Origin of the sequence: Nonlabens arenilitoris (genome assembly GCF_002954765.1) — a bacterium.
GTDB lineage: Bacteria > Bacteroidota > Bacteroidia > Flavobacteriales > Flavobacteriaceae > Nonlabens > Nonlabens arenilitoris.
Window position 1 is genome coordinate 3,179,700 of record NZ_MTPW01000001.1, and the last position, 57,671, is coordinate 3,237,370.

The window sequence follows — 57,671 nt, forward strand, 5'->3', positions numbered from 1 at the left end:
TGGCATGCAGATAATTACATTAAAATGGATTATACCAATAAGTCGACTTTAGACTATGTAAAATCTGCCAGTATTAACGCAGACTACAGCAGCTTTACAATAGGCGAATCTGAAAAGATTGAGTTAAAAGCAGACTATACACATAGCGAGTTTAAGAAAGTCACAGATCTTAATATCAATACAGACTATGGTAGCATTACCATAGGTGAAGCGGCAGACTTTGTAGGTCGTGGTGATTATGTAAGCTTTAAGATAGGTACCATTACCCATATGCTTGATTTAAACACAGATTATGGATCTATAAGTGTCGCACGTTTACAGGCAGGATTTAAAGAAGTCACCATACGTAGTGATTTTACAGGAGTGAACCTTAGGTATGATGCCAGTGCCCGTTTTGACTTTACCATAGACACAGAGTTTGCAGGTATCTCTATAAGTGATGCGGCGACTGTAACCAGATCAGACAGTGATTATACTGATAAGTTAAAAGCCGGTTATAACGGTTCAGAGAACAGTGGTAATACCATCAACATACGCACCTCTTATGGTGGTGTAAAGTTGAGAGCAATAGATTAAACAATCAACTAGTACATCATTATAAACGTTTAAGGCTTTAAAAACATTAATGATTGTGCACAACTCAATCACAGATAACGACAACTCAGTCACACTATATTTTATAAAAATCAATAATCGGTCATATTTGAACCATCCACTAATAAGCTAAAACAAAAATTATGAAAAAGATACTTCTATTATGCATTGTAATATGCAGCACACAAATGGCCACAGCACAATGGTTTGGCAATAAATCTGTAAAAGGTAACGGTGATTTAACTACAAAGACTTTTAACACCAGCGACTATGATGGTGTTGCAGTTGCAGGCTCTATGGATGTGGTATTAGTACCAGGAACTGAAGGCAAGATAAAAGTAGAGGCAGAATCTAACATCATGGAACATCTTAAGGTTGAAGTAAGTGGTGGCAAACTAATTATAGGTACTAAAAATAATACCAACATCAACCCTAGAAAACCTATAACCGTGACCGTACCTGTAAAGTCTATAGACTATGCTAGTGTGTCTGGTAGTGGTGAGATTAAAAGCGACATGACACTTAAAGCACGCAACATGCGCTTAAAAGTATCTGGATCTGGAGATATGAATTTAACCATCGAGGCCGAAAATCTAAAAGCATCTGTTACTGGTAGCGGCGATATGAACATCGCTGGTCGTGCCGAAAATCTAGATGCAAGCGTTACAGGTAGTGGTGATTTAAACACTTATAAATTAAAGGCTAACCATGTAGAAGCGTCAGTAACCGGTAGTGGCGATCTAGCCGTTTATATTAACGGTGGTGATCTTAAAGCACGTGTAACCGGTAGCGGCGACATACGTTATAAGGGAACTACTAGAAATGTAGATAAAAAAGTAACTGGTAGCGGAGACATTGATAAAATGTAAACACCTACTCTATTTTAAAAGAACAAGCCTTGATATGTATCAGGGCTTTTTTTATACGCTTCCGCGAAAGCGAATACACGACCAACCCTACAGTTATAGAAAGTCTAATGGTGACGCCACGTTTTGCATGGTGCGAGTGGTTACATGTGTATAAATTAATGTGGTTTTAAGATTAGTGTGTCCTAGTAATTCTTTAATGATGCGCACGTCTGTACCAGAATCCATTAAATGCGTTGCATAAGCATGTCTTAAACTATGTAGGGTAACGTACTTTTTAATATTGGCTTTCTTGCATGCGATATGAAAAACTTTACGCAAACTTTGAGGACTGTACTGTGGTTTATTTTGCCCTTCAAATAAATATTCTTTGGGTTTGTATTCTAGATAATAAGCTTTTAAGACTGGCTTAAGTGATGCTGGTAAAGGCAGTACTCTATCTTTGCCATTTTTGGAATTTTTGATATGGACTTGTTGTCTTTGTTTATCTATGTCTGTAATTTTAAGAGCGATTAACTCACCACTGCGCAAACCTAATCCATAAATAAAGGCAAGCATTGCTTTATGCTTTTTATTCACACAACTGTTTAATATAGCCTTTACCTCTACTGTAGATAAAACAGTGGGCAATGGTTGCGGTGTTGAACGTGGATAAACTTTTGAGAAATCATATTCTCGATTGTGCATTTCTTTAAAATATAATTTAATAGCACCTATCAATTGTTTTTGAGTGCCTAAAGCAAGGTTTTTGTGAGGTACTACTTTACTAATTGCATCATTAACCTGGTAGTTATCAAGACCATCAAGTGGTCTGTCCATCCCTAAGAATTTTTGAAAAGCAATAAGATGTCCTGCATAAGATTCTATGGTATTATGAGCATACCTTTTAATGGTCAATAATTTCTTAAAATCATAAAAGGTTTGCATTTACTGCCATTTTTGAGTTATGTACAAAAGTAGTAAAAGGTTTGCATTAGGTTCATATACAGTATTGTAATGTTATACTATTTTACTTAGGTTTGTATTTACTAACGTTCTAGTGAATGCCACACGATTGCGGTTAGAAAAGGTGGCACTCACAAGAACACTGTATATAAACTATTTTATAGGTAGTTTTACAAATGTTTGTACAGGCTCAGCATCTTTTTTTGCCAACGCTTCTTTATCTAACATTGGTGCAAAAGAGCTTTTAGATATAATTTGCTCGTACATAAATACTTTAGCCTCTAAAACACCTTGTTTCTCATCTCTGTTATCAAATAAAAAAGCTCTAATAATGTTCTCTACATTTTGTCTACCTTCTTGTCTTATCACTTCACTTTTATATGTCGTTCCACCAGAATTCCAGTCATATTTTAATTTGTATAAGCTGTCTAGTAGTTCTTGTATTTTTTGCTCGTTCATTAATTCTGTGATTTTTGCCAACGCTCAAAAAAGATGCGAGGACGGTTATTGTTTCTATTTTTATTTTGTGATTAATTGTATAAAACAGTTCATATACTTTACCGTTAGGCAACATTAAAGTAGTTACTAAAGTCATAAGACAGTGCTTTTTTACCCCCAAAAACATCACTTGTTTGATAATATGTTGTACCAATATAGCTTTTACTACAATAACCTAATTCAACACAAGTATTCAATGCTTTTCGAAACTTTCTTCTAATATTGGAATATGTTAAAGATTTGTTAGGCATTCTTTTTTCGTGAAATTCGTCTAAATAAAGCATTGAAACCGTATCTAAGAAAAGATGTTTTCTAGCTATATCTAAACACACTAATACATCTTCAGCCAAAACGTTGCCTAACAACGTATAAAGTTCATTGCTTATTTCTTTTTGCTCACTAATTTCTGTACTCATAATTTCTGTTTTTTCAATTAAGTTAGTTGCTGTTCAAGGTCGCAACGAAACCTTATACAACTACGTTCTAGTCCATTGCCTGCGGCCGTAGGTCTTCGCTTTTGTAATTTATAATTACTCTATTGGGATTAGAAACTATAGCACTGCAATAACGCTGCAAAAGACCAACCAGCTATAGTAATTATAAATCACAAGTCTCCCAACCTACTCAATGGACTAGAATGGCAAAGCTGTAAAACCTCTTGAGCAAATGTATTCTTGTACTTACTCAATTCACGCCAGCCGCTAGGAAACAAACAAGAACGTTGTATAATGGCGATTGAGACGTTTTAAAGGCTTATAGCGAGGCTGTGATTGTTCCAAAATTCTGTAACTTCACATCCATTAACCAACAACCAAAAGGTCTACGCGTACCGGCTAAAACGCCTCACTCGCCTTATACCTTTGCCATTAGTAGCAATACTACCATTGTTCTTTGTCAACCACTTTAGAGTATCTATTTATGTTATCGTATAAAGCCCACCAAGTTCCTACAAATGTTATTGATAATTCAAGTGCCTCTTTGGTAAATTCGTGTTTATACCAAGTGCATTTTCTTTTTTTTCTGTACCACTTGTATTTATTTAAGTAATAGTCAGTCCAAATGGGTTTTTTCTTAACATCCGTACTGCTACTAACAACGTGTATATCACATTGCTTTTCGGTATTTTTATTATCTTCTATCATAATTTCTAAAGTTGTTTATTATTAATTAAATTCTGTGAGAGCAACGTAGCATACACAAAACGTTGCCATTAATTTGAATGAACTACGCGAACGAGAAAATAATTGAACGAATTGAATCAGGTGAAAACCTGAAATACCTTCTATTTTGGGGACATCAAAAGTCTGACCGAATTACGAAATCTTGTTTCAGTCAATGGTATGAATCTGAATTTGAAGTTAACGGAATTAAATTCTTGACAGCCGAACATTATATGATGGCTGAAAAAGCTTTGTTGTTTAATGACAAAGACATTTATGAACAAATAATCAAAAGCTCAAAAGCTGGAAAAGTAAAAGAACTTGGCAGACAAGTAAAGAACTTTAACCAACGAATTTGGGAAGAAAATAGATTTGAAATAGTTGTAAGAGGTAATTTTCACAAGTTTAGTCAAAACCCAAAGCTATCGGAATTTTTAAGAAATACGAATGACAGAATTTTAGTTGAGGCAAGTCCAGTCGACAATATTTGGGGAATTGGACTCGCTCAAAATAATGAAGACGCTAAAAATCCATACTTTTGGAATGGACTGAATTTACTCGGATACGCTTTAATGGAAACAAGAGACATTCTAAATGAAGTTGGAGAATTTAAAACTCTCAAAAATCCGATTTTACCACCTTGGTTAGCTTATCCAGAAATTGACAAATATAGTATTGGTTGGAGAATGGGTTATGGAGAAACTCATATAATGGAATTGAGTAAATATTTGGACAGTTTAAGTCCTTCTGAAAAGAGAATTTACGAATTGACTTATCCTGAAACTGGAGAATGGAAAGGTTGGTATAATGATGATTACGAATAAAAAACTAATGGCAACAATGTGTATAATTCATTGCTAGTTATAGCTTACTTACGAAAGTCCTCTCGGACTTTCTATCTGTGATTTATTTGCTAACTTTAGTGCTTAAACACGCAACGAAATCATACACTAGACCGTTACAGGATAATTTACCTGCGGCACAGACTATTCCGCTTTTAAAAACCATTCACACCATGCTATAGCAAAACTGAGATTAAGCAAGCGACCTTTGACATAGTCTATATCTATATTCTCACTTGGGTTTTGTAAAGACTTCTCTAGTCCTTTTTTCTCAGTTTTACGCCATCTTATTTCATCTAATACTTCTTGTTGACTTCTCATAATTTAGTAATTGTTTTTAAAGACTCCCATAGTCTTAAATTATCCTGTAACGCCACCTGTAAATAAGCCTATTCAGTGGGCGTTGTGTGTTTGTTTTTTCAGTTGATGAGCAGTTAAACTATCCATAACACGATGTATATCGTATAAGGCTCATTTATGTCTACCTGTGAGGTGGCTTAATCCTCAATTAGTTGTTTACTTTGAACTGTTCGGAAATACCGAATAGTTGCTATTTACTTGCAAATGAACCTCACACGACATACACAGGTGGCGTTGTGCATAATGTAGAGCAACTAATCTAAAGTTGAAAAACGAACTATTGAATTGAAAAGAAAAGAAATATTTTGGTTAATTGTAACAGCTCTATTTGTGCTAATTTTGAATTTAATATTATTAGGTTTTGACGGATTTAAACCTGAATCTAATACTGACATCAATATTCACGACACTTATTTTGTGATTACCAATGTTCATTTTTTTCTACTATTATCAGTTCTGATTTTTTTTAGCGTTTACATTATACGAATGTTAAAGATGAATTTTAAAAACTTTACTGCGAATCTGATTTTTATGATTAGCGGATTATTGTTTATTTGGGTTCTTACCGGAATAATTTCAATTGTAAATTCTCATATACAAGTAACAGATACAACTGAATATAACCTTACTGTTACAAATAACATCTTTGACAATCTTTCGACAGTTCTATATCTAACTCAAATAATAATAGTTGGATTAATAGCATATAGCGGATTTAAAACTGGACGGAACTATAAACAGACTAAATAAAAACACTATGCACAACACAGTGTATAAAACATAGCTATTAAGTGATCAATCGAATGGTTTGTATATGCTTGAAAAGTCCGCCAAATTTTAAATTTGGCTTTTAAACTGAATAAATTAAAAACAAAATATAAAATTTAGCTAAGTGTTAATCCGAAAATTTAGTACTTTTAACACGCTACATTTTATACACATCAACGTTGTACAACATTTGACCAAAAATGAAACTATTCCGATTTTTAAGGAAAAAACTGAACGAATTGGATAATATTCCAGAGGATAATCTGACTGAAAAGATTACGGAAAAATCTACTATGGAAACTGAATCTAAAACAGAAATGAATAACAAAAAAATCGACAGAACAAATTGGACTGGAGAAAATTTTGAGTTTCTAATAATTGGAGTTGATGAAATTCCAAACGAGGAATATGACAAGATAATGACACCGAATTCATATAAATGGAAAAAAGTTATTAAAGATGAATGGCCATTTTATGTAGTTGGAGAAGATGAATTTAGTTTTTCTTGGGAAATGCCAGGAATCCAATTCACTTTTAATAAAGAAGTGGAGTATGAAAAAGCAAAAAAGATTGCGGACGAAATAATTGAGAATATTAACTCGATTGGACAAAAAGCGGAATTATTAACTCTTGAATCGAATAAAATTTATAAATTCTAACTGAATAAAAAACGTTGTACAACACCGTATAAAAATAATAGGGCGATTAGTTGCTTAATTCAATGGATTGGGCACTTTTGCGAAGTCGCCAAGTTTTTAAATTTGGCTTATTGAAAAAAAAAGATAATAAGAAAAATTTAAAAATTCGGCTTGTGTTTAACCGAATGATAGTCGCTTAATTTCAGCCCTACTATTCTTATACAAATCCGTTAGAGCCAATATTTGAAACCAATAAAATGACAGATGAAGAGAAAGCTAAAATCTTAATACAAGAAGCAAATAGTCTGAATTTGGAAACTTTGATTCCGAGTCTTGAACAGATTATTCAATCACATGCTTTTGTTGTAGATTCAATATACGAAGCGCAACCCAAATTTGAACATGGTGAAGTTTATCAAGAAACTTTACTAATCAAAATGATTTTCACTTCTAAAAGTATATTGGAATTATCTAAAGGAATTAACTTCTCAATATTAAACAGCGACAAAAAAATCCCAATCATTGATAGGTCATCAATTTATATTTTAACAAGGTCTCTACTTGAGACATTTTTAACTTTAGAATATTTGTTTTTCAATCAAATAAGTAGAAACGAACAAATATTTAGATATAATCTTTGGCGAATATCTGGTTTTATGTCTCGTCAAGATTTTGGTAAAACTCAGAATAAAGAATTCGCAGAAAAGATTGAAAGAGAAAAAGCTGAAATTTCACAATTGAAGAAAGAAGTAAAATTGAGCCCTTTTTATAAAGAATTAAAGGAAAACCAGTTGTGGAAACTAGACAATTATGGACTTCCAAGAATAATCAGTTGGATACCTTTACTCAAACAAAGTGTATTAAAAAATGATTCATTCGAAAAGGTATACAAACTTTATTCTAATTACGCCCACTCAGAATTTATTTCAATAATTCAATTGAATGAGGGAAAAGTATTCGCAAATGATGAATTTAATATAGGGACAACGATAACAACTTTAAACAATGTTAGAATTTTAAACTGTGTAGCTTTGATAATGATGACTAATAAATTTGAATTCGCTAAAAGTAAATTTGGTGAGTTAGATGAAAAGCAAAGATTTATTATTGAATTTTGGAATAAGTTAGCCGTTGAATAAAACATACTGGCTCTAACAACGTGTATAATTCATTGTTCGGTTCGTGTGTACTCGGAAAATTCCTGCGGAATTTTCCTTAGGTCAGTTTTCTTTTACTAATTTAGTCCTAGCCAACACAACGAAATCATACACAACACGTTGTAGGTAATTTAAAATCAATATTATGAAAAAAACATTAATGATTATTTGTTCGCTAATAATTGCTTTTTTGACATCGTGCGCAGAAAATACATCTGAAAATAAGTCAAAGAAGAAGACAGTAAATGAACTTGTAAAATACTCTTATTCATTTGATGAATTAAAAGATTCGCCAATTAATGACTACACAAATAAAATTAGCAAAGAGTTACGTGTATTTGCGAGAACAAAAATTGATGGCGAATTCGGAGCTAGAGGCAGGTTTGAAGACGATGAAAAAGTTGTTATATTTATTGCTCAAACGATTAATTCAAATCGGGATAAGAAGTTTTATGCCTTGATATATAATAAGAAAATCAAAATAAAGATTTAATAGAAGTATCCGAAGATTTATTAAAAAAGTCAAACAAAACAGATAAAAACTACCTACAACAATGGCTATAAACAATTGCTATTAAGAGCTTATCCTGAAAATTCCTGCATAATTTTCAGCTTGTCGTATACTTGCAAAAGTCCGTGCTAACCCACGCAACTACTCATAGCCCAACCGTTGCCATTAATTTGAATGAACTACGCGAACGAGAAAATAATTGAACGAATTGAATCAGGTGAAAACCTGAAATACCTTCTATTTTGGGGACATCAAAAGTCTGACCGAATTACGAAATCTTGTTTCAGTCAATGGTATGAATCTGAATTTGAAGTTAACGGAATTAAATTCTTGACAGCCGAACATTATATGATGGCTGAAAAAGCTTTGCTGTTTAATGACAAAAACATTTATGAACAAATAATCAAAAGCTCAAAAGCTGGAAAAGTAAAAGAACTTGGCAGACAAGTAAAGAACTTTAACCAACGAATTTGGGAAGAAAATAGATTCGAAATAGTTGTAAGAGGTAATTTTCACAAGTTTAGTCAAAACCCAAAGCTATCGGAATTTTTAAGAAATACGAATGACCGAATTTTAGTTGAGGCAAGTCCAGTCGACAATATTTGGGGAATTGGACTCGCTCAAAATAATGAAGACGCTAAAAATCCATACTTTTGGAATGGACTGAATTTACTCGGATACGCTTTAATGGAAACAAGAGACATTCTAAATGAAGTTGGAGAATTTAAAACTCTCAAAAATCCGATTTTACCACCTTGGTTAGCTTATCCAGAAATTGACAAATATAGTATTGGTTGGAGAATGGGTTATGGAGAAACTCATATAATGGAATTGAGTAAATATTTGGACAGTTTAAGTCCTTCTGAAAAGAGAATTTACGAATTGACTTATCCTGAAACTGGAGAATGGAAAGGTTGGTATAATGATGATTACGAATAAAAAACTAATGGCAACAATGTGTATAATTCATTGCTAGTTATAGCTTACTTACGAAAGTCATCTCGGACTTTCTATCTGTGATTTATTTGCTAACTTTAGTGCTTAAACACGCAACGAAATCATACACTAGACCGTTGCCAACAATATGAGAAAAGCAGTTTTCATAACAATATTTAGTCTTTTAATTATAAGTTGTGCAAACAAGAAAAAGAAAGAACCTGAAAACGAAATAAAAACGGAATTGAATAAAAAAACTCAGAATTTAGAATTGAAAAAGGAGGAATTCTTAAAATCGAAAATCTTCTTCGGACTTAAAAACTTGAATGACGGATTCGACTCTGAATCTATATATTACTTTACTGAATCTGACTTTGAAATTGTGCTGAACAGAGTGAAAAAAAACGGAATAGGAATTTACGGAATTGAACCTTGGCTGAATGGAGATTTTTATAATGTTAGAGTTCACGAACAACTGAACGCTGAACCAAATGACCCGAAATGGTATCGAGAAGCATTTTCTGAATTTAAAAAAAGAGGAAAGAATTTACAATATTCTGCAACTTATGAAATCCCAAATGAATTAATAGTGGAATAAAATACTGTTGGCAACACCGTGTATAATTCATAGCTAGTTATAGCTTACTTACGAAAGTCCTAGCGGACTTTCTATCTGTGATTTATTTGCTAACTTTAGTGCTTAAACACGCAACGAAATCATACACAAACACGTTCTAGTCCATTGCCTGCGGCCGTAGGTCTTCGCTTTTGTAATTTATAATTACTCTATTGGGATTAGAAACTATAGCACTGCAATAACGCTGCAAAAGACCAACCAGCTATAGTAATTATAAATCACAAGTCTCCCAACCTACTCAATGGACTAGAATGGCAAAGCTGTAAAACCTCTTGAGCAAATGTATTCTTGTACTTACTCAATTCACGCCAGCCGCTAGGAAACAAACAAGAACGTTGTATAATGGCGATTGAGACGTTTTAAAGGCTTATAGCGAGGCTGTGATTATTCCAAAATTCTGTAACTTCACAACCATTAACCAACAAACAAAAGGTCAACGCGTACCGGCTAAAACGCCTCACTCGCCTTATACCTTTGCCATTGTGCTTCATTATGACAAACCGCTAACCAATGATAAAATTCTTTACAAAAATTAGACAAAAACTGATATCTGAAAATAAGTTCAGTAAATATCTGATTTATGCCATTGGCGAAATTATTCTTGTCGTTATTGGAATTTTGATTGCTTTGCAGATTAATAATTGGAATGAAAACAGAAAGAATAAGGATTTGGAATTGGCCTATCTTAAAGGGATACAAAGCAATCTCGTAAATGATATCGATGAACTTGAAAGGCATTTTAAAGGAGATACGCTAAAATTAGATGCGTTATCTGTTTTATTAAGGACTACGGAAACAGGCGTAGAAAATTCGCAGGTGCAAACCCATATTTCAAATTCACTACTTGTATCAAGAGAACATTGGTTTGAAGGGCAAAACGTTGTTTTTGAGGATATGAAATCGTCTGGAAAACTTAACCTTTTGCAATCAGAAAGAATTAAGCTATCAACTCAAATTTACTATAGGCTTTTTGTAGAGACTATAAAGCATGAAGATATTAATAACCAATTTTACAGAAATTATATCAAAAATAATTCTGAATTGGTCAAAGTGTATCCTTTAGTAGAAGAAATGTTTCCAAAGAGATGGAAATCAGGTATAAAACCCGTAAAGTTTTCATCTACTTACTTCGATTTATCCGAAACTGAAAATGATAAAGTACTTGATAACTACAGTTTGATGAAAGCAAGATTATACAGTTCTCACATGGCACGCTTGCGTCTATACCAAAATGCAAAACAACTTGAAGAATTAATTGAAGTATATCTTGAAGAAAAAAAATAACGAAAGCACAACAATGGCTATAAGTAATTGCTTGTTCTCGCCTACTTCTGAAAATCCTCACGGATTTTTTCAGTTTGGTGTGTACTTGTAAAGTTGAGTGCTAACCCACGCAACTACTCATAGCCGAGACCGTTCTAGTCCATTGCCTGCGGCCGTAGGTTTTCGCTTTTGTAATTTATAATTACTCACTTGGGATTAGAAACTATAGCACTGCAACAACGCTGCAAAAGATCAACCAGCTTTAGTAATTATAAATCACAAGTCTCCCAACCTACTCAATGGACTAGAATGGCAAAGCTGTAAAACCTCTTGAGCAATAGTCAGCTTGTACTTACACAATAAACGCCAGCCGCTAGGAAACAAACAAGAACGTTGTATAATGGCGATTGAGACGTTTTAAAGGCTTATAGCGAGGCTGTGATTATTCCAAAAATCTGTAACTTCACAACCATTAACCAACAACCAAAAGGTCAACGCGTACCGGCTAAAACGCCTCACTCGCCTTATACCTTTGCCATTACCATACATTTAAGAAATGAGCATAATCGGAACTAATTTAATGTTTGTACTTATAAAAGTCGTGAGCGAAAATAACGCTGACGAAGTAAAATTATATTTAAGTTCGAGCAACTTCTTTTCAAAAGAGTTTAATCTAACTGATTTTAAAAAAAACGAACTAACTCTTATCGGAATTGAAAACCGAGAAAAACTGATTTCGGAATTAAACAATTATCTGAATTGCTATATTGACATAGAGAAGTTAGAAAACGGAAAACTTGACTTTTGGAGTGACCAAACTCAAATCGGAGAATTTATAGTAGACAAATTTGAAGAAAAGACAACTAATTTTGATAAATCGGATTGGATTGAAAGTTATGAATACTTGCTAAATGAGTATTTTAAAAAAGAGGAAATAAGTTCCAAAGAGATTAGATTAAATAATGGATTTATAAGTAAACTTGAAAATTTTATTGAACAAGAACGAATTAAGAATGAGCAGAAATCTGAATTTTTCAAAACGGATTCGATTAAACTGAATTCAATAAAAGAAAAATCGGATTTGATTGACAAATTTGAAAACATAAAAAATCAATATCTGTCTGAACTACGAAAAATATAAAAACGTATGGTAACACCGTGTATAATTCATTGCTAGTCCTAGCCTACTTACGAAAATCCTCGCGGATTTTCTATTCGGTTTGTATTTGCTAAATTAGTTGCTTAAACACGCAACGAAATCATACACAATCACGTTCTAGTCCATTGCCTGCGGCCGTAGGTTTTCGCTTTTGTAATTTATAATTACACTCTTGGGATTAGAAACTATAGCACTGCAATAACGCTGCAAAAGATCAACCAGCCATAGTAATTATAAATCACAAGTCTCCCAACCTACTCAACTGTCTTCCTCTCGTTGTGCTCGTCGGAGACAATAATGGCAAAGCTGTAAAACCTCTTGAGCAATAGTCAGCTTGTACTTACACAATTCACGCCAGCCGCTAGGAAACAAACAAGAACGTTATATAATGGCGATTGAGACGTTTTAAAGGCTTATAGCGAGGCTGTGATTATTCCAAAATTCTGTAACTTCACAACCATTAACCAACAAACAAAAGGTCAACGCGTACCGGCTAAAACGCCTCACTCGCCTTATACCTTTGCCATTGGTAGCCATATATGAAAACCGACTAAAAAACATTACTTTTGAACTGTGTTAAGTCGAATAAGAAATAGCGTATTTACGAAAATCCTTTGGGGACTAATGGGTTTATATCTTCTCAACATAAGTGTTGATTCTGCAGACCCAAACCCTGAACATATTCTTGAAGATTTATCATTCAATGACCAAGAAAGTATTATTGAATTAATTCTTGAAAAAGTACTGGGTTATGAAGATGCTATTAAAGAATACGATGACCACGACACCGAAGACCACAACAAGCAGAAAAATATTAAAATAGACTTTTTAGTGCACGTTATTCAGGCAGATAAATTCGAACAAAGCCTAATTGACGAAAGAAAAAAACTTTATCCTGATTTTGCAGCTCGATTATCAAAAGGCTTCAATAAAATAGACAGTCCACCACCCAAGATTTGATTTGTTTTACAATTTGACTAATTCTCACCTATTTAATAGTAGTGGGAATATTTCTTAATGCTTAAAAAACAAATCAAAATGAATTTAAAAAAATTATTAGTGCTAATAATACTTTTGGCATCTTCAACATATTCAATTGCACAAATTACAAAGACTGAAAAAGACAGTATTTATATCCAACAAGTAGAAGACCATAAAGAACCTGACAAAGTTCTACACGCTGAACCACTCTATATTGACTTAATTCGAGATTTAGGGGCAAGAAAAGGAGAAAAAGAGTGGAACGTTGGTTTAGGCTTAACAGATAACTTAAAATTTGATGCTTATGAAGCTCTAATTGAATATGAATGGGCACCTATCAACAGATTAGGATTTGAAGTTGAACTACCATTCACTTTTTATTCCCCACAAAGTGGTGTAAGTCGAGATTCAATACCTTCAAATAGATTAAATAGCATTAAAATAGCTACTCAATGGTCTTTTTTTGTTAGTGAGCCAATGGCAACATCAATGGCAATTGGATATATCAACGAGTTTGAATTGTCGGATTTCAGAAACTTTGGAAGTCCTTTCATTAAAGGAAATATCTATAATCCGTTTTTTGTTGTTGCAAAACGTTGGGGTAACAATTTTCATTCATTGATATATACAGGTCCAATGATTGAACAGAATTTCATTACCAATGAATTTCATACGACTTATGATATCAACACAAGTTTTCATTATATGATTACAGGCACAAGAAATTTCATAGGTATTGAATTTAACAAAACTATTGACAATAGCGACTTTGATATGACAATACGACCACAAATGCGTTTAGGAATAGCCGACAACTTATTGGTTGGAATTGTAGCAGGAATTCCTGTAAGTAGAGAAAATGAAAGGTTTAGTTCTTTCGTAAGACTCATTTGGGAGCCGAAACATAAGCATAAATAAAAATACGGCTACCAACAATGTATATAAAAAATAGCGGTTTAGGTACAAATCTGAACCGCTATTACCTTTAATTTAAGTATATTGTTTTCCGAAAATCTAGTATTTAAAACCCGCTACTTTTCATATACGAGACCGTTCTAGTCCATTGCCTGCGGCCGTAGGTTTTCGCTTTTGTAATTTATAATTACGCTCTTGGGATTAGAAACTATAGAACTGCAATAACGCTGCAAAAGATCAACCAGCTATAGTAATTATAAATCACAAGTCTCCCAACCTACTCAACTATCTTCCTCTCGCTGTGCTTGTCGGAGACAATAATGGCAAAGCTGTAAAACCTCTTGAGCAATAGTCAGCTTGTACTTACCCAATTACCGCCAGCCGCTAGGAAACAAACAAGAACGTTGTATAATGGCGATTGAGACGTTTTAAAGGCTTATAGCGAGGCTGTGATTATTCCAAAATTCTGTAACTTCACAACCATTAACCAACAACCAAAAGGTCAACGCGTACCGGCTAAAACGCCTCACTCGCCTTATACCTTTGCCATTGGCAACAAGCTAAAAACATTACGCTGAAAAATGAACCGAATAACAAAAAACATAACATTACTTCTGATTTTTGTCTGTATTTCCTGCAACCAAAAGAAATCTGACAAAACTTACTTGGCGAATTATATTAATTCCGTGAAAGTCGATAATTCACTTACGGAAAACCCTTTGCTGATTATCGATGGATATGCAGTTGAATATGAAACAATGAATGACGGTTGGTTCCTGTTACTTGAAGAGGATATTTCAAAGGTTAAGTATTTGAAAAAAGAAAACGCTGAAAAAATATACGGAGGAAAAGGTAAAAACGGAGTTGTTTTATTAACGACCAAATTACAAGAAAGAGAAATAGCAAATACAAAGTCGGACAAGAAAACTCTATATGTTCTTGACGGAGAAATAATATCTGTCGATGAATATAGAAAAATTGACCAAAGCAAAATAATTGGAGTTGGAACAATAACGGAACAGAGCGCAATAAAAGAATTTACATCGGACAATTATGATGAACTGATTTACGTATCGACAAAAATGACGACTGAATAGATAAAAGCCAGTTGCCAACACCGTGTATAATTAATTGCTTTGGCAAGTGCTTATTTGGAAAATTCCTTCGGAATTTTCTCGCGTTCGTTTTTGTTTACTAAATTAGTTGCTTAAACACGCAACTAACCATACACAAAACCGTTGTAAAACATTTGAGGAAACAGAACTATGAAAAAATATTTATTGACTATTATGTTACTTCTTTTCGTTTTGAACTCATTTGCTCAAAAGAAAACAAAAGAGGAAAGACAAGCGGAATTGGACGCTAAAAAAGAAGGGAATTATATAGCAAGAGAAAAATTAGATTATTCACCATCATTTGCTTTGTTACTTGCTCAAGGACAAATGTTCACCAAAAAGGTTAATGTAACTATTGATTTTGGACAAAAATCAGGCTTTTTCGAGCAAAGTTATATACGTGACGAAAATGGAAAGAAAATAAAATTTTATACTGTCATTGACGCTCTAAACTATATGAAATCCTTAGGATGGGAATTTATAGACGCTTACGCAATTACAATCGGCAATTCGAATGTCTATCATTATTTATTCAAGAATGACGGAAATGCAAAAATTCCGAATGTTAATGTTGACGGAGAAGAAAATGATGATAATTAATAATTGTTTAAGTAAACGGATTTATAAAATAGAATTAATAAAAACGTTTTAGAGCATAAAATATAATGCGATAAAATCATTTCTTATCTTCATAAATAAGACAGCATATTATTGATGGATACACTTTACTTATCGGCTGCCTAACTAAGTCTATTATTTTAAAAAATGAAAAACAAAACTTTTGGATATACCGAAGATTGGAAAACGAGTCACATGGCCTATTGGGTTCATATCGAGGCAGATGATAAGCCTTGGTACACATCTCAAAAATTTAATCCACCAGCACCAGTTCGTCACGGCAGTTTAGGTTATCCTTACTTGACTATTGAATTAGATGGATTTAGATTTTCGTTTACTAGTGAAGCTCAATTTGAAGAATTTAAAACGATAATGGCTAGAAAACTACTTCCTACGACTATAGAGCTATCCAGTAAAAGACCAGGACGTAAAGGGCCTAATGGTCACTGGTTAAGTCGTTTACCAGCCAAAACAAAACCATGAAAATACCGAGAAAAGTTGATAAAGTACTGTAACCAAATAGATTTTAACGAGAACTGAACAACTCACAAAGGCAAAGCTTAAAAATGAACTATCCAGAAATAGCTCATAAAGTCATCCAATTAAAAGACGCTGATCTAGCCTTGCGTGATGAGCTTATTCAAAAAGGCCAACTAAGCAATGGTTATGATACAGCTATGGAGCAGTTACATATCAAAAATGCTGACCAATTAGATGAAATCATCAACCTGATCGGCTATCCTACCATTGAAAAAGTAGGACAAGAAGCCAGTGAAGCGGCTTGGCTTATCATACAACACGCGATTAGCAAACCAGACTTTATAAAAAAGTGTGTACAGCTATTGCAACATACAGATCATAACGATACCGTAAAATTAAATATAGATTACTTAACAGATCGCATTGCTGTTTTTGAAGAAAAACAACAGCTCTATGGAACTCAGTTTGATTGGGATGAAAACGGAGAATTATCACCACAGGCATTTGACGACCTCAACAAAGTAAATGAAAGAAGAAAAGCATTAGGCCTTCATGCTTTAGAAGAGCAAACACAAATCATCAGACAACGAGCTAAAGAAGAAAACCAATCGCCACCAACAGATCTTGAAAAACGAAAGAAAGAAATAAGAGCGTGGAAAAAAAGGTAGGTTGGATTAAAAAATAATACCATCACTTAACACCTTATAATTCAACACCTCTTTTATAAGAGTGGTATTTCTTTTTAATAGTGATACAAAAAGATGATCAATTGAAATCACTAATCTAAATTTGCATCCAGATAGCAAACGATAAAAAACACCTTGCAAGAAGAATTAAAAAAGTATCGAGATCAGTGTTATACTTGCATGAGACCTGCAAGCACTTGCGTTTGTAAACTTATCAAACCGTTGCAAACCAACACTAGGTTTGTAATTTTAATGCATCCCAAAGAGTATAAGAAACAAAAAAACGGTACCGGTCACATGACCAACCTACAGCTAGAAAATGCAGAAATCATAGTAGGTGTTGATTTTAATAAACATCAACGCGTTAATGAAATTCTGGCAAATCAAAATAACGCTTCTTTCCTACTCTATCCTGGCAAACAAAGTTTCAACTTATCTACCAGTAATGGTACAGAAATAAAGACATTTATGGGACAGCATCCCTATCTATTTATACTAGATGGTACCTGGCCATGCGCTCGTAAAATGCTTAAACTAAGTAAGAACTTACAACAGCTTAAAAGAGTAAGCTTTGACAATTCCATAAAATCAAAGTTTATCATCAAGCAACAACCAGAATCTCTATGTTTGAGTACAATTGAATCTGTTTACACCGTATTGAACTTACTTAAAACTGGCGGACTAGAAAATTGCGATACGAGTAAATTTCTCGTTCCGTTTGAAAAAATGATTGAATATCAACTGGATTATATGTTGAATCCAGATAGTAAAAACTATTCTTTAACGGCAAGTAGAGAAATCGCTCCAAAGTTTCAATACAAGAAAAAGACCCAAAGAAGCACCATTCTAGAATCATAGATTCACTTCTTAATGTGAATCGCTCTATACTGCCACTTCTCTATCCTTTATAACAATTACTTAAAACGACTGAAAAGTCATCAATTTTAGATAATTTCACAGCCTCAAAAAACGTATCGCAATGGATTTTAATGTAGGAGATCAAGTAGACCTCATCATCGTAAATGAAACACCGCTAGGTTACACGGTAATGATCAATGGTGTCCATGAAGGATTACTATATAGAAATGAGGTTTATGTAGAGTTAGAAGATAATTCTAAACACACAGGCTATATCAAAAACATAAGAGAAGACGGCAAAATTGACGTTTCTCTAAGGCCGCAAGGCTTCCTTAACGTGATCGATAGTGATGTTGATAAGGTGATGTCATTGCTCAACGAGAGTCCTTATGGCTATTTACTCTTAACAGATAAAAGTCCGCCAGACCATATACGCTATCACCTTAATATGAGTAAAAAAGCTTATAAGAAAGCCCTAGGTCATCTCTACAAGCAAAAACTGATTACCATTTCTGATGAAAAAGTGGCGCTGGTAGATAAGAAATAAGTGATCTCTACCATATGAAAACCTATACTAAACCCTACTGGCTAGCACTGGTAGGGTTTTATTTTTATGTAATCCACGATAGATTGTGAATAGATAAAGATGTTTTAATTACGCTTTCGCGAAAGCGATAACCAACTGTCCTACAATTATTTGAACTATATAACTCTTTTATCATACTTTAGGAACTGTGATAAGTTGTACCTTTTTTAAAATCTAAAAATGGTTGTACGATGAAAAGAATTTTGTTCTCACTGTTATTACTAGGATCTTTATTATTAACCTCTTGTGGATCAGAGATTCCGATAGAATATTTAGACGTCAGTCCAGATAAAAACACATACACCAAAACCATTTTAGAGAATGAAATAAAAGGTATTCATGTAGAGCACATTGCTCTTACAGGAGAACATCATCTAGAAGATCAATCGCAAAATGGATTCAAGTACATCTATTTATTTGTAAAAGGTAATGGTACAGTAAACGCTGCAAATAAGGATTATGACATCGTACCAGAGACCATACTATTGCCTAATGCAGCTCCATCCATTACGGTGCATACCACAGTAAAAGACACTTTACATTATCTTAAAATATCGAGCCAGTTAACAGATCAAGATCTTAAGGATCTAGAAGAGTTTCCTGCAGAAAACACACAACAGGTGTACTATGCAAAGTTTACCGATTGTAAATCCTATACTGAGCCTATAAAGAGCCCTAACACGGTAAGTCGTACCATATTGCCTAATCAATATATCCCAAGAATTGCAATGGGAACGGTACAAACGACTGGACCAGATCAAGTAGGTGCACATGAACATCCTATGTTAGAGCAGTTATTTTTAGGCCTATCAGATAACAACTGCACCGTTTATGCAGATGATGCACAGGTAGATTTCCCTGAGTATTCTGTACTACACATTCCGTTAGGTTCTAGTCATTCTGTATCTGTAGAACAAGATGAATTGATGTATTATGTATGGATGGACTTTTTCAGAGATAAAAAAGGGAAGAATGGCTTAAAACTCATAATCAAGATGAGGATGAAGAATAAGTAAGTCTGCTGATAATCAAATAGAAATAGCTCCAAGCACCTGTAAAAAGATAATTGGAGTTTGATTATGTTTTATTGATATTTTTAAGAGCATAAAACGAGAGTAAGAATAAACTGCTTTTATGTAAATTCACTGCTTCTATACTTAAGTTATTTTGAAAATTCACCTCATTCTTTTTTTATGCGTGGTTAGTCTTAAAGGCTATACTCAAGAATATCCTGCACAGACTAAACATATTAAAACTATAGAGTCTGTAGTCTATGAAAAGAAGGACACCGTTGATCATAGAACATCTGTCACTTATTATGATAAGGATTGGAATCTATTATCTAACACCAACACACTTTCTTCTGTGTTAGATAAAGGATCTAAAACAGTAACTATTTTAGACACAGAAGAAAAATTTGTTCAAGCAATTTTAACTTCAGAAAAAGACACCTTAGACTACATTGTGTATTTATATGATGATCAAGGTAATAGAACGCATAATTATCAAATCAGAAAAGGAGACACTATTACCAGTCAAAAAAGAACCTATGATGATCAAGGAAACAATACTGCACTACATAACAAAAAGAACGGAGAATACTATTTGAGTTTTAAAGCAAAGTATAACGATGCTAATCAAATCATTTCTAGACACTGGTACAATCCTTCAAACCGATTGACAAGAATTGAAAAGTATGAATATTCAAAAGACGGGAAAGAAATAAAATATTTTAAAACGAACAGAAAAGGAATCCTGAAATTAAACAGAAAAACGGTTGAAATAGGATTGAGAACACATCGTATCGATCATTATGCCGATTCAAAAGGAATCAACTATGGCATTACCCTAGAAAAGAAAAAAGGATATTACACCATAGAAGAAAAGGATGAAAATGATAAGTTGATTTCGCTAGAAATATTTAATAAACGAGATCAATTAACAACATCTGTCTACATAAGATATACTGAGATCTAAAATCAACGATTGCCTGAATATCTATTTATTCTATTGTCGAGATTGTAAGCTTAGTAATTCTATAAAAGTTACCTATTACAATGTATGACTCATTTACTTTTTTGAAATAGGACTTACAATTTGTACGTTAGAAAATGCGATGGCACCTTTTATAACTCCTGCGATTACATTTTGTAAGGCATCTATGATTTGTAATTTCAATTCGCTGTGATGGTAAATCAAACTCACCTCGCGCGCTGGTGATGGATCTTCAAAAAAGCGCAGGTTTTCTTTTTTACGATCGCTTAAATCCATGGTATTTAAATAAGGTAATAAAGTCATTCCTAGACCTTCATCTGCTAGTTTTATAAGTGTTTCAAAACTACCACTTTCTAGCATGAAATGTTCGTCTTCAGTATCTCTGGTGTTGCGACATAGATTAAGCACACTGTCTTTAAAACAATGTCCATCTTCTAATAGTAAAAGCTCATCTGCATTAAGATCTTCAACCTTTATTTTAGATTTTTCTTGAGTAGCATATCTAGGATCATACACTACAAAAGGCTCATAGTATAAAATGCGTTCTTTAATCATGTCATTATTAAGAGGTGTTGCTGCAATGGCTGCATCGATACTACCGTCTTGTAATGCATCTATAATACTGTCTGTAGTCAACTCTTCAATACGCAGTTTAACCTTTGGATATTTATTGACAAAATTGCGCAAAAACATAGGCAACAATGTAGGCATCACTGTAGGGATCACTCCTATTTTAAATTCACCACCTATATAACCTTTTTCTTGATCAACTATATCTTGTATACGGTCACTTTCATTGACAATATTACGCGCTTGATTCACGATTTTCTTTCCTGTTTCAGTAAGTTCAATAGGCTTTTTAGAACGGTCAAATATCTGAATATCTAACTCGTCTTCCAGTTTTTGAATTTGCATACTTAAGGTAGGTTGCGTCACAAAAACCTTCTCTGCTGCCTTAGTAAAATTTTGATATTGTGCTACAGCAAGAACGTATTTCAGTTGGGTAATAGTCATTATAGATATTTTCAACAAAAATAAATGATCCTATGTGATTTCTCTATTGTAAAAACTTCCTTTTTTCTGGTCTATTTAACGTTTGGGTCGTATTTTTAATAGGCTCTTTAATAATGCTTTCGCGTAAGCGTACTAAAAGATTAACAATAAGGTTTTTAAAGAATAAAAAGGTGTGATAAAAGACACGTTATAAATATAAAATTATGCTAGAACCATTAACTAAAATCATCGCTTACACCTTTACTTTTATGATCCTTGCTGTAGGAATATGTGCTGGAGTTGTACTTTACGTAGATCACACTGCGACGTCCTATCAAAACGACCTAGCCATACAAACTGGTCCAGATTTACCACCTAAACCACAGTTCAATGAACAACAATTACTAGGACAAAATTTATTTAAAGCAAATTGTGCCACATGCCATAAACCTAACAAACGTGCCGTAGGACCAGCACTAGCTGGTGTATCTAGTAAATATGACCGAGACTGGATTTATTCGTGGATTGAAGATCCACAAGCAAAAATAGCAAGCGGTGACGCCGATGCGCTTAAAATCTATAATGAGTACAATCAAACTAATATGAATGCGTTTCCACAATTGTCTCATGACGATATAGATGCTATACTTGCATATGCAGATTACTATCTATAATGAAACATGGAAAAACAGCCTGTGAATGGTGCCTTACTGAGTGTGATAACGATCATTTACAATGTAAAAAGTGTGGTGGACCTATTACTGTATTAGAACCTTGGGTTTTACAATGCGGCTGGTGCAGCTCTTCTAACCGACGAGATTTAACCACAAATTGTAACAGTTGTGGTGGTGAGTTGCCTCACATACCTGGCACACCTAGATTACCTGAGCCGCCAGTGGCACCACGATTTCTAGCACCAGGATATGAGAATAGAATTAGGTATTGGAAAAATCCATCTTTTCTAGTAGGAGCTATTTTTTGCATTTTTCTTTTTCCAGGTTTGTGTGTATGGCCCATGTTAATCTTTCCATTAATAGGCCTTTTTATCTTGCGATGGAGTATAAAAAAATCTAATCATAAATTGAATGCTCTTAAATCTGGTGTGCCTACACGTGGTATTATTCTAGATGTTTTTATTGACATGAATCAACATATTAATAATAGAAATCCGGTGCGTATCGATTATGAATTTGATACACCAGATGGAAATTATACTGATTATGTTAATGTGTGGGATGAAACAAACTTACGTAGACCAGCAGGTGAACATCTTTGGATTGTTTTTAATCCTAAGAATCCAGCCGAGAATAATATATGGCCACCGTTAAGTTAATGGCAATTGATAGATAAATTAACATTTTGCCAACTCATTATTGCTGTAGGTACATCTATTTTTAACCTATTATTTAATTCTTATGAAGATTACAGCATTTGCAGGTAGTAATAGTAGATCCTCAATTAACAAAAAACTGGTTACTTATACGGCCTCATTATTCAATCAACCAAATACGACTATACTTGATCTTAATGATTATGACATACCATTATATGGTTTGGACCTAGAGCTTGAAAAGGGAATCCCTAACGATGTGCTACGATTCTCAAATGTTCTTAAAGAATCTGATTTGTTAATCATATCGCTAGCAGAGCATAATGGAGCTTATGCAACCGTTTTTAAAAATTTATTTGACTGGTTATCTCGTGTTGATGGTACAAAAGGTTTTCATAACAAACCTATATTTTTAATGGCTAGTTCACCTGGTGGTCGTGGTGGTGCCAGTGTTTTAGAAATTGCCAAAGCTAGATTACCATTCAATGATGGTGAAGTTATAGACACTTATAGTTTTCCTAATTTCCCGTCTAATTTCAATGACACAGATGGTATTACAGATGCAGAGCTTAAATCAATACTACTCGATAAAATAGAAAACGTAAAATCACAACTTAAATTTTAATATTATGGCAACTATAACAATAGGTGGAAATGAAATATCTACCAGCGGTACCCTTCCAGAAGTAGGAAGTCAGGCACCAGACTTTAAACTAAAAAAAGCAGACTTATCTGAGGCTTCTCTTAGTGATTATAAAGGTAAAAGAGTTATCCTTAACATCTTCCCTAGTGTTGATACTGATGTGTGTGCTACATCTGTAAAAAACTTCAATAAAAGAGCTACAGAACTAGACAACACAGCAGTACTATGTATTTCTAGAGACACACCATTTGCACAAAAGCGATTTGCAAGTGATGAAGGATTAGAAAACGTTGTTAATTTGAGTGATGTGATCGATGGATCTTTTGGTAAAGACTATGGATTAACGATGACATCTGGACCGTTAGCCGGTTTTCATTCTAGAGCAGTAGTAGTACTTAATGAAGAAGGAAAAGTTATTTATAACGAGCAAGTACCTGAAATTGCAGATGAACCTAACTATCTTGCAGCTTTAAAGACATTACTATAATTGGCACTAGGTACATTTTTACATAAAAGATTAAAAGGTTGCGGCTATGCTTTTAAAGGCGCCGTGACCTTATTAAAAACAGAAGCTAGTATTCAAGTGCAAGCTTTTATTGCTGTGGTCATGACTATTGCAGGATTTTATTTTAACATTACCGCCACAGAGTGGATGATTCAAATTATAGCCATAGGCCTTATTATGAGTCTAGAAGGTATGAATACTGCAGTAGAAGCCATAGCAGATTTTATTCACCCAGATTTTCATGTGAAAATAGGTCATATTAAAGATATAGCCGCTGGTGCGGTTTTTATTACAGCGATCACAGCAGTAGTCATAGGATTGATCATTTATATACCCTATTTTAAAGAGCTTATATTTTCATAATATTTTAATTGACAACTACTTAAGTTAATTATCAAATTATTTTTTATTCTATTCCTATCTTCGTTAATTATTAACTGATAACTATCTATTGATAAGAGTACAATATTGTTATTTTTGTGCGTTCACCTAAGTATATGGCCAAAAAGAAAATCACCAAACCTAAATCTCCTAAAAAACCACTAATACCTAGCTTTACATTAAGCAGAAGGCAAGAGGTCATTATAGGATTATTATTGATGGGACTAGGTGTTATCCTTTTATTTTCATTTATCTCTTTCTTTTTTACATGGCGTGAAGATCAAAGTATATTGGGCAACATCTCTGACCGTGAGATCGTCGCTCAAAACTGGCTTAGTAAAATAGGCGCTGGTTTAAGTGATTTTTTTATCTATGATGGCTTTGGTATAGCTGCACTATCGATACCGGTATTAATCATTATAACTGGTATATTCTTATTTGCTCCAAAGAAGGATGTATTTACGCTTTCGCGAAAGCGTATCCTCAATCTATGGTTTTGGGGATTATTATTAATGTTATGGCTGTCCATGACTATGGGCTTTTTTCATGCCTCTAACCCTTTACTAGGTGGTAAAGTAGGAATGGAATTAAATGACTTTCTACAAGATTATATAGGACTGCTAGGTACCATAGTGGTAATGATTATACTGGCTATCATCTACATGGTATTGCGCTTAAATATAACGCCTGAAAAAGTAAGTGCTTATTTTAATAAAAAAGCTAGTGAAGTAAAAGATAGCTTTGAGCCGGACTTAGTAGCGTCTGATGAAGAACAAGACTGGGAAAAAGCAACTATTGAAGGTCAAAAAGCGGTAGAAGATGTGGTAAAGCCTGCTCCTATTATCACTGAAGAAATGGAAGTTAGCATTTCAGAACCTGAGATCATTCCAGAACCAGAAATTATTCCTGAACCTGTTTTAAAAACGATTCCTAAAACAGATGAGGACGATGTAGATGTTGAAATTAATGCTGTTATTGATGAGGACGAGGATATTAATAGTAAGGCAGAAAAAATAGTTGAGGATTTTGGCGAATTTGACCCAACACTTGAGTTGAGTAATTTTAAATTTCCACCTCTAGAACTACTTAAAGATTATTCGCAAGGTAAAACCATCACTATAAATGAGGAGGAATTACAAGCTAATAAATTAAAAATTGTTGAAACACTCAACAATTATAAAATAGGTATTGCCAAAATTACCGCAACAATAGGACCAACGGTTACTTTATATGAAATTGTACCTGAGGCTGGTGTACGTATTTCAAAAATTAAAAACTTAGAAGATGATATCGCATTATCGCTAGCGGCACTAGGTATACGTATTATTGCTCCTATACCTGGTAAAGGGACTATAGGTATTGAGGTTCCTAATCAAAATCCTTCTATCGTATCCATGCGATCTGTTATCGCGTCACCTAAGTTTCAAAAAGCTGAAATGGAATTACCGATCGCCTTTGGGAAAACGATTAGTAATGAAACTTTTGTTGTAGATCTTGCAAAAATGCCTCACTTACTTATGGCTGGTGCGACAGGTCAAGGTAAGTCCGTAGGTCTCAATGCAGTTTTAACTTCCCTACTCTACTCTAAGCATCCTGCTGAGGTAAAATTTGTACTAGTAGATCCTAAAAAAGTAGAATTAACTCTATTTAATAAAATTGAACGCCATTACCTAGCAAAACTACCTGATAGCGGTGAGGCGATTATTACAGACAATTCGTTAGTGATCAATACTCTTAATAGTTTATGTATTGAGATGGATCAACGATATGACATCCTAAAAGAAGCGATGTGTCGTAATATTAAGGAGTATAATGCAAAGTTTAAAGCAAGAAAGTTAAACCCAGCAAACGGTCACAAATTTCTTCCATATATCGTACTGGTAGTCGATGAGTTTGCAGATCTAATTATGACCGCTGGAAAAGAAGTTGAAACTCCTATAGCCCGACTAGCACAACTGGCACGTGCCATTGGGATTCATTTAATTATCGCGACACAACGACCATCTGTAAATGTCATTACAGGTATGATTAAAGCAAACTTCCCTGCTCGTGTTTCTTTTAGAGTACAACAAAAAGTGGATTCTAGAACGATACTAGATAGTGGTGGTGCAGATCAACTTATAGGACGTGGAGATATGCTGTATACATCTGGTAATGAAATTATAAGAATACAATGTGCCTTTGTAGACACTCCAGAAGTTGAAAAAATTACCGATTTTATAGGCTCGCAAAAAGCTTATCCTGATGCTTATTTACTGCCTGAATATGTAGGTGAAGAAGGTGGCACAAGTCTTGATATAAGCATAGACGAAAGAGATAGTAAGTTCAGAGAAGCTGCAGAAGTGCTCGTTATCGCACAACAAGGTAGTGCCTCATTATTGCAACGTAAATTAAAATTGGGTTACAATAGAGCTGGTCGTATTATTGATCAATTAGAGGCCGCTGGAATTGTAGGTGGTTTTGAAGGTAGTAAGGCTAGACAGGTGTTAATTCCAGATCTTGCATCTCTAGAGGTATTTTTAAACGAAGAAAAAAACAAAGGTTAAGACCATGAAAAAGATTTTCATTTTATTACTATTATCCGTTGCTTCCATAAGTAACGCACAATCGTCAAAAGCAGAACAGCTTTTAAAAGAAGTAGCGACTAAGTTTAAGAGTTATGAGAATGTAGTGTTTACTTATAAAGGTAACTTACAGAATTCAAGATCACAATTGAACATGGACGTTCAAGGAGAAGCGACCTTAAGTGGAGAGAATTATAACGTAGAATTTTTAGGAAGCACTTATGTTTTTAACGGTGACAAACTTTATGTTATTAATCGTGAAGATGAGCAAGTAACCATTTCTAATCAAACTGATAAAGAAGATGGACTGATCTCTCCAACTAATATCTTGACATTTTACGAAAAAGGATACCGTGCAGAATGGGATATTGAGCAAAATGTAAGAGGTCGTAAGATCCAATACATTAAGTTAACACCTATTAAATCAGATTCTGAATATAAACAAGTATTATTAGGTATAGACATTAATACAAAGCACATTTATAATGCTATTGTAACTGAAGTGAGTGGTACCAAAGCTACTTTTACCTTATTATCACTTAAGACTAATCAGCCTTTATCAAAGAAGTGTTTCTACTTTGATCCTAAAGATTATGATGGTTGGGACATAGAGAATCTAGACTAACTTGAAAATACTGGATAGATACATATTGACTTCATTTATAAAGACGTTTTTAAGCGTCTTTATTGTCATTATGTTTATTCTTATCCTACAAGCCATATGGCTTTACATTAAAGATCTTGCAGGTAAAGATTTAGATATGATTACCATAGCTAAATTTATGATGTACACCATTCCTGTAATTGTACCTCTAGCCCTACCCTTAAGTATTATTCTGGCTTCGATTATGGTTTTCGGTAATATGGCCGAAAATTATGAGTTTGCTGCCATGAAATCAAATGGTATCTCTTTACAGCGTGCCATGCGATCCTTAATTATAGTCGTAGGTACTTTGGGAGTTACCTCCTTTTTCTTTGCAAACACAGTAATTCCATGGGGACATTTTAAACAAGGAAATTTAAGACGCAATATAGTTAACAGTAAACCAGCAATGGCTATAGGTGTTGGGAACTTCAATCAGTTAGGAGACATCAATATTAAAGTAGATCAAAAATCTGGTGATCGTGGGCAGTATCTGGATAATGTTTTAATCCATAAAAAAAATCCAAAACGCAACGGTAACTTTACCGTAATTAAAAGTAGAAAAGGTGAATTGAAGAGCTCTTTAAAATCTAATATTATACAGCTGGTATTGACTGATGGTAATTATTATGATGACCTATTCCCAGAAAATGCTCAAAAAAGAAGAAGTTCTCCGTTTGTACGCAGTTATTTTGATACTTACACACTTAATGTCGATGTGTCTGGATTAAACAATGTAGATCTCAATAAGGCAGATGTTACTGATAATCATCGCATGCTTAAGATTCATGAATTGCAAACCAGTATCGATTCATTCACAACTAAGTTTAACGACAACCTATCTTTATATCACAAGGCACAACATAAAAAGTGGGCTCCAGAATTGATGAAATCCAGAATACCCGATACCATTATTGCTGGAGACATTAAGGACAATTTTATAAGCGAATTGAAGATATACGATCAACGACGAACTATTGAGAATACCATCAATAAATTAAAACAGCAACGGTCTACCTTAGAAAATAGAATGTTTCAATTAGGTGAAGAATCTAAGCGTATTGCTAAACATGAGATTGAAATACAGAAAAAATTTGTTCTAGGAGCGGCCTGTATTATTTTGTTTTTTATAGGTGCGCCACTAGGTGCCATTATAAGAAAAGGTGGCATGGGATTACCGCTAGTGATTGCTACTTTATTCTTCTTATCCTACCATTTCATCAATATTTTTGCCGAGAAAGCCGCTGTAGAAGGTGCCTTTCCTACTTGGGTAGGCGCATGGATGGGCACATTAATTATTTTCCCATTAGGGATACTACTTACCTACAGAGCTACCACAGATCAAGGATTCTTTGATTTAGGTGGCGCGGTAGAATCCTTACTATCTAGGTTTAAAAAAAAGCCAAAGAATCCTAGCACAGCAGTCTAATTCTTATCTTTGTACAAAAGATCAAGACCTATGACTGCGAGTACAGCAATTCAAAAAAACACCTCATTTAAACTGGACTCTATTGAAGATGCCATTGAGGATATCAAAAAGGGGAAAGTTATCATTGTTGTAGATGATGAAAACAGGGAAAATGAAGGTGACTTTTTAGCTTCTGCACAATCTGTTACTCCTGAAATGATCAATTTTATGGCTACTCATGGTCGTGGATTAATATGCATGCCTATCACTGAATCGCGTTGTAAAGAATTAGAGTTAGACATGATGGTTACAAATAATTCTGATCCTATGGAAACTGCATTTACAGTTTCTGTTGATTTAAGAGGTCATGGTGTAACTACTGGTATAAGTGCTAGCGATAGAGCAAAAACTATACAAGCGATGATTCACAAAGACACGAGAAGTCATGACTTAAGTAAACCAGGTCATATCTTTCCTTTAAGAGCTCGTGACGGTGGCGTTTTAAGAAGAACTGGTCATACTGAAGCTGCTATTGATTTTGCAAGATTAGCTGGACATGAACCTGCTGGTGTGATTGTAGAAATCATGAATGAAGATGGAACCATGGCTCGCCTTCCACAATTAATAGAAGTCGCAAAAAAGTTTGACGTTAAACTGGTCTCTATTGAAGACTTAGTTGCTTATCGTATGAAAAACGATAGTCTCATAGAAAAGAAAGAAGACTTTAATCTACGTACCCGTTTTGGTGAATATAGATTAAGAGCTTATCAACAAACTACTAATCAACAAATACATCTCGCTTTAACTTTAGGTGATTGGGATGAAAATGAAGAAGTGCTCACCCGTATGAATTCTACACAGGTAAACAATGACTTATTTAGTACGCTTACCTCTGAGGCAGATCGTAAATTAGACGCCATGTTTGAACGTTTGAATAAAGAAGGTAAAGGAGCAATTGTATTCATTAATCAACAATTTCAACCAGAAAATATGTTGAGTAGATTAGAACAATTAAAAGCGTTACAAGAAAATGGCGAGGTAAAAGCGCCGCGTAAGAATTTAGATAATAGAGATTACGGTATAGGTGCTCAAATTTTACATGATTTAAAAATCTCAAAATTAAAACTGTTAACTAACAGTGAGCAAAGCAAGCGAATAGGTATGATAGGTTATGGTCTAGAAATTACTGAAACCATAAGCTATTAAACATGTTTACTAAAACTACAGAGCAAGACTCCTTATATGATGGACTAGAAAACATGTCCACGATAGATTTGCTCAATAACATCAATCGTGAAGATCAAAAAGTAGCTCTCGCAGTACAGCAAGTGATTCCTCAAATAGAATCTTTTGTAGAAGTTATAGTTAATAAGATGAAAACTGGTGGTCGTCTATTTTATATAGGTGCAGGAACTAGTGGTAGATTAGGAATACTAGACGCAAGTGAATGTCCTCCTACTTTTGGTGTTTCACCAGAAAAAATCATAGGCCTTATTGCAGGTGGCGATACAGCCATTAGACATGCTGTTGAGAACGCAGAAGATGATTCTAAACAAGCCATTAAGGATCTTCAAGAGCATTCCGTTAATGACAATGATACAGTCCTAGGTATCGCAGCTAGTGGTACGACACCCTACGTATTAGGCGGTTTACAAAGCTGTAATCAATTAAACATAACTACAGGAGCTATTACTTGTAATAATAATAGCCCTATCGCTGTTGAGGCACAATTCCCTATTACACCTATTGTAGGACCAGAATTTGTAACTGGTAGTAGTCGTATGAAGGCTGGTACCGCTCAAAAAATGATTCTAAATATGATAAGTACAACGGTAATGATAAAATTAGGTCACATTAAGGGTAATAAAATGGTAGACATGCAATTGAGTAATGATAAACTGGTTGATCGTGGTACTAGAATGATTATGGAACAAACTGGGATCAATTATGATAATGCTCACAAAGCATTGCTAGAATATGGTAGTGTACGATCTGCTGTTAACCATATAGAGAGCTGTTAATGGACCAGCAACAACCATCTACTGATAAAGAAGTTCTAGGTAAAGGGATCACTAGACTATTAACCGCAATACCATTTTTAATCGCTGGACCTATTTTAACTTATTTAGGTGCAGGAAGTGATCATCCTATCATTTTTTTAATGCCAGGAATTGCATTTTGCATATTAGCAGTGGTTTTTATTTTTCAAGGAATCAATACAATATTAGACTCCATGTTTAAAACAGATAAAAGAAGATAATATTTTTTTTATTTGATCGTTAACAATAGATATTCAATTCTGCTTTCGCGTAAGCGTAAAATGACCAACACAATGCTTAGATTAAATACAGTTCTATTAATAACAATCTTATTACTTTCTATCTCTTGTAAAGATCAATCTGCGACCACGAAAGAGACTTCTTATAAAATTACTGGCAATGTGATGGATTATGAAGGCCATGATGCGCAAGTGAATATCATGGGCTTTTTTGTAGATCCTTTATTTAAAGGTAGCATAGATGAAAGTGGAACCTTGATAATTGAGTTACCAAATGAATTTAATAAGACGTCTCAAAAAGCATTTGACGATTACAACTCCTTAAGCGACGCTGCTTATGAATTAAGTTCCATAGGAATAGAAGATATTTTCAGTCCATTAGAAAATCTTACCATTTCTAATCCAGATGTAAACATTGCTTTAGCAGGTAAATATTACGGGTTTGAAACGTATGAAGATGGCGTTAGAACAGGACGCATATTTCCCGGATCCTCTAAAGAATTTATTACCTATAACATTAATCCAGAAAAACATGAACCTATAAAAGGTCATTTTTATATGTGGCTATATTGTGACGGTAAAACAAGTATACGTGGAAATAATAAATTACCTATTGAAGTAAATGCATCTGGTGAGGTCATCAAAGAATCAACGAGAGAATATAATATCACTTTAAAGAAAGGATGGAATGTAGTTAAATATACTGTTATAGCTACAGAAAAAGATTCTAATGGAATTGAACAAGTGATGAAATCTTCATTTACTACCGAAGAAAATTATGAAAATGAAATATATTGGCATTATTTTCAATTGTAACACTTTAAGCAATCGACAAGTGGTGTTTAAAATCAGATTAAGAGAATCATTAACAGATTGACAATGAAACGCATAAAGAAATAAGTGTTTGTTAACGATTATTAAAGTCCCGATAGCGAAAACTTAACAGAATTTTCAGAAGTGCTATTAAATAGGAGTAGTTTTGTGTACCTCAAATTAATAGGAACATGAAAAAAATATTTACTTTTTTTGTATTAGGAATTATAGCAGCAGCTTGTTCCACTGAAGACGCAAACGTAGATCAATATGAAGCTCAAAATATCGATAAGATGACTGAAGCTGAATTTGTTGATTTTATGCAAAACATAGCTATTAGTCGTGACGTTTTACCTAGTGAATTAAATCCAGAAGAATCTGTTTATCCTTTACCTATTGAATCGATCAGTACTATTGGAGAAGAAAAATTTCTTATTGAAGATCCAGATTTCGGAGCATGTTTAGTAAGAGACATCAATTTACCAGGTACTGGTACTGTTGGTAACTTTGAAGTAACAAAGTTTAACGATAATAATGGTGAAGGAATCAGTAACACTAAATTTGATTTTAAATATACCGCTGCTCCAGGATGGTACATTTCTTCTATCTCTATGAATGTTGTAGGTGATTGTAGCTTAACGCCTTTAGTTAATGGTATCCCAGATGTATGTGCTTTTAACATTAGAAATTGTTTTTCTGGAAGACGTACCGGTGTAACTTATAGATTTAGAGATAACTGTTTACCTGACTGTACTTGTCTTGCTGCTTATGTAGTAATGTATACTTTAAAAGATAATGGTTGTGTAGATCGTTGTGTAGGTGTATGGGTAGATGGTGAACAATTAGGTCTTAGTGATACTGCAAAATCTAACACATTCTGTCAAGATGATTGTGGAGAAGTTCAAGATAACTAGAACATACTTTTAAAAAAAAGCGCTCCAAATGGAGCGCTTTTTTTTTGCGCTATATTTAATAATAATAAATCAAGATTATCCGTTAATTAAATAATCATGGCATCGTTTTAGTAACTTTGTATGTTAAAATCAATTCTATTGAAAATTATAATTAGCTCTCTAATATTTGTTATATCATTTCTTGGTTTTAGTCAGGATATACCATTAAAAAGTAATGACCTAGCTCCTACTGAAAATGATTCTATCATTAATGTAATTTCTGAATATCAGTTCATTGATGAAGAAAATTATCCGGACGCTATTATATATGCAAAATCTGATGCCCAACAAGTCTATGTTGTACATCAAGGTATTAAAATGTGGTGTGACCAGGCTGTTTTTTATAAAAAAGACAATTTTTTAAGAGCTCTAGGCTCTGTACGTATGAATCAAGGCGACAGCGTTCTTATGAATTCAAAATATGCAGAGTACAATGGTAATACTCAATTAGCCTTTGCAGCAGGTAAAGTGAATATGCGCAGTCCAGAGACCACTTTATCTACAGATACCTTATACTTTGATCGTAATAAACAACAAGCTTATTATAGAAGCGGTGGAACTGTAAAAGATACGGCTAGCACACTTACCAGTCGTGTGGGACGTTTTTTTATGCAAGAAAAAAAATATCAATTCATCGATGATGTAGTAATTGTCAATCCAGATTATACCATTAATTCTAGTCAGGTAAATTTTATACTGAAACGGGACATGCTTATTTATATGGTCCATCGACCATAAAAGGTAAAGCGAGTACCGTCTATTGTGAACGTGGTTTTTATGATACACGCAATGACTATGGACATTTTGTAAAAAAATCTAAAATAGATTATAATAATAGAACTGTTACTGGAGATAGTTTATACTTTAATCGTGTCACTAATTTTGCTAGCGCGACAAATAATATAGTCGTAACAGACACCATAAATAATTCTATTATTAAAGGCCATTATGCCGAAGTCTTTAGAGACAAAGATTCTGTTTTTATAACAAAAAGAGCTGTTGCTATATCGTTGCAAGAGGCAGATTCTGTATACATACATGCAGATACTCTAATGGTAACAGGTCCAGAAGATAATCGCATTGTACGAGGTTTTAGAGACGTAAGACTTTTTAAAAGTGATTTAAGCGGTCGTTGTGACTCTATTCACACCAGGCAATCTACTGGACTTACTAAAATGATAAAAAAACCTGTTTTATGGAGTGGTAAAAGTCAAATAACAGGAGATTCAATTCATCTACAAAGCAATGTAGAAACAGAAAAACTAGATTCTTTAAGAGTGTTTTATAATGCCTTTATAGTTGATAAGGATACCATTCATGATGGTTATAACCAGATAAAAGGTAAAGAACTCATAGGATTATTTAAGGACAATGAATTAAATAAAGTAAAAATAGATAAGAATGTAGAAAATCTATTGTATGTTTCTAATGAATCTGATGAACTAGTTGGGATTAATAAAGGGACCAGTAGTAAGTTAGAAATCACCTTTAAAAATGGTGATATTGCCATTATAAAACCTATCGGGAATCCTAAAGATGAAACCATTCCACCTGATGAGCTTCCTGAAAACGCTAGAAGGTTAAGAGGCTTCAATTGGCGAGGTGAAGAACAGCTCAATTCTGTAGATGATCTATTTATGGGGAAACCTAAACCGGTACTTACAAAAATTCAAGGGCTACCGCTGCCTTTACAAGAAGAAGATTTCTTTGATGAGAACAACTCTTCTCAAATTAACGAAAACTCACGATTGAAGGATAAAAAGTTAATTGATAAAAAAGAAGATCAACAATTAATAGGTAAAAAGAAATAACATTGAAGAAAGACTTTTTTCAATATCAAGCTCCTACTACCCCATTTGCTCCAGCTCTTGAGGTATCGCATGCGCGTGGAAATTACATTTATGATGTCCACGGAAATAAATACTTAGATTGTGTGGCAGGAGTCAGTGCATTACCACTAGGACATTGTCATCCAGCGGTCACTACCGCCATTAAAAAACAAGTAGACTTATACATGCACGTGATGGTCTATGGAGAATATGCTCAAGAACCAGCAGTCGAGCTGTGTAAAAAAATAGCACAACACATGCCTGAACCACTCCAAATGACCTACCTGGTCAACAGTGGTACAGAAGCTATGGAAGCAGCTATAAAGCTAGCACGTAGAGTAACCGGTAGAAGTGAATTGATCTCTATGCAACATGCATATCATGGTAACACCATGGGATCTTTAAGTTTAATGGACTATGAAGAGCGCAAGGCACCTTTTAGACCATTAATACCTCAAATAAAACACATTAAGTTTAATTGTATGTCTCAATTAAATTTAATTACTTCCCAAACTGCTGCAGTAATCATAGAGTCGATTCAAGGCGGCGCTGGTTTTATAATTCCACACGCGTCGTGGTTAAAATCATTAAAGGCAAAATGTAATCAAACAGGTGCTTTACTTATTATAGATGAAATACAGCCCGGAATGGGCCGTACAGGCACAATGTTTTATTTCACCCAGCATGATATTATTCCAGATATGGTGATTACTGGTAAAGGACTTGCAGGTGGTTTACCCATAGGTGCTCTTACCGCTAGTGCTACACATCTCAATCACTTTAAAGAAGCTCCCATGTTGGGACATATCACCACATTTGGCGGTAATCCAGTAATAGCCTCAGCGGCACTTGCCACAATGACTGAACTGGAAAAAGGAGACCTTATTAAGTCTGTAAGCCTTAAAGAATTACGCTTTCGCGAAAGCTTAAAAAACAAACACATTTTAGAAATAAGAGGTACAGGATTGATGCTAGCAGCCATACTGTCAGATGATCAACACACTGCAGCCATAGTTGATGAATGTCGCAACCGTGGTGTTATTTTCTTTTTACTACTCTTTGAAAAAAGAGCCATAAGAATAACGCCACCACTAACAATAACAATAGATGAGATTGAAAAAGCGTGCAATATTTTAAATCAAGTTATTAACGAATTTTATAAATAATAACAGAATTTTAGACTGTTTATAAAATGTTTATAACAGATTTTCAACTCTAATGGAAAGAATGGCAAATATTTTGAACTTAGTAAGAGTACAATTCTTAAAAACGATATATGCATTTTGAACTTAATAGTGATGGCTTTATGAGCGTTAAAAAGTTTGAATTAATGCTTAAATCTAACGAGGTTGGATTTTTTGATAGTGAAGAATTTGAACAGATAGTTGAGCATTATCTTGAGACAGGCAAAATGATTATGGCGCGTAAAGCCGTTCAGTTAGGCCTTTCACAACATCCTAGTTCTGTTGAAATTAGATTGTTACAAGCAGAGATTCTCGTATTTGATAATGAGTTTGAACAAGCTCACGAATTATTAAACACTTTATACGAATTACAACCCCACAACTCTGAAATTTATATTCAGAAAGCTAATATTTTTTCTAAATGTGATGATCATGAAAAAGCGATAGAACTTTTAAATCAAGCATTAAAACTTACTGAAGATCAAGCAGATGTATATAACTTAATAGGTATGGAATACCTATTTATTGAAGATTATAATTTTGCTAAAGACAATTTTATAAAATGTCTAGAATTAGATGAGACAGACTATTCTGCCTTATACAACATCATATATTGTTTTGATTTCTTAAAGCAGAATAAAGAAGCAATAACGTTTTTAAATAAATTTCTTAATTCTAATCCATATAGTGAGGTCGCCTGGCACCAGATAGGTAAGCAATATTTTGATCTCAAAATGTATGACAAGGCTTTAGCAGCCTTTGATTTTGCCATCATATCAGATGAATTATTTGTGGGTGCTTATTTAGAGAAAGGTAAAGTCTTAGAAAAATTAGGGAAATATAATGAGGCGATAGAGAATTATCAAATCACTCTAGAACTGGATGATCCTACATCTTTTGCTTATTTAAGGTTAGGAAAGTGCTATCAAAAACTAGGTGCATTTGATCTAGCTGTAAAGTTCTATAAGAAAACCGTAAAAGAAGACCCTTTATTAGATAAAGGTTGGATTGCATTAGTTGATTTTTACACAAAACAATTGAATTATCAAAAGGCTTTGAGTTATATAGAAAAAGCAACTGAAATAGATAGTGAAAATGCCCTATACTGGATCAGATATGCAAAATTGAATAAGAAATTAAACTTTTTTGAAGAGGCAGAGTACGGATATCGCAAAGCAATCGATCTGGGTAATTATGAATTAGAAACCTGGTTACAACGTTCAGATATTTTATTATACCTAGGTGAAATTGATGGGCAAATTTCTAATTTAGAACATGGATTAGAATTTTATCCCGATGATGCTGAACTTGAATATAGACTAGCTGGTGCTTATTTTAAACAGCACAATATAACCAAAGGCAGATTTCATTTACAAAATGCTTTTAAAAATGATCCAGAATTCTTAATCATTATAGAAGAGTTATATCCTGAAATATTGCAACTGGAAGAAGTCAAACATATCATTACATAAATACATTTCATGTTATTTTTCTCAAAGAAAAGTTTCCTTGTAGACCACCTAGAAGGACTAATAGATATACATAACCATATCCTACCTAGTATTGACGATGGATCGCCTGATTTAATTACGACCTTAAAGATGATTGAATTGTATCAAGAAATAGGATACAAAGGTTGTATAGCGACACCTCATACCATGGAAGACTATTATGGTAATGATATATCCACTATCACGTCAACTTATAAAGATACTATAGAGAATTTAAAAGAATTTAATCAAGATACATTTATCTACAATGCATCATCAGAGTATATGATGGATAGTGGTTTTGAACAACTAATTGAAAATGAAAATCTACTTTTTTTAAAAGATCGTATTTTACTTACCGAGTTTTCCTATTTTCAAAAACCGGAATATGTAAATGAAGTTGTCTTTAACATGTTACAAAAAGACATCTCACCTATTCTAGCTCATCCCGAAAGATATAGATATATAAAAGGAATAGAAGAATATAAAGACTTAAAAGATAGAGGATTCTTATTTCAACTTAATCTTCTCTCTATAGATGGACATTACGGTAAAGATGCTCAGAAAAAGGCAATTCTTCTATTAGAACATAACTTATACGATCTAGTAGGAACAGATGCTCATAAACCAGAACATTTGAGAAAAATAAGGGAAATACAAATTAAATCTAATATCCTTACTAATATTCAACCTGTAATAGAAAATAGCAAGCTAAACTTTTAATGTTTAAAAGTTTAGCTTAGCCTTTAATCTTTCCATAAAGGTTTTCTTATCTGCTGAATATGAATACCCATATTTATTACCATATCCAAAATTAGTCAACTTAACACTGTTAATAACTGCAGCTACATTAGTTAATTTACCATCTTTAATGGTATCTGAGATAAATTCTAAAAGACCACGATCTGTATGATTTGCTCTAGTAACATATACAGTTACATCAGCAAACTTATTAATTAAGAATGTATCTGTAACAACGATGGTTGGTGCAGAATCAATAATAACTAAATCATACATTCCTTTTGCTTCCTCAATCATATCTTTAGTCCTACTCTGCATCCACAACTCAGCAGGATTAGGAGGAATAGAACCAGATAATAGCATATGTAGATTACTATTATCATCTACAGGAACTACAAGATCTACTAATTTTAAATCAGAATTGACTAAGTACTCAGTAACTCCTTTTTTACGTTTTAAACTAGCATCAAAGAAACGATGAAGTTGCGGATTACGTATATCACCACCTATTAATAATACTTTTTTTCCACTGTAGGCAAAAGTACTTGCTAGATTAAATGCTGTTGTGGTTTTACCTTCACCCTTTACGGTAGAAGTTACCAAAACTACTTTAGTATCATCATGATTTAATGCTCCTAATTTATACTGTAAATTAGTTCTAATAATTCTGAAGGATTCAGCGAGAACACTACGGTCATTAGGAATAATTCTATCTTTAGCATCACTCTCTAATTTAGGTACTTCACCTAAAATAGATACCTGAGGTAAATTTCTCTCTAAGTCTTTTCTAGATTCAATTTTATTGTAGAAAATTTGTTTCAAATAAACCAGACCTAACGGAATTAAAACTCCTAGAACTAAAGCAGCGAGTAATATAATCTTAGGCTTAGGTGAAACAGGCGTCTCTGGTGCATATCCAGAATCAACAATTTTTGCCTTAGGTGCAGTTACCGCAAGAGATATAGCTGTTGTTTCTTGTTTCTCTCTCAACAATAAATAGATGGCTTCAACAACTTCACGATTTCTCTCAACGCTACGACTGGTTTTCTCGTTATTCGGTACCTGAGAAATGTTAGTATTTATTTGATTAGACTTTCTTAGTAGATTGTTTTGTTCCACTTTTAAGCCATTGATATAAGCATCAAGCGAATTAAATATACCTCTTTTTAAAGAGTTTAACTCAGTCGATAGCTTAACCATTACAGGGCTTTCTGATGTTGAGGTCTGCCCTACTCTTTGATAAGTAGTCAATACTTCATTATAGTTATTAATGAGACCTATCAATGAAGGGTCATTAATTCCAAGTCCTGAAGTAGTAACGCTTTTTTCAATATCGGTAATCATGAATTCTTTCAAGGACCTTCCTATAGATAATTGCGTCTCTACTTTTAAAAGTTCAGACTCAATTTCATTTACTTTTTGCAAATCAAGTGATGTTTCCACACCAATGTCGGTAAGGCCTTTATTGGTTTTAAAAGATTCAATACCTGTCTCTACGCTATCAAGATCTTTAGTAATATCGTTAAGGCGTTCTTCGATAAACTTTGCAGTATTAAGAGCTACAATATTTTTATCATTTATAGCGTCCTTGTTATACTCTTCAATGAGCTGATTTAAAACATCTTCAGCACGCTCACCTACTACGTCCGTTATAGATAAGTTAACCACACTACCTCTTTTACCAGAGGTATTAACAGTAAGTCGTGAATGATAATCCTGCACCACTAACTCAATAGGTCTTATCACAATTTTTAAATCTGTAGCTTCTTCACTATTTCCTTCAGTACTGACATTATTGTCATAAGATTTTGGAGAAAAAATTAGTGATTGATCATTAATATTTATAATCTCACCATATTCTTTAGTCATCCACTGAGAATCGGCTTCTAATTTAAGCCCAAATAAAGAATCGTTAACCTCTTTTACATAAAATGTAATTGGAGTTTTAAACTGAACAATGGAATCATTTTTTAAATGATTAACATCTAAAAATCTATTAGTGTAAACATCACTTTCTTTAACATTTCCTTTTCTAGAATAAGTCGTTGTTAAATTAAAATGATCTATAACATTTGACAATAACCTTTTAGATTTTAATATTTCGATCTCATTCTCTACACTATTGAAATTGCTCCCGAATAACCCCATATCACCAAGCACACCCGTTTCAGACAAGCCACCACCCATTTGAGTGTCTTTAATGATGATCGATGCTGTAGCTTGATACTTTTTTGTGGCATATCTTAAATATAGTTGAGAGACCACTATACAAAACAAAACAGATAGGATGACCCAAGGCCACGCTTTTATAAACGGCTTCAGCTGATCCCTTAAAGATTGTTCGTTTGTATTATTATCTTGATTATTCATTAATTATTTATTCAAATTTGAAAACACCACCACAGTTGTCAGTAACAAGGACGCGATAGAAACATAAACCGAGATATTTCTATTAAATCCAGAAGCCTGAATTTGAGCACCATTAGGTTCAACAATTATCGTATCGTTCTGATTTAGATAATAGAATGGTGAATAAATAAAATCGGCACTTGTTAAATCTACTCTAGTTGATGTTTGAATTCCATTCATATCCCTAATAACAACAATATTGTCTCTTCTACCATAGACCGTCAAATCGCCTGCAAGTCCTATTGCCTGAAGCAGTGTAATTCTATTGTCATCAACTTTATAGGTACCAGGTCTATTGACCTCACCTAATAGAGTAATCTTATAATTTATAATACGAACATCAACAACAGCATCCTTAACGTATTGAAGCATTTTATTTTTTAGAAGTTCTTGAAATTCAATACGAGTATTACCGCTAGCTTTCACTTTGCCTAACAAAGGATAATTAATAAAACCTTCATCATCAACAAGATAACTCTGTAAGGTTTCTTGGGATCTGATAGAAAGTTCTTGATTTACAACAGGACTTACCACTTTATTAAATGGTTGAACACTTTCCATATTTTCACTGGTGACGATAATTTTTAAAATATCATCGTTCGTGATAACCGCATCATATTTAGACGATTGGGATTCAGATAAAGCTGTATCAATATCTTGTACGTATATAATGTCTTTCTTAGAAACACAAGATGAAGTCACCATCGCAACAAGCATTACAATGAAACTGAATTTTAAAAGTGTGATTTTTCCCATTTTGCAAATATAAGATTTTAGGTACTTATTTTGACATCTTTATCCAGCTCTTCATAAATACTATTTTGACTCAAGAATTCCGGTATTAATTCTTTAAGTTTTTGAACAACCAGTGTATTATTTTGTTGTTCTGCTGCGGCAGCGATTTCTATAATAAAATTATTCACCTCTTCCATACCAATCACCTGATCTTTTGCTCTCATAATTTTTTATGATGAGTAGGTAGCGTTTTTGCAGAATCATTTAATAATTCTTCAAATAACTTTTCACCTGGTCTTAATCCTATGACTTTAATATCAATTTGATTATAAGGTACAAAACCAGAAAGTTTAATCATTTTCTCAGCAAGATCCATTATACGAACAGGTTTCCCCATATCAAAAACAAAAACTTCTCCTCCTTGCCCCATGGTTCCTGCCTGTAATACCAATTGACATGCCTCTGGAATAGTCATGAAATAGCGAATAATATCTTGATGCGTTACCGTTACTGGACCGCCAGCAGCAATTTGCTTTTTAAAATGCGGAATAACAGATCCATTGGAACCCAATACGTTACCGAATCGAGTTGTAATAAAACACGTTCCGGACTCTTCAGCTTGCAACGCCTGAACATAAATCTCGGCTGCACGTTTTGAAGCTCCCATCACATTGGTAGGATTAACAGCCTTATCTGTGGAAACCATTACAAAACGATCCACACCAAATTGAGTGCTAAGATTAGCAAGATGCATTGTTCCAATTATATTAACAAATACAGCTTCAGATGGATTATTTTCAATAAGTGGTACATGCTTATAAGCAGCAGCGTGAAAAATAACCGAAATTTTCTCCTTGTTAAACAGATTTGTAAGTCTCTTCAAGTTTCCCACATCAGCAAGAACAAACTCAAAGTCAACGTCATTAAATTTTGACCTTAGCTCTAACTCAAGCTCATGTAGAGGTGATTCAGCTTGATCTAGTACAATCAGTTTTCTAGGCTTAAATTGAGAAACTTGTCTAACGATCTCGCTTCCTATCGAACCTGCACCACCAGTGACTAATATTATTCTATTATTGAGATATTCATTGATGAGAGAATCATCTAATACTATTGGATTACGCTCTAATAAATCTTCAATTTGAATCTCCTTTATGTTACCTTGAACACTCTCAGAATCATTCCATTCCTTGATCACTGGAGCATTATATATTTGAATCCCATAATTGAGGCATTCATCAACAATATTATTTTTTTGTTTGTTAGAAATAGTATCTCCTACGATAACGATACCATCAATATCATAAGGCTGTAAATTCTCGTATAAGTCGCTACTATATTTAAAAATCGGTTTTCCTAAAATTTTGATTTTTGAATGTGATTTAGTAAAAGAAACAAAGCCCGCTAAATCAAAATCCTGATTTCTAGAAATGGTCATGGCTTCTCCTACTGAAATAGTATCATCATTTACTCCTAATAATAGCACTCTTTTTTTCTCTGAAGTATTAAGATTTGTAAAAAGTTGATAAACCGACTTTACCACCATTCTGAACAATAACATTAAACCAAAAGTAATCGTGGCGAATATTGCTAAAAAAGGAACTAAGAAAAGTTTTTTATCAAAAAGAAAATGATAACCATAACTAATCATCATCAAAGCTACCGCTGCTGATATAGCGGCTAAAGCTATTTTTAAAATATCAACGGTCGTACTATGTCTTATTAAACCGGCATAAGTGCTAAAAACGAAAAAAAACGAAAACTGGACTAAGCAGACTACTAATCCTTGCTGAAATATGGTTAAAGATGGATAAAATGAAACCGATAAATTCTTAACTAATAAAAAGCTTATTAAAAAAGATATCATGACAATACATGAATCTATTGCAACAACAGCCCAACGCGGTAAATAGGAGATATTTCTAAATTTTAGATCATTATCTCCTTTAAGCAATACATGTGACAATCTTTTTTTAAAATAATCCCAAGTCATTTGACTAATATTAATTGGTTTAAAAAAGGGTAATGCTACCATTACCCTTTTTAATTCTTATATGATGAATATAAATCTACTGTATAATCCAGTCTATAAATAAGACGTGAGGATTAAATGAGCTATACTTTATTGGATAACAATCTTTTCAACTAAGCGATTATTCCCTTGTTTTACAGTTAACAAATATACACCCATATTTAAATTATCCAAATTAGTCACTATGACTTGCCCGTTAGACGTGTTAAAATCTCGATGAATTAACAATTGTCCCGACAAATTGTGAATTTCAACTGATGAATCAACATTGTTACTTAAACCATTAACTTGTATTCTTCCATCAGTAACCGGATTTGGATAAATGGTCATTAACTCACTTCTCTCGATGTCTAATTCGCTCAAGGTCACATTTGAAAAATAAATAGAGAAACGATCAGATGCAACACTTGACAAAATTCCGTTGTTAAAATTCAAGGTAATTGTAGTAAGTACATCAGCAGCGATCAGATGATACTGATTTGTATGAGCATCATATAAATAGGTGTTCAAATTATTTACACCAGACAATCTAGTTTTGAAATTATAGTTCCCATCATTAAATCTCTTGATCTCTAAAGGAATTATAGTTCCGTCAGTAGGATTAGAACGACTCTCTATTGCAAGTCTATTAGTATTGTTGATAATCGAAATATTTTCATCTAAATTCTCAATCTTCAATAAGTCAAACGAATCTATTCCGTCAAGACCATTTATATCAAAATTTAATTTAAGACCATCTAATGCTGTAGAGTTCGAATTGTAAACATCTAAAGTTAAAAACCCTTGTGGTGAGCTAAACGTAGATGTTAAGTTAGAACCAGATACTTTATAGCTTTCTTTAAAAGTTACACTAGGCACATCTGCATCTGAATCATTTAATATTTGTAAAAACATAGATTGACCAGGTTGCAACACTCCATCAACTTCTGTATCTGTAGGTGTGCTAGAATCTGTTGAAAAATCATAAGCTCGATAAGCACCTCTAGTACCAGCTTGTGGATTCCATATATACATAAAGTTAGGATTCATGTCTTCTTGAGTACTAGTCATGGTATTAAAAATCATAGCGCCAACATCCACCTTTGCTTGATAAGGATTACCGACAAATACAAAATCACCAGTCGACAAACTAGCATCAAAAGTTTGAATGGCATCGTTTAGTTTTAGTTCACCTGTAGTGGTTAACTTGGTATCATTAGGCATATCACTAATCGTTAAATCTATGGAACGATCTCCTCTTATAAATAATCGGTAAGGTGTTCCTGCGATTAAAGATGCATTCATATCATCAGTAGCAGTTGGAGTTTGCCAGACTTGTGTTCCATCATTACTAAAAGTAAAAGCAGATGGATTATTAGAACCCGAAATATCAAATCCACCAGATGTTCCTCCCGTAATTTGTGTTCCTATTCCTGCTTGATATCCTGCATCACCAGGATTTAATCCACCTTGCTGCCAATTATCAAAAATAGTACCCGTCATATCTACTGGTGAACTTACAAACCTAAAAGCTCGTTGTGCTGGGTAAAATTGTTCAACCGTAACATCACCAGTTATTGACCCAGAAATCACCTCTTCAATAACGGCACTTTTACCATCAATGGATTTAAAAGTCAATTGATCATTTGTGATTAGATTTCCTGAAACTAACTTTAAATGACTATTCAATTCAGTTTCATCTATTAAAGATACTGAACTCAACAAAGTCATCGATTCATAAATACCTTCTGCTACGATAGTTTCTATGCTAGGATTAGCCAAAATTTGTATATTATCTAAAGCAATTTCATCAGAAGAATTACTTCCGCTATCTGCAGAAGACCATGCTAGAACATAAGTAGCACCGTTAGCTATATTTAAGCCTGTCATATCCAAAGCTACCATATTGCGTTTCCATTCTTCAATCACATCTTGACCTAACATAGATGTAAGAGCAACATCAGTTATTTCAGTAAGTGAGTTGATATCTGTTCCATGGGAGAATCTAAAATCATTTGCTCGATTTTCGTTATCTAATACATAAAAGTCATAAGCTATTGATAAATCTGTAATCGTGACTCCAGTATTATTGGTAAATTGAAAATGGATAGTTCCTGGAGTAAAATCACTTGCTGTAGGCTGCACACCTAGTGCAAAATCACCTGGTGCTACTTCAAAAGCATAAATTCCACCGCTACTCACGCCACCATCAGAGGTTCCTTTACCAAAATCATTGCCAGATTGTTCATCGCCAAAAGAGGTGGTTCCATCTTGTAAACCTGTTATAGCAAAAGCATCAGCATCTAATTGTCCTGCAGTAGGTACCATTGCAAAACCAGAACCATTAAATGCTCCATTATTAACATTTGCTACCGTATTATCAAAATCAATAAGATAGTTGGTATCTACCATATCCACTTGCAATCCTTGTGGTTGCGGATCTGTTACCGTATAAGATTGTTCGGTTGTCGTTGTAGTTTCTGGTGCCGCGTTAGCATCTGTGGCAACTATTTGATAATAAACTGTAGTACCATCAGCAACCGCTGGTATACTAGCTGTGTAAGTATCACCACTACTTAATGTCATCACTACTGAAGGCTGATCATAAACACCTGTTGCAAACCCATATTCTAATACCACACTAGCAAGACCATCTGCATCAATAACATCTGCATTGATAGTTACTGTTTCAGTAGAAGCTGGTACTAATGGACTGTTTGAAATATTAGTTACCGATGGAGCCAGATTACCACCAACCATTAATCCTTCAACTCTAAAATTATCAAAACCAGCATGGTCTCCACCATTTTGAGTAATACGTAATTGAAATGCTACTGAAGAACTTCCGTCAGGAATAGAAATAGAAGAAGTTACATAACCAGGCGTTGTGAAATTTGAGCCACCATCGACAAGTTGAACTTCTGATTGAGCTATTCCATCTATAGTTACAGTATAAAAAACATCATCATTATTATCAAAACCTAAAATGTTGTAGTCAAATTTGATATTTACATTTGTAAACCCATTTGTACTAATACTTCCAAAATTAAGAGTTTCACCAGAGGCAGAACCACAATTCCCATTTAAATCTGAAACTCCCCATAACTGAATTCCTTGAGAAGGATTAATTGAACTCTGACTAGCAACATAATCCCAAACATCTCCTCCACTAGAACATGCCGGAGTAGAAAGTGTTAGAGGCCATGTGTCACTCATATTTTGTTCAAATCCTTGACTAGCTATTGTCGATTGACCATAGCTCAATAGCGTAAAAAGAAATGCACTAAATAGTAATATTTTTTTCATTTGTACGATTTTATAGAATTACAAAAATATCGTTATTACTACAAATTCATAATGGATTTACATTAAGCCTAGGTTAAGTTATTAAGTTTTATTTGATAACTGAACAATTCCTTCTACTGATAATAAATGACTTGCATGCTTATAGAACCCTTCATGAAACGAATAAACTTCTTCAACACCATCTAATAGTGGTACCCGATAAAAAAGCCGATAGCACTAGTTGAGTGTTACCGACTTTCTAAATCTAGAAATTATTTTTAATACGCTTTCGCGAAAGCGTACCACAACTACTTATTAAAAATAGTATGAATAGAGGTTGTAATGCGTTGTCTATCTTCATCTGTCAGATTAGAACCAGAAGGTAAGCACAATCCATTTTCAAATAAAGTTTCACAAACTTTATTACCATAATAAGGATAGTCCTTATAAAGTGGTTGCATGTGCATAGGCTTCCATAATGGTCTGGACTCTATATTGTCTTTTTCTAAGGAAAGTCTGACATCTTCTCGAGTAATTCCACCTGTTTTTGAAGGATCTACTAGAATAGCACTGAGCCAGTGGTTGGAAATAAAATGACCATCGGGTTCTTTATGGACATATATTCCACTAATATGTTTAAATAGCTCTTCATAGAATTTATGGTTGGCCTTTCTTTTCTTAAGGTTATTTTCTAATTCTTTAAATTGTATTACTCCTAGGGCTGCATTTATATGACCTAACCTATAGTTGTATCCTAAGGTGTCATGATGATAGTATTGTAAATTTGATTTGGCCTGAGTTGCTAGATGAAGTACTTTTTGCTTCTCTTCTATTGAGTTTACAACTAAAATCCCACCACCAGCTGTTGTGATTATTTTATTTAAATTAAAAGACAAAATTCCGTAATCTCCAATGGTGGACAGTTTTTGATTTCTATACGCTGCACCTAAAGCTTCAGCACTGTCCTCAATTAACTTTATACTTTTTTTTCTAGCAAAGCTTCCAATAGCATCCATATTACTGGACATACCATAAAGGCTGGTTACAATTATAGCTTTGGGGATTTTTCCTTTTTTAACGCACTCTAGGTAAGCTAGTTCTAAAGCTTCTGGACACATATTCCAGGTACTCTCTTCACTACCAACAAACACTGGTTTTGCTCTTTGATATAGAATAGGGTTTGCACAGGCAACAAAAGTCATAGATTGACACAGTACAATATCATCTTCTTCAACACCTGCAAGAATTAAAGCCATATGAATTGCTGATGTACCAGAATTGAGAGCAACAACCTGCTTATCCGTATTTAAATACTCTTTGACTATTTTCTCAAAACCATCAATATCTTTATAGATGCCATCATAAACATTTATACTTGATGGTGTAGATAAAATAGTCTGATCACCATAAATTGGCGGTGATAAATAAATACGTTTTTTCATATTTTATGATGCTTTCACACGCATTTTAAGAAAGTAACGAACAAAGAAAATATAACAAAAAGTAATCGAAAGTAAAACTAGCGTAACAATTAATAGTTGCTCCCACAATCCCAACTGAAAGCTGTAATAAACTATGATGCAGCACAATAACTGAATTACACTATACATTAATGAAGTAGTGATATGAGAAAACCGTTTTGAATCAACAAATAATTGATAAAGATGATGTCTATGTGCTTCTGAAATTTTTTCTTTCATCTTAATTCTGCGTATGATCGTTAGTACAGTATCTACCCCATAAACTGCGACTAGCAAAATAGCTACTGGTGCTTTTAATGTAAAGTAAAATTGATAAACTAGAAAAAACAAAACCACCGCTATAGAAATACTACCTACATCTCCAGAAAAAAACAGCGCCTTTTTTCTGAAATTATAAAAACCAAAAACAATTAGAGAAAAAAGTAAATAATATAGCAAGTCTAAGTTTACAAAAGTAGCTTCATAAATATTGAAAAAAAGTAAAAAACTTACGATGACTATCGAATACATTCCGGTTATCCCATTAATCCCATCCATAAAATTAAATGCATTTACAAACCCTACACCTACTATCAATAATAGAATTAATGATATTAAAGGGAAATCTAAACTTACCTGATAAATAGCCAAAGCTATAGCAATAAATTGAACGGGTAAACGTAACGCTGGTGGTTGTGGCCTTAAATCATCTACAAAACTTACCAATGCAATAATGGTTGTGCCTATAAATAAATATGGGTATTCAAAACCACTGGTAATAAAAAAAATAAGCAACGCAATGTAGAATATGATACCACCACCTCTTATAGTAATCTGAGTATGTGAACTTCTGTGATTAGGTTTATCTATGATGTTGAATCTATCTGCTAGTTTTAGATAGACGTAGGAAAGAGATAATAAAACTAAAAATACAAAAATATACAGCATTATTTAATATTAAATGATTTTACAGTTGCTGTTAAACCAGCTTTAGTATCATAAGGCTTAGATATGTTTAGTACTTTTCTAATCTTACTATTACTTACTTCATAAGATTCAGTTAGCTTTTGCAATCTTTCTCTATTTAAAGGTAATCCCAATAAAGTACCAACACTAGCCATCCATCGTATGAAAGTAGAATTAATAGAAATCAAATTAGGTTTTTTATCAATTGCAAGAGCCATTACTTTTATCAATTCATTAGTTGAAATTGAATAATCATCTGCCATATTAAATACGTCAGAATCAGGCCGTCTAGTTAACAAATTCTCTATTACCTCAGTAATTGTAGTAATAGAAACAAAAGATCTCTTATTATCAAAAGATGCTAGTGGATATGGAATTCCCTTAGAAACTACTTTATACAATAAATTTAAATTTCCTTTATTACCTGGACCATGAATCATACAAGGTCTAAGGATGTATAATTTTTTATCTGACGGTATGGTCTTACTCAATAAATACTGTTCAGCGAGTGCTTTTGATTTACCGTAAACAGTTCCTGGCTCATAAGGATGATCCTCTTTTAAGATTCCTTTTACTTCATCTGCAACTGCTTTTACTGAGCTAAAATATATAAACACTTTAGAGTCGGACTGCAAAAATAAGTCAAATAAGCTCTTAGTAAGCTCTGTATTTACTTCGTAATATTCATCATCTAGAGAAGTTTTCTTTAAATCATGTGCTTTTCCCGCAAGGTGAATGAATGCATAGGCAGCATTAAAATCGTCTATAGTTAAATTTTCATAGTTCAATGAAGTATTATTCTGTTCTAGCTTTCGCGAAAGCGGAATAATAGACCAATTTTTATTTTCTAAAAAGGGAACTAAATTTTGACCTACGAAACCTGTTGCACCAGATACAATAATTTTATTCTTCATGAGCCTTGATGATAGACATAGACATTAATTGATTGATACTGGCACGATTGAATTTACTAATGAAACTTGATTTATCAGTAATCAATCCATTAAAGTTTTTCAATAAATTTACTAATTCAACTGAGTCTGTAGGTTTAAATAGTAAAGTGTCCGGTAATTCTTCTTTAATAAATTGAGCTGCATATCCACCAACTCCTGCCACTATCGGTTTATTAAAAGTTGCATATTCAAAAAGCTTAGAAGGTAGAACCCTTTCAAAAGCCTTGTAATCATTGAGATGTAGGAAAAGAAAACCGGCTTCTTGATATAACTCAATCAGTTGTTTTCTTGTAACAGGATCACGCAGTTCAACATTAATAAGTCCTAATCTTTGAATTTCTTCCCTTAATTTTACTTTTGTCCCACCATCACCGATTAAAATAAAAGTATATTCAGGAAGTTTAGAAGCTGCTTGCGGTATTATTTTATCCAATCCTTGCCCTTCACCCATATTCCCAGCGTAGATTAAGGTTTTTTTATGTACATGATTAACAACAGGTATTGTTGCTTCAAACTGATCTATAAAAATCTGATCTATACCGTTAGTGTAATAAGTAAATGAGGCTTGATTATATTTTTTAAAATATGTTTGAAACCCTTTAGAAACTAAGTTGATGTGATTTGCTCGACTAAATGTATACTTTTCAATAGGTCTCAAAAACAAATTTAATCCAAACTTTAAGGCTTTAGAATTAAATATCTCAACAACACTTTCTCTAAAAATATCTCTAATATCTAGGTATAATGTTGCTTTATTTTTACGAGCAATTTTAGAGCCTAAAAAAGCTGTAAACAACCTTGAGGAAGATGCATAAACTAAATCATATTCCCTATCACGAACTAATTGACGCGCCTGATTATAAAAATATTTAAAGGCAATGATTTGACCTTTAAGGCCACTACCATGTTTAGGTAATTGGACTCTATGCACAACTACTCCTTCTTCATATACCTCTCTAGCTTTTGCGTTTGCATCAAAGGAATCATATCTATTAGGAAAAGTAGTAATCACATCAATCGTAGTATCTACTGACTTACTCTTAATCAGAGCTTTGAATAATGAAGTGTTACGAAAAGATCCTGCACACAAATCTGGTTCAAAATAGTAAGTTAAAAAAAGGATTCTCATAAGTCAATAGTGGTCTTCAATTGATTTGCAAAAGTAACAACTATTTTCGAAGCCTCTTTTGTTTTATTAAAGCCTATCGTTTGATTATATTTTTGAAGCTGTATAGATGTGAAATGTTCAAAACTTATTAAAATTTTACCATCTATAATAAAGGTATTCTCTTGTGTTCCATTGTCCACATTTCTATTATAATCAATATGAAAATGGGCTTCGTGTGGCACGTTATACTTAGAATTGACTCGATCATTAATAATCAAAGTTTTATTTAGAAATTCGAAAGTACGATAATGTGTTCCTCCAAAAAACAAGTTGAGTTCAGCTTCTATTTTATCATCCGAATCTTCATGAAGTTTTAATTCAGACCTCTCACCTACTCTAAATCCACCCCAGACATCATAAGAGTTTCTTCCACCAATCGCTACTGTATTATGAGCAGCAGAAGATCTTTGATTATTACGTAACTTGTTTTTTTCGTATGTAGAAGTTCCCGTTTCAACAAACAGTGGTCTACCCCTAAAATACATAATAAATTGCAAGGTATCAGAATGTAAATGTCCCGGTTGATAATTAGAAGCAATATTGGCAACATCCACTACGACTTCATAATTTGAAGTATTCACTTTGCGATAGCCAGAATCTGACAAAGGTAATTGCAGATAATTAATATCTAAATATTTAGCGTAATTTAAAAGCTCTACAGTTGTAGGAGCAATGTCCGGTGCGGCATCATTTATGTAGGGAATGTCACCATTAGAAAAAGAAATTTTTTCTAACCAAGAGAGCATTTTCTTAACCTTTGAGATCAACAATTTATCAATATCAATCTTATTACTAATATTAAAATTTATAACATCTAACAAACGATAAAGAATGATTTGATGATACATAGGTGATTGTTCAAAATGTCCACCATCCTTCAAAATCTGTTCATTTAATTCCTCTTTTAAAAGCTTTAAACTTTTTGTGTACAAAACTTTATCGTCTAAAAAGATACTAGCCATGTACAAAGCAAAAATGTTTTCAAGAAGATGATTTGCAAGAATATGAAATTCGAGATGGTCTCTTAAAATTTTTGTGTCATTTGCAATAACGCCATTAATGTAAGAATCATTAATTTTATGAAATGCTAAAAACTTAACCCAATTCATTATGCGTAATGAAATTGGATAAGGCTCTAAACCGTCTATTAACTTGTCTCGTTGTAGACTATGATCTTTGATTAATTTATAACCGTCTTGTGAGCTGCATTCTTTAGAGTTTAAAAATTCAAAGTAGTTTAAGTTATATGTCCATAGTTTCCCATGATCAGAAAAGTTCCAATTAATTGTGTTTTCAAAAGTTTCTTCAACATTTAAAAAACAGAAAATACCGTTTTCATAGGATTTACTATTAAATAATACAGGTTTCCAAATGGGAAGCTTATCCAATTTTACATCAACAAGATTTGGTGCTTTATAATAAAGCGCCTTAAACCTGTACAATAATTGAAACTTTACTTGTTTCCACTTTAAGTATTTAATTGTATGATAAATTCGAAGTGCATTTTTCAAGTTCATGGAGCTATATTTACTAGAATTTAGCTAATCTTATTCTACTTTTGTAAAAGAGATAATAAAAAGCTAATTCATTACGTCTACCCAAGATTGAGATTTTAAGCTCTCAATGGCAGCAAATGATGCTTGAGTAGTATTGACCAATGACTCAAATTCTATTAACGAATCACCTCCTGAATTAATCTGTTGAGCAAGTAAAGTAAACTGACTCTTATGACCTTTATCCAACTTTGACTTCATCCCTTTAAACCCTTTAAAGCCATAAGCTTTAAGTTTTCTCCAATTGTCTAAAACGAGAGTGCGCTCCTGACTATAGATTTCAACACGCTCTTTAGAGTAAGCTTTACTTCCATTTGCAAAGTAATTTATTACCCCATTCGATCCGTTTTCATACTTTAATAATATACTTGCATTATCGGTATTTTCTTCAGGATTTATACCCATTGCATTCATACAAACAGAGACTACTTTACTTCCTGTAAAGTAAGAAATTAAATCTATGAAATGACATGCCTCTCCTATAATACGCCCACCACCAACTTTAAGATCATGCACCCATACATCTGGTGGTATCGCTCCCGCATTCATCGTGGCAATTACATTAATTGGTGTATCTCCATAACCGATTGCTTTTTTCATTTTTAAAGCATGAGGAGAAAATCTACGATTAAATCCGACAGTTAGCGTAGCCTTACTATTATTGTAGGCATTAATAATCTCTTTAAGTTCTTCATTATTAAGCGCGAGAGGTTTCTCTACAAAGACATTCTTACCAGCCATTAGAGCAGCTTTTACCATCGGAGCATGTAAGTGATGTCTAGTGGTAATCATTACCGTATTAATATTAGCGTCTTTAAGAACTTGGTCATAATCCGTCGTACTTTGAATGATCTGAAACTTTTTTGCAAGAGTAGTTCCAGATAAACCACCTGAACTTACTATATATTGTAAATCCATACCAAGATTCATCATGGCTGGTAACATAGTCATTTTTGTGAAATTTCCAGCTCCAACAATAGCAACTCCTTTATTTGATTTATTACTAGAATTACCCCTATTTTGAGAAACAGTTATGGTATTAGAATAGGTGATATCACTGTAGTTAAGCAGTGAGGCTATTGATTTAGAACTTCCAATTTCTCCATAGATCTTAAGATAATCCTTTAATTCAACAACTTCAGTTATTAAAGGATCCACCTCTATATACTTTTTAGAAATCGAACTCAGTATAGTTTCAAAATTGCGTTTTTCTGTCCATCTTACAAAAGGAAGAGGATAATCGTTTCCTTTAGTCTCATAATCTTCATCATAACGTCCTGGTCCATAAGAACAGGAAACTTGAAATGATAATTCTTTTTCATAGAATTCTGCTCTACTTAACTCCAAACCTATCACACCAACTAAAATGATTCGACCTCTCTTACGAGACATTTGTGCAGCTTGCGAAATAACATCATTAGATTTAGTTGATGCGGTGATAATAACTCCATCAGCTCCAACACCATCGGTAAGTTGCATTACGGTTTTAACAGGATCTTCTCCTTGAGCTGGATTGATTGTAGTAATTCCCCATTTTTTAGCAAGATCAAGTTTCATTTGATCAAAATCTATTCCTATAACATTACATCCATTTGCTTTTAAAAGTTGTGCTGTCATTAAACCTATAAGACCTAATCCGGTAACTACAATAGTTTCGCCTAGCGTAGGTTCACACAATCTGATTCCTTGAAGACCTATACTACCTATAACAGTAAAAGCAGCTTGCTCATCTGTTACATTATCTGGAATAGAGGCTACCAGGTTTTTTGGAATACATACAAATTCCGCATGTCCACCATTTGAAGCAACGCGATCACCTACTTTAAATTCTGAAACACCTTCTCCTACTTCTATAACCTTTCCTACGTTACAATAACCTAACGGAAGTGGCTCTCCCAATTTATTAAAAACGGCTTCTAATGTAGGCATCAAACCCTCGGTCTTGATTTTATCAAGTACCATTTTCACTTTATCTGGTTGTTGACGAGCTTTGGAAATCAAATTAGATTTCCCAAATTCTACCAACATGCGCTCAGTTCCAAGAGAAACTAGAGATTTAGTAGTTTGTATAAGTACATGACCACGTTTTACTTGTGGTGCAGGCAATTCTTCTAATATAGTTTCTCCCGTTTTAAAGGATTGTATGATTTGCTTCATCTCTAATTTCTTTTTTTAATCAATTTAGCGGGAACTCCTCCAACTATAGTAAATGGTTCTACGTCTTTTGTCACTACACTGCCGGCTGCGATCACAGCACCTTCACCTATAATTACTCCTGCAACAATGGTGCAATTACCACCAATCCATACATCACACTCTATAATAACTTTTTCTTTGTTATGTCCAGAACCAAAAATATGGCCTTTATTTTCAGGAATCACATGATTGGCTGAAGAAATTATTGTTCGATATCCAATTAAGGTTCGGTCTCCAATTTCCACTTGACCTCCCGTTGTTATAATGACTCCCCATGCTAAATCAACGTGATTACCCAGTTTAAGTTTGCGACAAGGATTAATTTTAATTCCTGGATAATATGTGATTGATTTCCCTATTTTGGCCCCTTGAAGTCTCAAATAATTAGATTTTATAACATTAAAAACCTGATGTCTAGGCAAAGAAAAAACTATGGAAGACATAGATTCATAAGTACAAACAAGAAAGTTTTTGATTAAATTATTCATTTAAAAATCTTTGTATGAATTCAAATTGTAGTTGCACTTTTGCTTTTGGAGATGGATAAGTACTTGATATTTCGACTCCACGATCAACAATTTTTTTTAAGAACGAAGGTTCGTTTTTTAATTTCAAAATCATCTTTGCAATATGTTTGGTATTCATCCTTTCCACATATACCGCGGCATCCTTACAAATCGCTCTAGACCACTCTTCATCAGAAATTATTAATGGTTTTTTGAAATACCAAGCTTCAATTATATTATTACTAAAACTTTCTAAAAGACTGAACAATCCAATAGCGTTAGAGTTTTGAATAACTGAAGGAATCTCAGCGGGAAGTACTCCTCCTATTAATTCAATATTCTCAGAAACTTGCAAATCTTGAGCTATTTCCTTTAACTGCTTACTCTTCTCATGCTTCTCATCTAGTGTCAAACGAAATTTTACAGATGTGCACCCCTCATCTTTTAAAGATTTTAATATATAGGGAATAACCTCTATGTTTTTATTCGGGTGCCAACCGGTCAATAATAGAACTACGAATGGTTTTTCAACATTAAAAACATCTGCGTCTATGTTTTGTGTGTCGTTATTATTTGGATAAGTCGAAATCGAAGGCAATATTAAAGTAGTTTTATGTCTTGGGTAATTGAACAACTCACTACACCTTTTTTGCATAGCTTCATTCTCGAAAATAATAGCATCCGATTTCAAAGTATTTTTCAATCTATACCAATCAATTAGTTTATGTTTTATTTTTTTTAATCCTTTATAAGAAAACCAAAAATCAATTTCAGGGAAAAATAGATTAGAGTAAGCACAACCGGTAATAGAGGGGATACCTTTGACAAAAATACCTGGACCGAAAAGTGTATAAATAACATCTATATTATGAGTGAAAACAATCTTTTTTAAATTGAAATAACTAAATAAAAACCTGCCTATTAAACTCGTTTCAACTTCAATAAAATTAGCCCCTTTACTTTGAAGAAGTAACGCTGTATGACTTCCTTTCGTTGTTAGATACAATAGTTCATCACAGTATACCAATGGAGCTTGTGTTATAAAGTTTGCCGCAACCTGTTGACCTCCTCCGCTTTTAATCGGAATTAGATTTATTAATATTTTTACTGAATTCATTTCAATTTCATAATTATTCAGATTCGGAAAACTTTAAAATTTTATTCATCCATTTTTCAGATGAATAATTTTCTAATACGTTAACGTAAGCAGTTTCTTTTATTTTTTCGATATCGTATGTTCCTTTTTCAATTTCAAAAATAATCTCGGTAATTTGCTCATGTTCTCTAGGCTCTACTAAAAAACCATTTTTCAAATGATTTATAGTATCTGCTAAGCCTCCAATATTACTTGCTATTAGTGGAGTTTTTAAGTACATAGATTCCAGCATGGTAAGTGAGGTGGCTTCAATATAATTTCCAACAGGGATAGATGGCACGATACTAATCTCAGCATTTTTAATAAAACTTAAAGCCTCCATATTGGACAAAGAACCTTTAAATTCTATCAAATTAGCTTTTATGTCTTCATGAAATTCTTTGTGCAACTTTTCTTTCAAAGGTCCACTACCAATAACCAAAAGTTTATCAAAAATTGGATTTGAGCTTTTACTAATATAATTGATTGCTCCTCTTACGCCATATTCGACTCCATTTTTCTCGTGTAAATGTCGAACAATTACAGCGTATTTATTTCTACCAAACGCAGAAGTGTTAACTAGATCTAATTTTTTAACATCAATAGCATTAGGAACAACAATATATTTCTTATCAGTATTATCGCACTCAATTTTTTTCTCTAAATCAATCTGTAATTGATCAACACCTATTACCTTATCAATTTGTTTCGATATCGCTATATCAAGAAATTTTGCCATTGCATAAATAGTCTTATTATTAGAAGTAATTAAAAATTGTTCAGAAAAAGGAGCATGAAGAACTTGAGTAATCGAAATTTTATCTTTATTCCTATATTTTGCAATTATAGCCGCTAATGCAGAATATCGATCATGTGTAATGATATCATAAGAATGAGTTCCAATATTCTTCTGCAAAACATTATTTAATTCTTTATAAAGAGATAAAGATTTAACAATCAAACTAACGGAT

General features: G+C 33.4%; 57 protein-coding genes and 1 pseudogene (2 of these 58 cut by a window edge). 38 read left to right on the plus strand and 20 right to left on the minus strand.

The genetic code is table 11. The features are described 5' to 3' along the window. Positions 1 to 576, plus strand: partial view of a hypothetical protein gene (locus BST92_RS14220; RefSeq protein ID WP_105072061.1) — the 3' portion only. It extends 513 nt beyond the left edge of the window; the window shows 576 of its 1,089 coding nt (coding positions 514-1,089); its start codon lies beyond the left edge, outside the window; its stop codon occupies positions 574 to 576. Positions 577 to 737: 161 nt separating this feature from the next. After that, positions 738 to 1,463: a head GIN domain-containing protein gene (locus BST92_RS14225; RefSeq protein WP_042297287.1), complete on the plus strand. Its 726-nt coding sequence runs from the start codon at positions 738 to 740 to the stop codon at positions 1,461 to 1,463. 93 nt (positions 1,464 to 1,556) lie between these two features. Here the strand turns inward: BST92_RS14225 and BST92_RS14230 are convergent, their stop codons facing one another. The 4 genes from BST92_RS14230 to BST92_RS14245 all read right to left on the minus strand — a co-directional run bounded on the left by BST92_RS14230 (position 1,557) and on the right by BST92_RS14245 (position 4,045). Further along, a complete protein-coding gene (locus BST92_RS14230) occupies positions 1,557 to 2,387 on the minus strand; it encodes a tyrosine-type recombinase/integrase (RefSeq protein ID WP_105072062.1) in 831 nt (276 codons plus the stop codon). Between the two features lie 171 nt (positions 2,388 to 2,558). Next, positions 2,559 to 2,864 carry a hypothetical protein gene (locus BST92_RS14235; protein ID WP_146105168.1) on the minus strand — a complete coding sequence of 102 codons (306 nt, stop codon included), beginning with the start codon at positions 2,862 to 2,864 and terminating at the stop codon, positions 2,559 to 2,561. 104 nt (positions 2,865 to 2,968) lie between these two features. Continuing rightward, positions 2,969 to 3,319 (minus strand): hypothetical protein, encoded by a 351-nt coding sequence (locus BST92_RS14240; RefSeq protein ID WP_105072064.1) that lies wholly within the window; start codon positions 3,317 to 3,319, stop codon positions 2,969 to 2,971. Between the two features lie 462 nt (positions 3,320 to 3,781). Beyond that, positions 3,782 to 4,045, minus strand: a complete 264-nt coding sequence (locus BST92_RS14245) for a hypothetical protein (protein WP_105072065.1) — start codon at positions 4,043 to 4,045, stop codon at positions 3,782 to 3,784. 77 nt (positions 4,046 to 4,122) lie between these two features. Here BST92_RS14245 and BST92_RS14250 point away from each other — a divergent pair, with 77 nt between their 5' ends. Continuing rightward, complete coding sequence (locus tag BST92_RS14250; protein ID WP_105071636.1) at positions 4,123 to 4,887, plus strand: riboflavin biosynthesis intermediates N-glycosidase; 765 nt, start codon at positions 4,123 to 4,125, stop codon at positions 4,885 to 4,887. A 162-nt stretch (positions 4,888 to 5,049) separates the two neighbouring features. Here BST92_RS14250 and BST92_RS15075 read toward each other — a convergent pair whose 3' ends face one another. Then, positions 5,050 to 5,226, minus strand: a complete 177-nt coding sequence (locus BST92_RS15075) for a hypothetical protein (RefSeq protein ID WP_170061749.1) — start codon at positions 5,224 to 5,226, stop codon at positions 5,050 to 5,052. A 1,007-nt stretch (positions 5,227 to 6,233) separates the two neighbouring features. Here BST92_RS15075 and BST92_RS14260 point away from each other — a divergent pair. The 17 genes from BST92_RS14260 to BST92_RS14340 all read left to right on the plus strand — a co-directional run bounded on the left by BST92_RS14260 (position 6,234) and on the right by BST92_RS14340 (position 20,550). Beyond that, positions 6,234 to 6,692: a hypothetical protein gene (locus tag BST92_RS14260; protein ID WP_105072067.1), complete on the plus strand. Its 459-nt coding sequence runs from the start codon at positions 6,234 to 6,236 to the stop codon at positions 6,690 to 6,692. A 236-nt stretch (positions 6,693 to 6,928) separates the two neighbouring features. Beyond that, a complete protein-coding gene (locus BST92_RS14265; RefSeq protein WP_105072068.1) occupies positions 6,929 to 7,810 on the plus strand; it encodes a DUF5677 domain-containing protein in 882 nt (293 codons plus the stop codon). Between the two features lie 163 nt (positions 7,811 to 7,973). Continuing rightward, entirely contained in the window at positions 7,974 to 8,321 is a 348-nt protein-coding gene (locus BST92_RS14270; RefSeq protein ID WP_105072069.1) for a hypothetical protein, read from the plus strand. 192 nt (positions 8,322 to 8,513) lie between these two features. Further along, complete coding sequence (locus tag BST92_RS14275; protein WP_105072070.1) at positions 8,514 to 9,278, plus strand: riboflavin biosynthesis intermediates N-glycosidase; 765 nt, start codon at positions 8,514 to 8,516, stop codon at positions 9,276 to 9,278. Between the two features lie 145 nt (positions 9,279 to 9,423). Continuing rightward, a complete protein-coding gene (locus tag BST92_RS14280) occupies positions 9,424 to 9,873 on the plus strand; it encodes a hypothetical protein (protein ID WP_105072071.1) in 450 nt (149 codons plus the stop codon). A 549-nt stretch (positions 9,874 to 10,422) separates the two neighbouring features. Further along, entirely contained in the window at positions 10,423 to 11,196 is a 774-nt protein-coding gene (locus tag BST92_RS14285; protein ID WP_105072072.1) for a DUF6090 family protein, read from the plus strand. Positions 11,197 to 11,731: 535 nt separating this feature from the next. After that, positions 11,732 to 12,316, plus strand: coding sequence for a hypothetical protein (locus tag BST92_RS14290; protein WP_105072073.1), 585 nt, complete (start codon positions 11,732 to 11,734; stop codon positions 12,314 to 12,316). Positions 12,317 to 12,958: 642 nt separating this feature from the next. Beyond that, positions 12,959 to 13,294 (plus strand): hypothetical protein, encoded by a 336-nt coding sequence (locus BST92_RS14295; RefSeq protein WP_170061762.1) that lies wholly within the window; start codon positions 12,959 to 12,961, stop codon positions 13,292 to 13,294. 78 nt (positions 13,295 to 13,372) lie between these two features. Then, positions 13,373 to 14,233, plus strand: coding sequence for an HAEPLYID family protein (locus BST92_RS14300; protein WP_105072293.1), 861 nt, complete (start codon positions 13,373 to 13,375; stop codon positions 14,231 to 14,233). A gap of 683 nt (positions 14,234 to 14,916) precedes the next feature. Beyond that, on the plus strand, positions 14,917 to 15,327 hold the full coding sequence (locus BST92_RS14305) for a hypothetical protein (RefSeq protein ID WP_146105169.1): 411 nt from the start codon (positions 14,917 to 14,919) through the stop codon (positions 15,325 to 15,327). 168 nt (positions 15,328 to 15,495) lie between these two features. Next, on the plus strand, positions 15,496 to 15,945 hold the full coding sequence (locus tag BST92_RS14310) for a hypothetical protein (protein WP_105072076.1): 450 nt from the start codon (positions 15,496 to 15,498) through the stop codon (positions 15,943 to 15,945). A gap of 165 nt (positions 15,946 to 16,110) precedes the next feature. After that, positions 16,111 to 16,446, plus strand: coding sequence for a hypothetical protein (locus tag BST92_RS14315; RefSeq protein WP_105072077.1), 336 nt, complete (start codon positions 16,111 to 16,113; stop codon positions 16,444 to 16,446). An 83-nt stretch (positions 16,447 to 16,529) separates the two neighbouring features. Beyond that, a complete protein-coding gene (locus BST92_RS14320; RefSeq protein ID WP_105072078.1) occupies positions 16,530 to 17,111 on the plus strand; it encodes a DUF6624 domain-containing protein in 582 nt (193 codons plus the stop codon). Between the two features lie 153 nt (positions 17,112 to 17,264). Then, positions 17,265 to 17,987, plus strand: a complete 723-nt coding sequence (locus tag BST92_RS14325) for a tRNA-uridine aminocarboxypropyltransferase (RefSeq protein ID WP_105072079.1) — start codon at positions 17,265 to 17,267, stop codon at positions 17,985 to 17,987. Between the two features lie 121 nt (positions 17,988 to 18,108). Beyond that, positions 18,109 to 18,534: a S1 RNA-binding domain-containing protein gene (locus tag BST92_RS14330; RefSeq protein WP_036584813.1), complete on the plus strand. Its 426-nt coding sequence runs from the start codon at positions 18,109 to 18,111 to the stop codon at positions 18,532 to 18,534. A 230-nt stretch (positions 18,535 to 18,764) separates the two neighbouring features. Beyond that, positions 18,765 to 19,589: a hypothetical protein gene (locus BST92_RS14335; protein WP_211292509.1), complete on the plus strand. Its 825-nt coding sequence runs from the start codon at positions 18,765 to 18,767 to the stop codon at positions 19,587 to 19,589. A 151-nt stretch (positions 19,590 to 19,740) separates the two neighbouring features. Then, positions 19,741 to 20,550 carry a hypothetical protein gene (locus BST92_RS14340; protein WP_146105170.1) on the plus strand — a complete coding sequence of 270 codons (810 nt, stop codon included), beginning with the start codon at positions 19,741 to 19,743 and terminating at the stop codon, positions 20,548 to 20,550. Positions 20,551 to 20,643: 93 nt separating this feature from the next. Here BST92_RS14340 and BST92_RS14345 read toward each other — a convergent pair whose 3' ends face one another. Next, on the minus strand, positions 20,644 to 21,582 hold the full coding sequence (locus BST92_RS14345; protein ID WP_105072081.1) for a hydrogen peroxide-inducible genes activator: 939 nt from the start codon (positions 21,580 to 21,582) through the stop codon (positions 20,644 to 20,646). 203 nt (positions 21,583 to 21,785) lie between these two features. Between BST92_RS14345 and BST92_RS14350 the strand changes: the two genes are divergently transcribed. The 18 genes from BST92_RS14350 (at position 21,786) to BST92_RS14430 (ending at position 38,305) form a co-directional block, all read left to right on the plus strand. After that, positions 21,786 to 22,235, plus strand: coding sequence for a c-type cytochrome (locus BST92_RS14350; protein ID WP_245910952.1), 450 nt, complete (start codon positions 21,786 to 21,788; stop codon positions 22,233 to 22,235). Continuing rightward, complete coding sequence (locus BST92_RS14355) at positions 22,235 to 22,894, plus strand: hypothetical protein (protein WP_105072082.1); 660 nt, start codon at positions 22,235 to 22,237, stop codon at positions 22,892 to 22,894. Before BST92_RS14350 ends, BST92_RS14355 begins: the two co-directional genes overlap by 1 nt. Positions 22,895 to 22,976: 82 nt before the next feature. Then, a complete protein-coding gene (locus BST92_RS14360; protein ID WP_105072083.1) occupies positions 22,977 to 23,516 on the plus strand; it encodes an NADPH-dependent FMN reductase in 540 nt (179 codons plus the stop codon). Between the two features lie 4 nt (positions 23,517 to 23,520). Then, the gene (gene tpx / locus BST92_RS14365) at positions 23,521 to 24,021 is read left to right on the plus strand and encodes a thiol peroxidase (RefSeq protein WP_105072084.1); all 501 of its coding nucleotides are present in this window, start codon (positions 23,521 to 23,523) and stop codon (positions 24,019 to 24,021) included. Continuing rightward, a complete protein-coding gene (locus BST92_RS14370) occupies positions 24,022 to 24,402 on the plus strand; it encodes a diacylglycerol kinase (protein WP_105072085.1) in 381 nt (126 codons plus the stop codon). Between the two features lie 134 nt (positions 24,403 to 24,536). Continuing rightward, the gene (locus BST92_RS14375; protein WP_105072086.1) at positions 24,537 to 26,966 is read left to right on the plus strand and encodes an FtsK/SpoIIIE family DNA translocase; all 2,430 of its coding nucleotides are present in this window, start codon (positions 24,537 to 24,539) and stop codon (positions 26,964 to 26,966) included. A gap of 4 nt (positions 26,967 to 26,970) precedes the next feature. Further along, entirely contained in the window at positions 26,971 to 27,609 is a 639-nt protein-coding gene (lolA1, locus tag BST92_RS14380; RefSeq protein ID WP_105072087.1) for an outer membrane lipoprotein periplasmic chaperone LolA1, read from the plus strand. Between the two features lie 25 nt (positions 27,610 to 27,634). Next, positions 27,635 to 29,056, plus strand: a complete 1,422-nt coding sequence (locus BST92_RS14385) for an LptF/LptG family permease (RefSeq protein WP_281257028.1) — start codon at positions 27,635 to 27,637, stop codon at positions 29,054 to 29,056. Between the two features lie 30 nt (positions 29,057 to 29,086). Then, complete coding sequence (ribB, locus tag BST92_RS14390) at positions 29,087 to 30,241, plus strand: 3,4-dihydroxy-2-butanone-4-phosphate synthase (RefSeq protein ID WP_105072089.1); 1,155 nt, start codon at positions 29,087 to 29,089, stop codon at positions 30,239 to 30,241. Between the two features lie 2 nt (positions 30,242 to 30,243). Then, on the plus strand, positions 30,244 to 31,056 hold the full coding sequence (gene murQ, locus BST92_RS14395) for an N-acetylmuramic acid 6-phosphate etherase (RefSeq protein WP_105072090.1): 813 nt from the start codon (positions 30,244 to 30,246) through the stop codon (positions 31,054 to 31,056). Then, positions 31,056 to 31,295: a DUF6095 family protein gene (locus BST92_RS14400; RefSeq protein ID WP_105072091.1), complete on the plus strand. Its 240-nt coding sequence runs from the start codon at positions 31,056 to 31,058 to the stop codon at positions 31,293 to 31,295. Before murQ ends, BST92_RS14400 begins: the two co-directional genes overlap by 1 nt. Before the next feature lie 72 nt (positions 31,296 to 31,367). Beyond that, the gene (locus tag BST92_RS14405) at positions 31,368 to 32,129 is read left to right on the plus strand and encodes a hypothetical protein (RefSeq protein ID WP_105072092.1); all 762 of its coding nucleotides are present in this window, start codon (positions 31,368 to 31,370) and stop codon (positions 32,127 to 32,129) included. Positions 32,130 to 32,317: 188 nt separating this feature from the next. Next, the gene (locus tag BST92_RS14410) at positions 32,318 to 33,040 is read left to right on the plus strand and encodes a hypothetical protein (RefSeq protein ID WP_105072093.1); all 723 of its coding nucleotides are present in this window, start codon (positions 32,318 to 32,320) and stop codon (positions 33,038 to 33,040) included. 138 nt (positions 33,041 to 33,178) lie between these two features. Next, positions 33,179 to 33,817, plus strand: coding sequence for an OstA-like protein (locus tag BST92_RS15295; RefSeq protein WP_245910956.1), 639 nt, complete (start codon positions 33,179 to 33,181; stop codon positions 33,815 to 33,817). Positions 33,818 to 34,089: 272 nt separating this feature from the next. Then, positions 34,090 to 34,890 carry a hypothetical protein gene (locus BST92_RS15300; protein ID WP_245910958.1) on the plus strand — a complete coding sequence of 267 codons (801 nt, stop codon included), beginning with the start codon at positions 34,090 to 34,092 and terminating at the stop codon, positions 34,888 to 34,890. Positions 34,891 to 34,892: 2 nt separating this feature from the next. Further along, a complete protein-coding gene (locus BST92_RS14420) occupies positions 34,893 to 36,074 on the plus strand; it encodes an aspartate aminotransferase family protein (RefSeq protein ID WP_105072094.1) in 1,182 nt (393 codons plus the stop codon). 110 nt (positions 36,075 to 36,184) lie between these two features. Continuing rightward, positions 36,185 to 37,564 carry a tetratricopeptide repeat protein gene (locus BST92_RS14425; protein WP_105072095.1) on the plus strand — a complete coding sequence of 460 codons (1,380 nt, stop codon included), beginning with the start codon at positions 36,185 to 36,187 and terminating at the stop codon, positions 37,562 to 37,564. A 9-nt stretch (positions 37,565 to 37,573) separates the two neighbouring features. Then, the gene (locus BST92_RS14430) at positions 37,574 to 38,305 is read left to right on the plus strand and encodes a tyrosine-protein phosphatase (RefSeq protein WP_105072096.1); all 732 of its coding nucleotides are present in this window, start codon (positions 37,574 to 37,576) and stop codon (positions 38,303 to 38,305) included. Between the two features lie 3 nt (positions 38,306 to 38,308). On the opposite strand, the gene BST92_RS14435 is transcribed toward BST92_RS14430, so the two are convergent. The 14 genes and pseudogenes from BST92_RS14435 to BST92_RS14495 form a co-directional block, all read right to left on the minus strand. After that, entirely contained in the window at positions 38,309 to 40,693 is a 2,385-nt protein-coding gene (locus tag BST92_RS14435) for a GumC family protein (RefSeq protein ID WP_105072097.1), read from the minus strand. Positions 40,694 to 40,696: 3 nt separating this feature from the next. Then, positions 40,697 to 41,488, minus strand: a complete 792-nt coding sequence (locus BST92_RS14440) for a polysaccharide biosynthesis/export family protein (protein WP_105072098.1) — start codon at positions 41,486 to 41,488, stop codon at positions 40,697 to 40,699. Between the two features lie 17 nt (positions 41,489 to 41,505). Beyond that, complete coding sequence (locus BST92_RS15475; RefSeq protein WP_342747881.1) at positions 41,506 to 41,691, minus strand: hypothetical protein; 186 nt, start codon at positions 41,689 to 41,691, stop codon at positions 41,506 to 41,508. After that, complete coding sequence (locus BST92_RS14445) at positions 41,688 to 43,502, minus strand: polysaccharide biosynthesis protein (protein WP_342747882.1); 1,815 nt, start codon at positions 43,500 to 43,502, stop codon at positions 41,688 to 41,690. Before BST92_RS14445 ends, BST92_RS15475 begins: the two co-directional genes overlap by 4 nt. Positions 43,503 to 43,589: 87 nt before the next feature. Continuing rightward, positions 43,590 to 46,784, minus strand: coding sequence for a T9SS type A sorting domain-containing protein (locus tag BST92_RS14450; protein WP_105072099.1), 3,195 nt, complete (start codon positions 46,782 to 46,784; stop codon positions 43,590 to 43,592). A 287-nt stretch (positions 46,785 to 47,071) separates the two neighbouring features. Then, the gene (locus tag BST92_RS14455) at positions 47,072 to 48,205 is read right to left on the minus strand and encodes a DegT/DnrJ/EryC1/StrS family aminotransferase (protein WP_105072100.1); all 1,134 of its coding nucleotides are present in this window, start codon (positions 48,203 to 48,205) and stop codon (positions 47,072 to 47,074) included. 3 nt (positions 48,206 to 48,208) lie between these two features. Further along, the gene (locus BST92_RS14460) at positions 48,209 to 49,171 is read right to left on the minus strand and encodes an MraY family glycosyltransferase (RefSeq protein WP_105072101.1); all 963 of its coding nucleotides are present in this window, start codon (positions 49,169 to 49,171) and stop codon (positions 48,209 to 48,211) included. Continuing rightward, on the minus strand, positions 49,171 to 50,103 hold the full coding sequence (locus BST92_RS14465) for an NAD-dependent epimerase/dehydratase family protein (protein ID WP_105072102.1): 933 nt from the start codon (positions 50,101 to 50,103) through the stop codon (positions 49,171 to 49,173). The genes BST92_RS14460 and BST92_RS14465 overlap by 1 nt, the downstream gene beginning before the upstream one ends. Continuing rightward, positions 50,093 to 51,271 (minus strand): glycosyltransferase family 4 protein, encoded by a 1,179-nt coding sequence (locus tag BST92_RS14470; protein WP_105072103.1) that lies wholly within the window; start codon positions 51,269 to 51,271, stop codon positions 50,093 to 50,095. The genes BST92_RS14465 and BST92_RS14470 overlap by 11 nt, the downstream gene beginning before the upstream one ends. Next, positions 51,268 to 52,827, minus strand: a complete 1,560-nt coding sequence (locus BST92_RS14475) for a heparinase II/III family protein (RefSeq protein ID WP_105072104.1) — start codon at positions 52,825 to 52,827, stop codon at positions 51,268 to 51,270. Before BST92_RS14475 ends, BST92_RS14470 begins: the two co-directional genes overlap by 4 nt. Positions 52,828 to 52,890: 63 nt before the next feature. Further along, a complete protein-coding gene (locus BST92_RS14480) occupies positions 52,891 to 55,020 on the minus strand; it encodes a bi-domain-containing oxidoreductase (protein ID WP_105072105.1) in 2,130 nt (709 codons plus the stop codon). Between the two features lie 2 nt (positions 55,021 to 55,022). Next, positions 55,023 to 55,178 (minus strand): annotated as a pseudogene (locus tag BST92_RS15505) (DapH/DapD/GlmU-related protein); the annotation flags it as partial. Between the two features lie 361 nt (positions 55,179 to 55,539). Then, positions 55,540 to 56,682, minus strand: a complete 1,143-nt coding sequence (locus BST92_RS14490) for a glycosyltransferase (RefSeq protein ID WP_105072106.1) — start codon at positions 56,680 to 56,682, stop codon at positions 55,540 to 55,542. Positions 56,683 to 56,695: 13 nt separating this feature from the next. Continuing rightward, on the minus strand, positions 56,696 to 57,671 hold the 3' portion of the coding sequence (locus tag BST92_RS14495; RefSeq protein ID WP_105072107.1) for a glycosyltransferase family 4 protein. Its footprint extends 185 nt past the window's final position; only the last 976 of its 1,161 coding nucleotides appear in the window; the start codon falls outside the window, past its right edge — the gene reads right to left on this strand; the stop codon is at positions 56,696 to 56,698.

Coding starts and splice junctions, on each gene's coding strand:
- BST92_RS14375 (WP_105072086.1), top strand. CDS start 24,537: ATGGCCAAAAAGAAAATCACCAAACCTAAATCTCCTAAAAAACCACTA.
- lolA1 (WP_105072087.1), top strand. CDS start 26,971: ATGAAAAAGATTTTCATTTTATTACTATTATCCGTTGCTTCCATAAGT.
- murQ (WP_105072090.1), top strand. CDS start 30,244: ATGTTTACTAAAACTACAGAGCAAGACTCCTTATATGATGGACTAGAA.
- BST92_RS14445 (WP_342747882.1), bottom strand. CDS start 43,502: ATGGTAGCATTACCCTTTTTTAAACCAATTAATATTAGTCAAATGACT.
- BST92_RS14355 (WP_105072082.1), top strand. CDS start 22,235: ATGAAACATGGAAAAACAGCCTGTGAATGGTGCCTTACTGAGTGTGAT.
- BST92_RS14440 (WP_105072098.1), bottom strand. CDS start 41,488: ATGGGAAAAATCACACTTTTAAAATTCAGTTTCATTGTAATGCTTGTT.
- BST92_RS14345 (WP_105072081.1), bottom strand. CDS start 21,582: ATGACTATTACCCAACTGAAATACGTTCTTGCTGTAGCACAATATCAA.
- BST92_RS14350 (WP_245910952.1), top strand. CDS start 21,786: ATGCTAGAACCATTAACTAAAATCATCGCTTACACCTTTACTTTTATG.
- BST92_RS14405 (WP_105072092.1), top strand. CDS start 31,368: ATGCTTAGATTAAATACAGTTCTATTAATAACAATCTTATTACTTTCT.
- BST92_RS14410 (WP_105072093.1), top strand. CDS start 32,318: ATGAAAAAAATATTTACTTTTTTTGTATTAGGAATTATAGCAGCAGCT.
- BST92_RS14335 (WP_211292509.1), top strand. CDS start 18,765: ATGAAAAGAATTTTGTTCTCACTGTTATTACTAGGATCTTTATTATTA.
- BST92_RS14320 (WP_105072078.1), top strand. CDS start 16,530: ATGAACTATCCAGAAATAGCTCATAAAGTCATCCAATTAAAAGACGCT.
- BST92_RS14250 (WP_105071636.1), top strand. CDS start 4,123: ATGAACTACGCGAACGAGAAAATAATTGAACGAATTGAATCAGGTGAA.
- BST92_RS14300 (WP_105072293.1), top strand. CDS start 13,373: ATGAATTTAAAAAAATTATTAGTGCTAATAATACTTTTGGCATCTTCA.
- BST92_RS14245 (WP_105072065.1), bottom strand. CDS start 4,045: ATGATAGAAGATAATAAAAATACCGAAAAGCAATGTGATATACACGTT.
- BST92_RS14225 (WP_042297287.1), top strand. CDS start 738: ATGAAAAAGATACTTCTATTATGCATTGTAATATGCAGCACACAAATG.
- ribB (WP_105072089.1), top strand. CDS start 29,087: ATGACTGCGAGTACAGCAATTCAAAAAAACACCTCATTTAAACTGGAC.
- BST92_RS14425 (WP_105072095.1), top strand. CDS start 36,185: ATGCATTTTGAACTTAATAGTGATGGCTTTATGAGCGTTAAAAAGTTT.
- BST92_RS14460 (WP_105072101.1), bottom strand. CDS start 49,171: ATGCTGTATATTTTTGTATTTTTAGTTTTATTATCTCTTTCCTACGTC.
- BST92_RS14470 (WP_105072103.1), bottom strand. CDS start 51,271: ATGAGAATCCTTTTTTTAACTTACTATTTTGAACCAGATTTGTGTGCA.
- BST92_RS14235 (WP_146105168.1), bottom strand. CDS start 2,864: ATGAACGAGCAAAAAATACAAGAACTACTAGACAGCTTATACAAATTA.
- BST92_RS14450 (WP_105072099.1), bottom strand. CDS start 46,784: ATGAAAAAAATATTACTATTTAGTGCATTTCTTTTTACGCTATTGAGC.
- BST92_RS15475 (WP_342747881.1), bottom strand. CDS start 41,691: ATGAGAGCAAAAGATCAGGTGATTGGTATGGAAGAGGTGAATAATTTT.
- BST92_RS14315 (WP_105072077.1), top strand. CDS start 16,111: ATGAAAAACAAAACTTTTGGATATACCGAAGATTGGAAAACGAGTCAC.
- BST92_RS14230 (WP_105072062.1), bottom strand. CDS start 2,387: ATGCAAACCTTTTATGATTTTAAGAAATTATTGACCATTAAAAGGTAT.
- BST92_RS14240 (WP_105072064.1), bottom strand. CDS start 3,319: ATGAGTACAGAAATTAGTGAGCAAAAAGAAATAAGCAATGAACTTTAT.
- BST92_RS14290 (WP_105072073.1), top strand. CDS start 11,732: ATGAGCATAATCGGAACTAATTTAATGTTTGTACTTATAAAAGTCGTG.
- BST92_RS14265 (WP_105072068.1), top strand. CDS start 6,929: ATGACAGATGAAGAGAAAGCTAAAATCTTAATACAAGAAGCAAATAGT.
- BST92_RS14475 (WP_105072104.1), bottom strand. CDS start 52,827: ATGAACTTGAAAAATGCACTTCGAATTTATCATACAATTAAATACTTA.
- BST92_RS14280 (WP_105072071.1), top strand. CDS start 9,424: ATGAGAAAAGCAGTTTTCATAACAATATTTAGTCTTTTAATTATAAGT.
- BST92_RS14480 (WP_105072105.1), bottom strand. CDS start 55,020: ATGAAGCAAATCATACAATCCTTTAAAACGGGAGAAACTATATTAGAA.
- BST92_RS14400 (WP_105072091.1), top strand. CDS start 31,056: ATGGACCAGCAACAACCATCTACTGATAAAGAAGTTCTAGGTAAAGGG.
- BST92_RS14260 (WP_105072067.1), top strand. CDS start 6,234: ATGAAACTATTCCGATTTTTAAGGAAAAAACTGAACGAATTGGATAAT.
- BST92_RS14490 (WP_105072106.1), bottom strand. CDS start 56,682: ATGAATTCAGTAAAAATATTAATAAATCTAATTCCGATTAAAAGCGGA.
- BST92_RS14465 (WP_105072102.1), bottom strand. CDS start 50,103: ATGAAGAATAAAATTATTGTATCTGGTGCAACAGGTTTCGTAGGTCAA.
- BST92_RS14430 (WP_105072096.1), top strand. CDS start 37,574: ATGTTATTTTTCTCAAAGAAAAGTTTCCTTGTAGACCACCTAGAAGGA.
- BST92_RS14435 (WP_105072097.1), bottom strand. CDS start 40,693: ATGAATAATCAAGATAATAATACAAACGAACAATCTTTAAGGGATCAG.
- BST92_RS14270 (WP_105072069.1), top strand. CDS start 7,974: ATGAAAAAAACATTAATGATTATTTGTTCGCTAATAATTGCTTTTTTG.
- BST92_RS14455 (WP_105072100.1), bottom strand. CDS start 48,205: ATGAAAAAACGTATTTATTTATCACCGCCAATTTATGGTGATCAGACT.
- BST92_RS14275 (WP_105072070.1), top strand. CDS start 8,514: ATGAACTACGCGAACGAGAAAATAATTGAACGAATTGAATCAGGTGAA.
- BST92_RS15075 (WP_170061749.1), bottom strand. CDS start 5,226: ATGAGAAGTCAACAAGAAGTATTAGATGAAATAAGATGGCGTAAAACT.
- BST92_RS14285 (WP_105072072.1), top strand. CDS start 10,423: ATGATAAAATTCTTTACAAAAATTAGACAAAAACTGATATCTGAAAAT.
- BST92_RS14295 (WP_170061762.1), top strand. CDS start 12,959: ATGGGTTTATATCTTCTCAACATAAGTGTTGATTCTGCAGACCCAAAC.
- tpx (WP_105072084.1), top strand. CDS start 23,521: ATGGCAACTATAACAATAGGTGGAAATGAAATATCTACCAGCGGTACC.
- BST92_RS14310 (WP_105072076.1), top strand. CDS start 15,496: ATGAAAAAATATTTATTGACTATTATGTTACTTCTTTTCGTTTTGAAC.
- BST92_RS14330 (WP_036584813.1), top strand. CDS start 18,109: ATGGATTTTAATGTAGGAGATCAAGTAGACCTCATCATCGTAAATGAA.
- BST92_RS14360 (WP_105072083.1), top strand. CDS start 22,977: ATGAAGATTACAGCATTTGCAGGTAGTAATAGTAGATCCTCAATTAAC.